52 protein-coding genes are annotated in these 57,671 nt (G+C 69.1%); 25 read left to right on the top strand and 27 right to left on the bottom strand.

The annotated features are described in order from the left end of the window. Nucleotides 1-106 precede the first annotated feature (106 nt). From BGP03_RS24190 to BGP03_RS24230, 9 genes are all read left to right on the top strand, one after another. Nucleotides 107-769, top strand: a complete 663-nt coding sequence (locus BGP03_RS24190; RefSeq protein ID WP_298800776.1) for a group II intron maturase-specific domain-containing protein — start codon at nucleotides 107-109, stop codon at nucleotides 767-769. Nucleotides 770-1,092: 323 nt separating this feature from the next. Further along, nucleotides 1,093-2,352 (top strand): IS701 family transposase, encoded by a 1,260-nt coding sequence (locus BGP03_RS24195; RefSeq protein WP_298800797.1) that lies wholly within the window; start codon nucleotides 1,093-1,095, stop codon nucleotides 2,350-2,352. Nucleotides 2,353-3,242: 890 nt separating this feature from the next. Then, a complete protein-coding gene (locus BGP03_RS24200) occupies nucleotides 3,243-3,596 on the top strand; it encodes a hypothetical protein (protein ID WP_298800777.1) in 354 nt (117 codons plus the stop codon). Nucleotides 3,597-3,617: 21 nt separating this feature from the next. Further along, the gene (locus tag BGP03_RS24205; RefSeq protein WP_298800778.1) at nucleotides 3,618-4,013 is read left to right on the top strand and encodes a hypothetical protein; all 396 of its coding nucleotides are present in this window, start codon (nucleotides 3,618-3,620) and stop codon (nucleotides 4,011-4,013) included. Beyond that, nucleotides 4,010-4,543: a hypothetical protein gene (locus BGP03_RS24210; protein WP_298800779.1), complete on the top strand. Its 534-nt coding sequence runs from the start codon at nucleotides 4,010-4,012 to the stop codon at nucleotides 4,541-4,543. The genes BGP03_RS24205 and BGP03_RS24210 overlap by 4 nt, the downstream gene beginning before the upstream one ends. Continuing rightward, nucleotides 4,498-6,165, top strand: coding sequence for a hypothetical protein (locus BGP03_RS24215; RefSeq protein ID WP_298800780.1), 1,668 nt, complete (start codon nucleotides 4,498-4,500; stop codon nucleotides 6,163-6,165). Before BGP03_RS24210 ends, BGP03_RS24215 begins: the two co-directional genes overlap by 46 nt. Before the next feature lie 37 nt (nucleotides 6,166-6,202). Beyond that, nucleotides 6,203-6,919 carry a sigma-70 family RNA polymerase sigma factor gene (locus BGP03_RS36065; protein WP_363094387.1) on the top strand — a complete coding sequence of 239 codons (717 nt, stop codon included), beginning with the start codon at nucleotides 6,203-6,205 and terminating at the stop codon, nucleotides 6,917-6,919. Nucleotides 6,920-7,017: 98 nt separating this feature from the next. Continuing rightward, a complete protein-coding gene (locus tag BGP03_RS24225) occupies nucleotides 7,018-7,767 on the top strand; it encodes a helix-turn-helix transcriptional regulator (protein WP_298800782.1) in 750 nt (249 codons plus the stop codon). A 113-nt stretch (nucleotides 7,768-7,880) separates the two neighbouring features. After that, a complete protein-coding gene (locus tag BGP03_RS24230) occupies nucleotides 7,881-8,810 on the top strand; it encodes a hypothetical protein (RefSeq protein ID WP_299737600.1) in 930 nt (309 codons plus the stop codon). A 127-nt stretch (nucleotides 8,811-8,937) separates the two neighbouring features. On the opposite strand, the gene BGP03_RS24235 is transcribed toward BGP03_RS24230, so the two are convergent. Next, a complete protein-coding gene (locus tag BGP03_RS24235) occupies nucleotides 8,938-9,333 on the bottom strand; it encodes a hypothetical protein (RefSeq protein ID WP_298800784.1) in 396 nt (131 codons plus the stop codon). A gap of 654 nt (nucleotides 9,334-9,987) precedes the next feature. On the opposite strand from BGP03_RS24235, the gene BGP03_RS24240 reads away from it, so the two are divergent. Further along, nucleotides 9,988-10,308: a hypothetical protein gene (locus tag BGP03_RS24240; protein ID WP_298800785.1), complete on the top strand. Its 321-nt coding sequence runs from the start codon at nucleotides 9,988-9,990 to the stop codon at nucleotides 10,306-10,308. A gap of 1,242 nt (nucleotides 10,309-11,550) precedes the next feature. Here the strand turns inward: BGP03_RS24240 and BGP03_RS24245 are convergent. The 3 genes from BGP03_RS24245 to BGP03_RS24255 are packed head-to-tail and all read right to left on the bottom strand — an operon-like array spanning nucleotide 11,551 to nucleotide 14,464. After that, on the bottom strand, nucleotides 11,551-12,219 hold the full coding sequence (locus BGP03_RS24245; protein WP_298800786.1) for a response regulator: 669 nt from the start codon (nucleotides 12,217-12,219) through the stop codon (nucleotides 11,551-11,553). Further along, a complete protein-coding gene (locus BGP03_RS24250; protein WP_298800787.1) occupies nucleotides 12,192-13,298 on the bottom strand; it encodes a hypothetical protein in 1,107 nt (368 codons plus the stop codon). Before BGP03_RS24250 ends, BGP03_RS24245 begins: the two co-directional genes overlap by 28 nt. Continuing rightward, nucleotides 13,286-14,464 carry an ATP-binding protein gene (locus BGP03_RS24255; protein WP_298800788.1) on the bottom strand — a complete coding sequence of 393 codons (1,179 nt, stop codon included), beginning with the start codon at nucleotides 14,462-14,464 and terminating at the stop codon, nucleotides 13,286-13,288. The genes BGP03_RS24250 and BGP03_RS24255 overlap by 13 nt, the downstream gene beginning before the upstream one ends. 260 nt (nucleotides 14,465-14,724) lie before the next feature. On the opposite strand from BGP03_RS24255, the gene BGP03_RS24260 reads away from it, so the two are divergent. Then, nucleotides 14,725-15,630 (top strand): phospholipase A2, encoded by a 906-nt coding sequence (locus BGP03_RS24260; RefSeq protein WP_298800789.1) that lies wholly within the window; start codon nucleotides 14,725-14,727, stop codon nucleotides 15,628-15,630. 390 nt (nucleotides 15,631-16,020) lie between these two features. Here BGP03_RS24260 and BGP03_RS24265 read toward each other — a convergent pair whose 3' ends face one another. Beyond that, complete coding sequence (locus BGP03_RS24265) at nucleotides 16,021-16,818, bottom strand: hypothetical protein (RefSeq protein WP_298800790.1); 798 nt, start codon at nucleotides 16,816-16,818, stop codon at nucleotides 16,021-16,023. Between the two features lie 407 nt (nucleotides 16,819-17,225). Further along, a complete protein-coding gene (locus tag BGP03_RS24270; protein ID WP_298800791.1) occupies nucleotides 17,226-18,176 on the bottom strand; it encodes an IS481 family transposase in 951 nt (316 codons plus the stop codon). Between the two features lie 392 nt (nucleotides 18,177-18,568). Here BGP03_RS24270 and BGP03_RS24275 point away from each other — a divergent pair, with 392 nt between their 5' ends. The 3 genes from BGP03_RS24275 (at nucleotide 18,569) to BGP03_RS24285 (ending at nucleotide 21,173) form a co-directional block, all read left to right on the top strand. After that, nucleotides 18,569-19,366 carry an NgoMIV family type II restriction endonuclease gene (locus tag BGP03_RS24275; RefSeq protein ID WP_298800792.1) on the top strand — a complete coding sequence of 266 codons (798 nt, stop codon included), beginning with the start codon at nucleotides 18,569-18,571 and terminating at the stop codon, nucleotides 19,364-19,366. A 141-nt stretch (nucleotides 19,367-19,507) separates the two neighbouring features. Then, on the top strand, nucleotides 19,508-19,927 hold the full coding sequence (locus BGP03_RS24280) for a very short patch repair endonuclease (protein ID WP_298800793.1): 420 nt from the start codon (nucleotides 19,508-19,510) through the stop codon (nucleotides 19,925-19,927). Between the two features lie 67 nt (nucleotides 19,928-19,994). After that, complete coding sequence (locus tag BGP03_RS24285) at nucleotides 19,995-21,173, top strand: DNA cytosine methyltransferase (RefSeq protein ID WP_298800794.1); 1,179 nt, start codon at nucleotides 19,995-19,997, stop codon at nucleotides 21,171-21,173. 43 nt (nucleotides 21,174-21,216) lie between these two features. Here the strand turns inward: BGP03_RS24285 and BGP03_RS24290 are convergent, their stop codons facing one another. Beyond that, complete coding sequence (locus tag BGP03_RS24290) at nucleotides 21,217-22,272, bottom strand: NaeI family type II restriction endonuclease (RefSeq protein ID WP_298800795.1); 1,056 nt, start codon at nucleotides 22,270-22,272, stop codon at nucleotides 21,217-21,219. 402 nt (nucleotides 22,273-22,674) lie between these two features. On the opposite strand from BGP03_RS24290, the gene BGP03_RS24295 reads away from it, so the two are divergent. From BGP03_RS24295 to istB, 3 genes are read left to right on the top strand one after another with little or no spacing between them, the layout of a single operon-like run. Beyond that, a complete protein-coding gene (locus tag BGP03_RS24295) occupies nucleotides 22,675-23,064 on the top strand; it encodes a DEAD/DEAH box helicase family protein (protein ID WP_298800796.1) in 390 nt (129 codons plus the stop codon). 23 nt (nucleotides 23,065-23,087) lie between these two features. Beyond that, entirely contained in the window at nucleotides 23,088-24,389 is a 1,302-nt protein-coding gene (gene istA, locus BGP03_RS24300) for an IS21 family transposase (protein ID WP_299737611.1), read from the top strand. After that, nucleotides 24,390-25,196, top strand: a complete 807-nt coding sequence (gene istB, locus BGP03_RS24305) for an IS21-like element helper ATPase IstB (RefSeq protein WP_299737614.1) — start codon at nucleotides 24,390-24,392, stop codon at nucleotides 25,194-25,196. It begins immediately after the preceding gene. Between the two features lie 1,302 nt (nucleotides 25,197-26,498). On the opposite strand, the gene BGP03_RS24310 is transcribed toward istB, so the two are convergent. The 3 genes from BGP03_RS24310 to BGP03_RS24320 form a co-directional block, all read right to left on the bottom strand. Continuing rightward, on the bottom strand, nucleotides 26,499-28,712 hold the full coding sequence (locus tag BGP03_RS24310) for a hypothetical protein (protein WP_298799432.1): 2,214 nt from the start codon (nucleotides 28,710-28,712) through the stop codon (nucleotides 26,499-26,501). Between the two features lie 656 nt (nucleotides 28,713-29,368). Continuing rightward, nucleotides 29,369-30,511, bottom strand: coding sequence for a site-specific integrase (locus BGP03_RS24315; RefSeq protein ID WP_296366585.1), 1,143 nt, complete (start codon nucleotides 30,509-30,511; stop codon nucleotides 29,369-29,371). After that, nucleotides 30,508-30,882, bottom strand: a complete 375-nt coding sequence (locus tag BGP03_RS24320) for a helix-turn-helix domain-containing protein (RefSeq protein ID WP_296366587.1) — start codon at nucleotides 30,880-30,882, stop codon at nucleotides 30,508-30,510. The genes BGP03_RS24315 and BGP03_RS24320 overlap by 4 nt, the downstream gene beginning before the upstream one ends. Before the next feature lie 493 nt (nucleotides 30,883-31,375). On the opposite strand from BGP03_RS24320, the gene BGP03_RS24325 reads away from it, so the two are divergent. Continuing rightward, a complete protein-coding gene (locus BGP03_RS24325) occupies nucleotides 31,376-34,372 on the top strand; it encodes a DEAD/DEAH box helicase family protein (protein ID WP_296366588.1) in 2,997 nt (998 codons plus the stop codon). Between the two features lie 324 nt (nucleotides 34,373-34,696). Here BGP03_RS24325 and BGP03_RS24330 read toward each other — a convergent pair whose 3' ends face one another. Next, nucleotides 34,697-36,169, bottom strand: a complete 1,473-nt coding sequence (locus BGP03_RS24330; RefSeq protein WP_298799433.1) for an IS1380 family transposase — start codon at nucleotides 36,167-36,169, stop codon at nucleotides 34,697-34,699. A gap of 600 nt (nucleotides 36,170-36,769) precedes the next feature. Beyond that, nucleotides 36,770-38,146, bottom strand: coding sequence for an ATP-binding protein (locus BGP03_RS24335; protein ID WP_296377676.1), 1,377 nt, complete (start codon nucleotides 38,144-38,146; stop codon nucleotides 36,770-36,772). Nucleotides 38,147-38,513: 367 nt separating this feature from the next. On the opposite strand from BGP03_RS24335, the gene BGP03_RS24340 reads away from it, so the two are divergent. The 4 genes from BGP03_RS24340 to BGP03_RS24355 are packed head-to-tail and all read left to right on the top strand — an operon-like array spanning nucleotide 38,514 to nucleotide 41,663. After that, nucleotides 38,514-38,807, top strand: coding sequence for a hypothetical protein (locus tag BGP03_RS24340; protein WP_296377677.1), 294 nt, complete (start codon nucleotides 38,514-38,516; stop codon nucleotides 38,805-38,807). After that, nucleotides 38,807-40,180 (top strand): relaxase/mobilization nuclease domain-containing protein, encoded by a 1,374-nt coding sequence (locus BGP03_RS24345; RefSeq protein WP_296377678.1) that lies wholly within the window; start codon nucleotides 38,807-38,809, stop codon nucleotides 40,178-40,180. Before BGP03_RS24340 ends, BGP03_RS24345 begins: the two co-directional genes overlap by 1 nt. Nucleotides 40,181-40,237: 57 nt before the next feature. Beyond that, nucleotides 40,238-40,882 carry a hypothetical protein gene (locus tag BGP03_RS24350; protein ID WP_296377679.1) on the top strand — a complete coding sequence of 215 codons (645 nt, stop codon included), beginning with the start codon at nucleotides 40,238-40,240 and terminating at the stop codon, nucleotides 40,880-40,882. A gap of 4 nt (nucleotides 40,883-40,886) precedes the next feature. Further along, nucleotides 40,887-41,663, top strand: a complete 777-nt coding sequence (locus BGP03_RS24355) for a hypothetical protein (protein WP_296377680.1) — start codon at nucleotides 40,887-40,889, stop codon at nucleotides 41,661-41,663. Here BGP03_RS24355 and BGP03_RS24360 read toward each other — a convergent pair. From BGP03_RS24360 to BGP03_RS24415, 12 genes are all read right to left on the bottom strand, one after another. Continuing rightward, complete coding sequence (locus BGP03_RS24360; protein WP_296377681.1) at nucleotides 41,612-42,238, bottom strand: prepilin peptidase; 627 nt, start codon at nucleotides 42,236-42,238, stop codon at nucleotides 41,612-41,614. The two genes, BGP03_RS24355 and BGP03_RS24360, sit on opposite strands and share 52 nt — an antisense overlap. Beyond that, nucleotides 42,235-45,255, bottom strand: coding sequence for a LysM peptidoglycan-binding domain-containing protein (locus BGP03_RS24365; RefSeq protein ID WP_298799434.1), 3,021 nt, complete (start codon nucleotides 45,253-45,255; stop codon nucleotides 42,235-42,237). The genes BGP03_RS24360 and BGP03_RS24365 overlap by 4 nt, the downstream gene beginning before the upstream one ends. Beyond that, nucleotides 45,252-45,674 carry a hypothetical protein gene (locus BGP03_RS24370; protein ID WP_296377683.1) on the bottom strand — a complete coding sequence of 141 codons (423 nt, stop codon included), beginning with the start codon at nucleotides 45,672-45,674 and terminating at the stop codon, nucleotides 45,252-45,254. The genes BGP03_RS24365 and BGP03_RS24370 overlap by 4 nt, the downstream gene beginning before the upstream one ends. Next, entirely contained in the window at nucleotides 45,671-46,117 is a 447-nt protein-coding gene (locus BGP03_RS24375) for a TadE/TadG family type IV pilus assembly protein (RefSeq protein ID WP_296377684.1), read from the bottom strand. The genes BGP03_RS24370 and BGP03_RS24375 overlap by 4 nt, the downstream gene beginning before the upstream one ends. Then, nucleotides 46,114-46,506 carry a TadE family protein gene (locus BGP03_RS24380; protein WP_296377685.1) on the bottom strand — a complete coding sequence of 131 codons (393 nt, stop codon included), beginning with the start codon at nucleotides 46,504-46,506 and terminating at the stop codon, nucleotides 46,114-46,116. The genes BGP03_RS24375 and BGP03_RS24380 overlap by 4 nt, the downstream gene beginning before the upstream one ends. Before the next feature lie 12 nt (nucleotides 46,507-46,518). Beyond that, nucleotides 46,519-46,722 carry a hypothetical protein gene (locus BGP03_RS24385; protein ID WP_296377686.1) on the bottom strand — a complete coding sequence of 68 codons (204 nt, stop codon included), beginning with the start codon at nucleotides 46,720-46,722 and terminating at the stop codon, nucleotides 46,519-46,521. 25 nt (nucleotides 46,723-46,747) lie between these two features. Then, a complete protein-coding gene (locus BGP03_RS24390; protein ID WP_296377687.1) occupies nucleotides 46,748-47,635 on the bottom strand; it encodes a type II secretion system F family protein in 888 nt (295 codons plus the stop codon). After that, nucleotides 47,632-48,327, bottom strand: a complete 696-nt coding sequence (locus BGP03_RS24395; RefSeq protein ID WP_296377688.1) for a type II secretion system F family protein — start codon at nucleotides 48,325-48,327, stop codon at nucleotides 47,632-47,634. The genes BGP03_RS24390 and BGP03_RS24395 overlap by 4 nt, the downstream gene beginning before the upstream one ends. Nucleotides 48,328-48,533: 206 nt before the next feature. Next, complete coding sequence (locus BGP03_RS24400) at nucleotides 48,534-49,904, bottom strand: CpaF/VirB11 family protein (protein ID WP_296377689.1); 1,371 nt, start codon at nucleotides 49,902-49,904, stop codon at nucleotides 48,534-48,536. After that, complete coding sequence (locus BGP03_RS24405; RefSeq protein WP_296377690.1) at nucleotides 49,901-50,632, bottom strand: hypothetical protein; 732 nt, start codon at nucleotides 50,630-50,632, stop codon at nucleotides 49,901-49,903. Before BGP03_RS24405 ends, BGP03_RS24400 begins: the two co-directional genes overlap by 4 nt. A gap of 3 nt (nucleotides 50,633-50,635) precedes the next feature. Beyond that, nucleotides 50,636-51,265 (bottom strand): SAF domain-containing protein, encoded by a 630-nt coding sequence (locus BGP03_RS24410; RefSeq protein ID WP_296377691.1) that lies wholly within the window; start codon nucleotides 51,263-51,265, stop codon nucleotides 50,636-50,638. Nucleotides 51,266-52,073: 808 nt separating this feature from the next. Beyond that, nucleotides 52,074-52,607, bottom strand: a complete 534-nt coding sequence (locus tag BGP03_RS24415; RefSeq protein ID WP_296377692.1) for a hypothetical protein — start codon at nucleotides 52,605-52,607, stop codon at nucleotides 52,074-52,076. 332 nt (nucleotides 52,608-52,939) lie between these two features. Here BGP03_RS24415 and BGP03_RS24420 point away from each other — a divergent pair, with 332 nt between their 5' ends. From BGP03_RS24420 to BGP03_RS24430, 3 genes are all read left to right on the top strand, one after another. After that, on the top strand, nucleotides 52,940-53,791 hold the full coding sequence (locus tag BGP03_RS24420) for a bifunctional DNA primase/polymerase (RefSeq protein WP_296377693.1): 852 nt from the start codon (nucleotides 52,940-52,942) through the stop codon (nucleotides 53,789-53,791). A 25-nt stretch (nucleotides 53,792-53,816) separates the two neighbouring features. Next, nucleotides 53,817-54,224: a hypothetical protein gene (locus BGP03_RS24425; protein ID WP_296377694.1), complete on the top strand. Its 408-nt coding sequence runs from the start codon at nucleotides 53,817-53,819 to the stop codon at nucleotides 54,222-54,224. 64 nt (nucleotides 54,225-54,288) lie between these two features. Next, entirely contained in the window at nucleotides 54,289-54,864 is a 576-nt protein-coding gene (locus BGP03_RS24430) for a hypothetical protein (RefSeq protein ID WP_296377695.1), read from the top strand. 46 nt (nucleotides 54,865-54,910) lie between these two features. On the opposite strand, the gene BGP03_RS24435 is transcribed toward BGP03_RS24430, so the two are convergent. From BGP03_RS24435 to BGP03_RS24445, 3 genes are all read right to left on the bottom strand, one after another. Next, nucleotides 54,911-55,234 carry a hypothetical protein gene (locus BGP03_RS24435; protein ID WP_299737632.1) on the bottom strand — a complete coding sequence of 108 codons (324 nt, stop codon included), beginning with the start codon at nucleotides 55,232-55,234 and terminating at the stop codon, nucleotides 54,911-54,913. 192 nt (nucleotides 55,235-55,426) lie between these two features. After that, nucleotides 55,427-56,419, bottom strand: coding sequence for a hypothetical protein (locus BGP03_RS24440; protein WP_296377697.1), 993 nt, complete (start codon nucleotides 56,417-56,419; stop codon nucleotides 55,427-55,429). An 820-nt stretch (nucleotides 56,420-57,239) separates the two neighbouring features. After that, a complete protein-coding gene (locus BGP03_RS24445; RefSeq protein WP_296377717.1) occupies nucleotides 57,240-57,626 on the bottom strand; it encodes a MerR family transcriptional regulator in 387 nt (128 codons plus the stop codon). Nucleotides 57,627-57,671: the final 45 nt, after the last annotated feature.

The raw sequence follows: 57,671 nt of genomic DNA on the forward strand, positions 1-57,671 counted from the left end.
CCCGCCTCAGCGCAGCGACACGACCCCGCTCCCGCGGTCGATCACGCCCTCAGCCGCACTCCATTTCCGGAAGAGCCGCATAACCCAGCACTGCTCATAGGGCGGCGTGGTTTCGCCGTTGCTGGCCAACGTCTATCTGCACCAGGTCGATCGTGCCTGGCAGGAGGACGAGCATGGGGTGCTGGTGCGCTATGCCGACGACGTCGTGGTGATGTGCCGTTCACGGGAGCAGGCCGAGGCCGCGCTGGCGCGGTTGACTGTCCTGTTGGGCGAGCTCGGGCTGGAACCCAAGCTCGCGAAGACCCGCATCGTGCACCTGGTCGAAGGGGGCGAGGGGCTGGACTTCCTCGGCTTCCACAACCGGCTGGTGCGCGGGCGGACTCCCCGCTCAGCACATCTGACTTTCCTCGCCCGTTGGCCCGCACGCAAGGCGTTGCGCCATGCCCGAGACCGGATCCGTTCGATTACGGCCCGGTCGAGGTTGCTGGTGCCGGTCGAGCAGATCGTGGATGAACTGAACCTGTTCCTCCGCGGTTGGGCCGGGTATTTCCGATACGGGAACTCGGCTCTGCTGCTCGGTCAGATCAGGAACTATGCCCTTCGCAGGCTCGCGTTATGGTTGTCGAAACGTGGCAACCGACGCCGAGCATGGGGATGGGGCATGGCCCAAGTGATGCGGTCCCCGAACCACTTGGGTTTGATCAGCCTCGATGGGATCGTCGTCCCGCCCAGGCCAATGCGTGCCTGGAAAGCCGAACGCCGCCGGTGAAGAACGTCGGTAAGCCGTGTGCGGGAGAACCGCATGCACGGTTTGACGGGCGGGGGCTGGAAACGGAGTGTCGACCATGGTCGAAGCGAAAGCTGCCGCGGGGAAACTCTCGGTGGAAGCGCCAAGACCTACCGTCGATAAACGCCACCGCGCCAGTCCCCGACCCTACCACTTCGTGATCGTCGGCGTGGCGGCGTGACGCGGAGCGGCCACCACGTGATCATGCCGGGCTTGTGTGGAGCCAGAATGATCAAGGGGTGGCCGCGGGCCACAGCGTAGAGGGTGTCGATCCGCAGCGGTGGGAGAAGACCGTCGATCGGGTGATGGCCAGGGTCGCCGACGCGTTCACCCGGGCCGAGCCCAGACGCACCGCCCGCGACTACGTGGCGGGGTTGCTGTCGGCCACGGAACGGAAGAACTGCTGGTGGCTGGCCGAACACGCCGGTCACGCCGGCCCGGATGCGATGCAGCGACTGCTGCGCACCGCGAGGTGGGATGCCGCGGAGGTGCGCGACGAAGTGCGTGCGGTGGTTGTGGAGCGCCTGGCCCACCCGGACGGGGTGCTGATCTGCGACGAGACCGGGTTCCTCAAGAAGGGTGTGCACTCCGCCGGGGTCCAGCGCCAGTACACCGGCACCGCCGGGCGGGTGGAGAACGCCCAGGTCGGGGTGTTCCTGTCCTACGCCTCCCGGCACGGGCGGGCGTTGATCGATCGCCGGCTCTACCTGCCGGCCAAGACGTGGTGCGCCGACCGTGACCGCTGCACCGCGGCCGGGATCCCCGAGGACACCGCGTTCGCGACCAAGCCCGCGCTGGCCGCGCAGATGGTCTACGCCGCGCTCGACGCGCAGGTACCGGCGACGTGGGTGACCGCCGATGAGGTCTACGGCGTCAACACCGCCTTCCGCGCCGGGCTGCGAGCCCGCGCTATGGGCTACGTGCTGGCGGTGGCGTGCGACCAGCACGTGAGCACCGGCGCCGGCCGCGTGCGGGTCGACGTCCTGGCCGCCGCGCTGCCCCGACAGGCCTGGCAGCGCCACTCGGCCGGGGACGGCTCGAAGGGCCCCCGCGACTACGACTGCGCCTGGGTCGGGATCAACCCCGACCAGCCCTGGCCTGCCGATGACCGGTGGCTGCTGATCCGTCGCCACCGCCGCACCGGCGAGCTGGCCTTCTACCTGTGCCGGGCGCCCACCCTGGTCGGGCTGGGGCGCCTGGTCCGCGTCGCCGGCACCCGCTGGGCGGTGGAGGAGAGCTTTCAGGCTGGGAAAAGCCAGGTCGGGCTGGACCACTACCAGGTCCGCAGCTGGACCGGCTGGCACCGCCACACCGTGCTGGCCATGCTCGCCCTGGCCGTGCTCACCGTCCTGGTCGCCGACGCCCGCGACGCGACGCCATCACCGCGCGACCGCGAGGGTCGTGAGCTCCTCGAGCTGACCACCAACGAGATCCGCCACCTGCTCAACGTGCTGATCACCAGACCCGCACGACGCCTGATCGACTATCTGAGCTGGTCAACCTGGCGACGAGCCCACCAAGCCCGAGCCCGCCGACTCCACTACCGCCGGCGTTGCGCCGGGTAGATCACGATGTGCGGCTGTCGTACTAACAACCTGCGAGGGAACGACCGTTACGAACGCGTCGGCGAGGGTGACATCTTGTCTGGGGGTCAAGGGGTCGCAGGTTCAAATCCTGTCGTCCCGACGGCCGGAACGGGCGGTTCCCTTCGACGGGGGAGCCGCCCGTTCTGCGTTCTGACCTGCGGTTACTTGCTGGTGCTTGATCACTGAAGTTGATCTATAGTGGATCTTGTCTGATCAGCGATGTGCACGGTTCTGGAGCAAATCTGGAGCACGGCGTCCGCGACGGCGAAATGTGGTCACGGTTTGCTCCAGACTTGTGAGCAGGTTCACATCGGTTCAGCGCAGTTGGGTGTAGATCGCTGTAGCTCGCCTCGTGCGTCGATTCTGCTGGCGAGGTGTTGTCCGGGCCCGGTCAGGGGGTCCGCCGTGGGCTGGTCGTCGTTCTGCGGGCCGCTCAGGGCCTCGGGTTGCGTCCTGCGGCGGTTCTTGGCCGGTGGCGGCGGCCGGTGAGCATGGCCGTGAGTCCTGCCAGGTCGGGCCGCCGCCCGGGCAGGATTCGAACGTGTGCCCCCGGGGCGTCACGCACAGCATCCACAACAACGCCGTCAACGCGATGACCGTCTGATATCTGGTGTGGCCGCGGTCGTTCGGTGGCATCGGAAGGCGAAAACCACGTGATGGGCGCGGGTTGGTGGTGGGTAGCTGGGTAATAGTCGCGGTCCCCGCAACATCGGGGACGGCTCCCAGGCAGTTATGCGCATCGGCCTCTTGCCTCCGCAGCTCCTGTTAGTCCGATTGGGTGACCTTGGGCCTGGAGCTCTTTCACGCGGCGCCGCTGGCTCTCTTACCCAGTGGGTGTGAACCGCATCCAGCACCATGAGGAGGACAGCATGAACGAGCCCATCGGTCCCGGCGTCACGGACCGCGCGACGAGTCCGGTTGGTCCCGCGGCCGGTCACCACGGTGGCGGGCGCGACGCCACGTTCACCGTCACGATCCGCACGCTGGCTGGGCACAGCACCCACGAGCGCGTCCACGCGGCCGACACCGTCGCGGCGCTGACGACGCGGGCGGTCAGCTACTTCGTGGCCCGCCACGAGCTGACCGTCGGTGACTACGCTCTGACGGTGGCGAGGCTGGGCACTACGGCCAACCTCGACCCGACCGGCACGCTGGCCGAGGTCGGCGTCCGCGCGGGCGACGTCCTGGTTCTGATCAACCGTGCTCCGCAGGTCGACGGCTGAGCGATGCTGCATCCTGATGTCTTGGCTGACCTGCTCGATAGCGAGGTCGCGCTCGCACGGAATGCACTCGGTGAGGGCCGGACGGCGGACCTGCAGCGTGACGGTTGCAGCCTGGTCATGACACTGGTTCGCCCGGACGGCAGCTGGCGGCTGCGCCTCGACGGCACCCGCTACGACGCCGAGCCCTTCGACATTGCGTTCGTCGACGACGCAGGCGAGATTCTCCCACTGGAGTCATGGCCGCCTAACTACGCCCACGGTGTCCACCCGGTCCTCGGCAGGCCCTGGGTGTGCGTGTCCGGCACTCGTGGTTTCTACCTGTATGAGGGCCACCACACTGAGCGATGGGACGCGGTGCGTTACACCGCCCGTGCGGACACCCTGCTCGACCGGCTGCTCACCAAGGCGGGAATGTGATCGCCCGCACGCGGCCGGACGCGTCGGTGAGCGCGGCGTCGTCGGCATACTCGGCGCCGCTCGTGCTCAGCGCCGTCGTCCTGGAGCAGGCACGCGCATTTTTCGAGTGCCGTGGCGCCGAGGGCTGCGAAGGCACCGCGATGATCGCCGCCGGGCCGAACGGGGTCCGGCTGGTCGTGCCTGATCAGCGGCCGTCGCGGTCACCGATGGGCGTGTCGGTGCACGTCACGGCGCAGGGGCAGCTCGAGCTGGCTGCCGCCCTGGGTGTCGACGAGCTGTTCGTGTCCAGGATCCACTCCCATCCGGGCGAGGCGTTTCATTCGCCGATCGACGACCGCAACCCCGTGCTGACCTATCGGGGCGCGCTCTCGGTGGTCGTGCCGTACTTCGGCCTAGGGTTGCGGCGTGGTCTGCTGGCCTGCGCCGTCCTGCGCCACGACGGGCAGCGGTGGTGTGACCTGCCGCCGGGCCCCGGACGCGACCTGTGGGTCATCGCCGAGGACACCAACTCCGGAGAAAGAACGCCATGACCACACCGTCCGCGTTCGAGTATGCTCCGGCCGGTCGGGATCCGCGGCTGCGACTGATCGGCCCCGAGATCCCCCCGGATTACGCCGTCGCTGTCCTACACGCCCTCGACGACGTGCGGATCCTGTTCCGGTTCGGGGAGGACTGCCGGGGCGGAGCGGCGGTCGCGGCTGCTGCGGCGGCCGCGCTGTCGACCCGCCTGTTCGGGGACGTGCGTACCGATCGGGATCTGGAACTGCCGCCGAACTGGTGGTTGGTCCGCAGCATCGCCGAGCTGCTCGACCGGACCCGCGCGCTGCGCCCGCCGCCCCTGACCCCGCCCGGGAACACCATCGCGGTCACGATCGGGGCGGCCGGGATCTCGGCTGGCGATTACGGGATCGGTGGTGACGACTGGACCGCCCGGATCGACATCGCTCCGGTCTCGGTGGCTGTCGACAGCCACGGACTCGGCGTACACGCCGCGGCCTGCCTGATGACCGGGCAGCTGCTGCACCGGGTGCTCGGCCCGTTCGGATACCCCGGGGTGGCCTTGCGGGGCCTGTACGCCCTGGACCTGATCACCCACCAGCCGACCGGTTCGCCGGGGTCCGTATCCGAGGCTCGGCCCGTGTGCATGGCTGGCGTCGGCATCACTGAAGTGGGCATTGCCGGGGTGGGTTCGGTCGGCACGAGCACGGCGGCACTGCTCGCGACCGCTCTGGCGCCCGGGTACACAACTGCGCTACCGGCGGCGGTCGCGCGCCCGCGCATCGTCTTGATCGACGCTGACGACTTCGACCCGCAGCGCAACCCGTTCCGGTACCCGGCCTTGATGGGAGGTGAGACCGGCTCCAAGGCAGTCACGATGGCCGAGCGGCTCTGCGGGGCCGGGCTCGTCGCGCTTGCGGCACCACTCCGGGTCGGGCCGTGGGTGGCCGGGCGGGAGCGCCCGGGCTTCGACGGGCTGCTGGTCTCGTCGGTGGACACCCTGTCGGGGCGTCTCGAGGTCGCCGATGTGCTGGCTCGCGACACGCTCTCGATCGGGGTGGCCGGGCTAAGCCTGCATGCCCAACGCGAACCCGTCGCCGCCGTGGACAGGGCATGCCCCTACTGCGACTTCGTCGACGCCGCGCCACCTTCCACACAGGCGGAGGTGCACGCAGCCGGCACCGGCCTGTCGGTGGCGCGGATCCTCGAGTTGCTCGGCCGCGATGACGCGCGACTGACCGCCGCCGATCTCGACCTCGCGGTCGCCGCCGGCCGGGTCCCGGAGGTCCGCCGCCGGCAGCTCGTCGGTGCCCCACTGGCCGACCTCGTCCGGCAGGCCTACGCCGAGGCTGCGCTCGCGGTCCGCACCGGCGCAGGGGCACCGCCGCCCGGAGGGGGCTCGGCCCAGGAGGTGGTCGCGGTTGCCGCACCCCACGTCTCGTGGTTCGCCGGGACGATCGCCGCGGCGGAGACCATCAAGCAGCTGCTGGAGCTGCCGCTGCTCGACGGGCGAGTCGATGTCGACCTCGCCGGCCTGCCGCCCGGCCTCCTGCGCAGGATGCCGCCCGATCCGACCGGAACCTGTCTGTGCCGCTCCGCGGTACGCCGCCGTTGGGCGCAGCGTCTCTACACCGGACCGCTCAGCGCGGCGTGATCCACGTCGGAGCGTCCGGGACGGATCGCATACTGGGATGGTGACTAGCGAGGACCGCGCAGCCCGGGCAGTGCCCGGACGGACGGCCTCACCGACCTCGCCGGCGACGCTCGGGTTCGACGAGAATCCGCCACCGGCACCGGCTGCGCTGTATCGCGATCACGGACTCCACCTGCGTCGGGTCGCTGCCCATGTCCTCGGGGACGCCGCCACTCGAGATGGTGTCGATGAGGTTCTGCAGGGCGTCTTCGGTGAGCTCGTTCGACTCCTCGGTGAGGAGCGGCTTGATGGCGTGCAGAACTGGCGGGCCTACCTGACGACGATGATCCGCAACGCAGCGATCACCCACGGCAGGGTCCTCGCCGAGGAGCGCACCCGGATCCAGCCGCTGGCATCCGACGACAGCCTCAGCGGCGACACCGGCGATCGCGACGACACCGGTGAGCACGGCGACGACGCCCAACCCGGCGCTATTGATACTTTCGGCGCCCGACACGCGACGGGGCCCGACCCGACCGGAGAGGCTGTCCTCGCGAGACTTGTGACCGATCCGGCTCGCCGCGAGGCTGAGCACCGGCTCGATGGTGCGCTCGCGGCGCTCGACGGGCGGGCACGACGGATCATCGAAGGACGCTATCGCGACCGAATGACCAATCAGGCTCTCGGCGACGAACTCGGCATCACCGGCCAGCGCGTCTCCCAGATCCACGACCAGACCCTGCGCCATCTCCGGGAGGTGAGCACCCGACGATGACCCGACTACCGATATCACCGCCAACTCCCCCCACACCGCCTACGGACGGGCGTCTGCAGTCGGGCGCTCCGGACCCGGACGACGGCGCGCTCGGACGGGTGATCCACGCCGTGCTCCACGACGACAGCGACCCATCCGACGCCGGCACCCATGAAGCTGTCCGTGCGCTGCTCAGCGCCGAGGACCAAGCCGTCGTCGACGAGCTCGTCCCGTGGCTGCGCGGCTTGGCCAACCGACCAGGCCCCGCCTCGACCGTCGGCATATCGGCCGCTGAAATCGGGACTGCGCCGGATCCGTCCGAACGTCCGGGGCCGAGGTACGCGCCGGACGACATGCCCGACCCGGCCGCCATGCCGACTCCGAACGAGGATCCGCTCGCGCTCGCGCTCGGTCTTGTGGCCGACCCGGCCCGTCGGATCTCCGCGAGCCGGCTGCGCCGCGCCCGTCAAGCCGTTGGATTGAAGCCGAGCCAGATCGCGAGATACCTCACCGCCCGTGGCTGGTCCGTGTCCACCAACGATGCGCTCGGCTGGGAGACCCGCGACACCGCGTTGACACCCGCCGTTGCCGCCGACCTCGCGCACCTGCTCAGGACAACCCCTGCCGAGCTGATCGAGGTCATTCAGCACGCCGAGCCGGACTGGTACGGCCTGCTCGACGACCCGGAGATCTACGCCGCGCTCAACGACCTCGCAACCGCCCTACAGGCCACCGTGCCGGAGGCGACCGCGCGGCTGAACCGGAGACTGGTAAGCGCGGATCACCGCAACCGGTCGACGATGACCCGACGCGCCCTGCTCGGCGTCATCACCGCGCTGAGCCGCCACCCCACCCTGCTGCCGCCATGACCATGCCGACGATCCGCGGTCACGCCGACCGCATCGTGTCCGCACTCGACCCGGATGTGGCGGATGCACTGCGCCGCCACCCCCACGCCGCGCTGCGGGCCCTCGGAATCACCGTGATCGCCGTCGATGATCTTGGCGGTGATCGACAAGCAGAACTAGGCAATCGAGGTCTGCGAGGCCATGGAGGGTGGTGCGACGGGATGTCGTGGGCAGGCGCCGACGGCATCCTCTACGCGCCCACCCCGGACTCGCGGCGAGAGAACTTCACCGTGCTGCACGAGTACGCCCACCGCCTCGTCCGCCACGACGACGAGGCCCTCGACTGGCTGGCCGACCGCGCCGACCCGGGTGCTGACACCGAACGACTCTGCGACGAGATCGCCTCGATACTCCTGGTCCCCGATGCCGTCATCCACGCCGCGCTCGCCGGTGAACCCCCGACCGGACGCGCCCTGTTTGAGCTGTTCACCAACAACCAGGCCAGCCAGGTCGCCTGCGCGATCGCGCTGTCGCGTCACCTGCCGTGCGCCGGAGCCGTGCTGCTCACCGATCGCGACACCCACACGGTCGCCTTCGCCGCCGTCCGCGGCGACATCGACCCGAGCCCGCGTAACGGCGAACCACTGCACGAGTCGCACCCGCTGCGCCGCATCGCCCCGCGCAGCCAGCTACGCCGGGCCAGCTTCTGGAGCAGACCGTGGGGCGGCGCACGCCACGAGCTATACCTCGACGCCTATGCCACCGAGAAACGCACCTACGCCATCCTCGCGGTCACCGATCTGTGGGAGATCGACGCGCTGCACAGCTCGACACCCCCCGAACCGGACCCAAGCCCACCGCGCCAGCACCGCCGATGCGGCAGCTGCGGTTATACAGGGCCCATGACCGGCTGGCCCTGCCCCCACTGCAACGTGCCGTTCTGCCGGTGCGGAGCTTGCAACTGCGCAAGACGCCACGCCCGGGAACAGAGGTGCACAGGCTGCTTTCTCAACATCCCGGAGAACGATCTGCTCGGTGGCCGCTGCAGCGACTGTCGCAGTTGATCTCCTCCTGCAGGTCCCGTCAGCTCCGCGACATCCCGACCATCCGCCCGACGGCGACCGAACTACCGCAAGCGTCGCCGCGGATGCGGGTCAACGACGACCGCCCTCGACAGCTGCCGATCGGTCATCAGGGCCCACCGGCAGCGATGACAAGGTTGTCCCCGCTGTCGTGGGCGTTCTTGAACGCGATCTCGGAGCAGAACAGGTAGCGCCAGGTGTCGAAGGTGTTCTCGTCGTTGACGAACCGTGCCCATTCCTCGGCGGCGGCGCGTTTGGCCTGGACTTCTGTGCGGGCGACGTTGTTGTCGGACTTGCGTTCGATGAGCCAGTGCGTGCCGTCGGTGTCGATGGCGATGAAGTCGGGGTTGTACTTGCCGCCGGTGTCGAGCTCGATATAGGCAGGGTCGTCGCGTTGCAACCACCAGCTGATCTTGGTGCAACTGTCGAGGATGTTGGCGAGGGTGTACCCGGTGGTCTTCGCGTCGAACGCGACGATGGGCCGGTATTGTGGCGCCGATCTCACGAAATCACCCGGTGGCTGCCCTGCACGCTCATGTCACGCCCGTCACCGGGCCCGCCGCACACCGCCCTGGTGGACACCCCCCCGGGGTCGGGTACGGGTTGCTGGCGCTCGACAGCTGGTGGGCCCGTGGATCGGATGCGGTCCGGGGGACCGGAGGTGTCCGATCCGGAGCTGGTCACGCGGGCAGGTAAAGACGGCGTATTCGCGCTGCAAGCGGTCTGTTTTCCATGGTTAGGTGGTTGCCGCGAGCTCGGCGTCCTTGGTGACTCCGCTGACGGGTGGCCGCGGGAAATCGGGGTTCGGGACATAGATAGCCGCCGAATCGAGGCCCTTGGAGCGGCGGATGGTGCCGATCTTGATGCTAGGGCCGGGTCCTGATCGATTTTGCCTTGGTGGGGGGAGCGGCCGGAATCTTCGCGCCAGCGTGCGGCGCAGCTACGAGTAGAACGACGTTCTTCCGCTGTTCAGTCGTTGAGACGCCTTCTTCGCAAGAGCAACTCCTCAGCCTCGATGTGGAAATGTAGGTCGTTCGCCCGACGCGGCTCGGTCAGACTTCGTCGAAACTACGAGATCTCACCTCGTCACCGTTCTGGAAGGCAATCAATGAACACACCTCTCCCAGTTGCAGCGCTTGTCCGCAGGTGCGTCGGCCTCATGCTGGCGGTGGGCGCGGCGATCGCCGTTGCTGTTGCCGTCGCCGGAACCGCATCTGCTGGAACGAGCGTAACCCACAACAACTACTACAGCTACGCCGGCCTGTACGCCGGTAACCAGGGAACGGGCGGCGTCATCTGGAACGAGTACAACGACCAATCGGTCACGATGCTGTGCTACAGCGATGGCGCGAACGTCACCGACCGCAACTACAGCAATTACAACAGCCCCCGCTGGTTCCGGATCCGCGACGCGGGTGGGCGAGTCGGATACATCCATTCCTCGTACGTCTACTACCAGACCGGCGTTGGACAATGCTGAACCTGTCCCATGTCGGAGGGGGGAAGATGTGAATTCCTTCAACGCCGGTTATCGTCGGGCTCGGTTGGCGTGGAGAGTGCTCTGCGTGCTCCTTGCGACTGCGGCGCTGCCACTCATCGGAACTGGAGTAGCCAATGCTGAAGCGTTCCACACCTCCACGATGAACAAGTCGTGGACGCCGTGGACGACGCCCCACTCACAGGGTGCGCAGTATTGGACGGTCGGCTCCGGCACAACCGTTTCGATGCGGTGCTGGAACACGGGAGTGGAGCGGGACGGCACCAGCAAGTGGTTCTACATCAGGTCGGAGGCCTACCCCTTCACTGAGGGCTACGTTCCGGCCAATTCCGTCAGTAGGCAGTGGCTGAGCAGCCCGCACTGCTGAGCCTCGCGCACCTCTCGGTGGACCGATTGCGCCGCGGCCAACGCGTCGCGATCGGTCCACGCGCAATTCGGTGCGCGCAGGTCTTCGAGTGTCACGAGCGTGGCCGCAAGCCCGGAATCTTCATGAGAGGTCCGGCGTGTCTTGGCCAGATAGACGAAAGTGCCCCGTGATCAGGGAAATTGTGATTGCTAAAGTCGCAGGTTCGTCAAGCGAAGGGGGACTTTCCAGGGTGAGGCTAGAACGACCCGCTCGAAATCACCACAACCGCCGACGGTGAAGGGGGCGGCCTCGCCTACAGGGTCGCGGCTGCTGGCCGACGTCGCCGAACGCACCAGCTTGACCGGGCAGCTGAGCAAGGTACTGGAGGAGGTCCACAAGCCCCCGTTACTCGGAGCAGACCTCAGACAGCGAGACGTAGTTGACCGTCCCCGCCAGGGTGCTGGTCACCGTCTCTCGATCGCTGGTAACGGGGGCAGACTCTGCGCGCCATCGGATGCGCCCTCGTTGGTGGAGTCGGTGATCTGGAGTTCGATCGCTCGATCGGCGCGGGCAGGATCGACGGCTACTCTCACCAGGACGAGCCCTTTCGTCGCCGAGCGCCTACGACAAATTCCGTTAGGCCCTCCGAGCCTGGGCGATCGCAGCGCCGATGTCGCGGTCCGTCTTATCGGAATCGGGCGGCTTCATGCCGACGAGCCGACCGGCGGAACCGTCGACGGCGTGGAGCAGGACGTCACCGGTATCAGAAGCAATGGTTCAGCCCAACCTGACTCCGGCTCCCGACCTGCTACGACGAACGTCCTGACGCTACTGAGCTCTCCCAGGTTTGTGTTCGAGGATCATGGTTTCTTGCGCGTTCAGGGCCGGTCGGCATCTCCCAGCTCGGACAAATCGATCAGTCCGTCCTCGAGCGCGCGTCTCACCATGTCGCTCTTGGAGGGCGCCGGGCGGCCGTGCGCTGCGTACTTTGCCCGTGCGCGGTCGATGTAAGTGTGAATGGTGGCCGGCGCAACGCCCATCGACTTCGCCGCCATCGACTTCGATCGCGACGCGAACCACGCCTTCAGCGCGGTCACCTCCTGGATCGAGAGCGATGGGCCCTGTGGGTCGGAGTTGCCGGCCATGGCCCCGCCCAGGGTGGGCGGCGTGTAGCCCCGGCCGTCGGCGGCGGCGTGGATGGCCGCGATGAGATGCTCGCCGGCTTCGGCCTTGGTGACATAGGCCATCGCGCCATTGTCGAGGCATCGTACGGCCATCGCGTCGTCGGCGATCTGGGTGTAGACGACGACCCGGCGTCCGGCTGCGACTAGCCGCTGCAGGCCATCGAGGGTCGGCAGCCCGGGGGTGAGCTGAAGGTCGAGCACGACGACGTCCGCAGTCCGCGCAAGCCCATGAAAAGCTATGTCGACGGAGGCTCCGTCGACCACGACGTGAATGGGCGGATCGCTCTCGGCGCACCATGCCGCCAGGCCCTTGCGGGCGACTTCGTGATCGTCGATCACGACGAGCGAGATGCGGCGGTCCACCGTGCCTCGATCCAGGTCGTGTCGTCCTCGGAGACGACGAGGTACTCGACGTCAGTGCGTGGAGACGGAGCCACTGGTCCAGTGCCGTCGGCGACGACGTTCACCGATAACGCTTCACCGGTGCCGATGACCGACACCCGAGCCCAGGACCGTGCGCCTGATAGTGCCGCGAGCGGCCCGTCGAGCAGCGCCCGTCGAACCTCAACACTGGGTGCTGACCAGATCCCGACGGTCTCGAACTCGATAAGGAGGCCCTGCCGTTCCGCGACGTCGGCCCCGTGCCGGAGTTCATGGAGAAGTGGATCGTCGCTGAGGTCGGTCTCGGCGAGCATCCGACGCAGGCGCGCCGCCTCGACCGCGCAGTCCCGTTGCACGGCGGGGTCGGTCGGTATTCGGCCGCCGTCGGCCAACCCCTGAAGAAGCGGTTCCACTGCAGCGTCGAGCAGGGCGAGACGGTGCTGACGCGCCGCGTGGCGCGCGGTAGCCACCGCATCCGCAGTCCGGATGGCCGCAGTCTCGGCCTGCGCCCTTTCAGCAAGGGCTGCGATACTACGCAAAGCCACCGAAGCAAGCCCGCACGCCAAGGGAAACCCCACCGTCCCCACGGACCCGGCCACGAGATTAAGAACGAAATCGCGATCAACCGGCAAGGTCAAGACACGAGCCACGGTGACCGCCTCGTGGGCTACGAGGAAGGCGGCCAGCAGCGATATTGGACGGTTGTACAGAAGGATCACACCGATCCACCCGGTCGTGCCGAACGACCAATCGGTCGAGGTGGTCAGGTACTCAGGCCGCAACGTCCACGTCGACAGGATGGACGCTGCGAGCGTGAGCCCCAACGCTGGCCCTCGCAGCCGGCCCCAGTCACGGCGCCGAACCAACAGGACAATTTCGACCGCTAAGAGTCCTAACAGTGTCGCGTACGCTCCGAGCTGAGGCGTCAAGTGATCGTGCGCGGCGAGCTTGCGGGGCAGGCTCGCAGTCAGCAGCACGGTTCCGGCGATCGTCGTGATCGCCAGGCGGAGCCCGTGCAGTAGTTCCTGCGCGGTGATCCCGCGGTGGGTCATCGAGGCCACGTCAACCGGATCCTCGTCCCGCTGCCAGGGGCGGACACGATCTCCGCCGTCCCACCGACCGTTTCGACCCGGGCGATGATCGAGGTTCGGAGGCCTCTGCGCGTCGCTGCGACGTCGGTGGGGTCGAATCCGCATCCGGCGTCGATCACCTCGACGAACACCACCCGGTCCGCGTCTCCGAAGCGCAACTGTGCGCGGGCTGTCGCGGCGTGTCGGGCGACGTTGGTCAGGGCCTCCGCCGCGGCATCGGCGAGCGCACGGGCGACCGTGGACGCGATGTCGAGCGCCTCGGGCCCGGTGACATCGACGGCCAGTGTGCACCTCGCTGCCGCGGCACGCAGTTCCGCACAGAGGTCGACCGGCTCAGGCGGCGCCGCCGTCCGCATCGAATGCAGGACGGCGAGATCGTGACGGGCCCGCTCCCGGATGGCCTCGTCGAGTCCTGCGCCTGGCCGCATTGCGACCATGAGCAGGGTCGTTGCCGCGGTGTCATGCAAGGAATCGGCGGTCAGCCGCTCGTCAGCGCGGACGGAATCGGCAACCTCGAGCTTGAGGCGGGCCGCGTCGGCCTCTGCGCGCATCCCGTCGGCACGGGACGCGGCCCGGGTGATCAAAGAGAACAGCAGCCGTCCGAGCATCGGAATGGCGTTCGACCACACGGCGGTGACGACAGTGTCGACACCCAGAGGGCCGGGCTGGGCCAGGCTGCTACTCACCGCGACGACGGTGCATGCTGCGACACCGGCAGGCACCCCGATCCGCCAACTGGTCGAGTATTGATAGCCCACCGACGCGAAGGTCGTGAAAGGCCTGACCCACGACTTGCCGGAGGCCAACCACGTGGCGGGCGTCAGGTCCGCTGCGACAACCCCGATACAACACACCACCAGCGCATCGACAAACGTCACCCCCCGGACACGACCGCGGATCAAAACGACAAGGTAGATCGCACTCCAGCAGGCCAATCCGGTCATGACTACCAGGGCAGTACCGATCTTCGATGGATCCGCGAGTACCGCGACAACAGCAATCGGGATGATCGTGACGACTCGGATGCCGACCGCGTAGCGCCGGCCGAGCTGTAGAACTCGCTCCACCGCATCCAGGTGCGATCCCACGCCTCGGCCCTCCCGCCTGCCAGCAGAACCATAGCCGCCGACGTCCATCTCGTTACAGTACGAACACGGCCGAACACGGAAATGTGGGTCGTTCGCATGACGCCGACATGAATCGTCACTCTCAATACTGCGGCTGCGGCCGATCGCCCGCCTCCAGGGACCGATGGGTGTCCCGAGCCCGGGTGACAGCCGCAAACACTCCCCGGACCTGAACGGATACGCCCCCGATGCGAGCACACCTCGGCGCCCCTACACGGCGCCCCACACGAACAGCCCGGTTGGTCGCGCGAGCCGCGACGATCACCGCGTTGGCGATCGCGGTCGTCGCGAGCGCGGGCACTCCCGCCCTGGCTTACACTCAGATCGACCGAAACGAGCAGACCCGATACGCCGTCGAAACGATGAACCTCACCTACTCGGGGTTCCTCGCCCGCAAGGACGACTTCACCCGGGCTGGCTGCCGCAAGGACGGTTACGAGAACAACGGATTCCCCTACCCGGGGTGCCGCAAGCCGTCGCCGTACAACGCCTTCAACTGGTCCGACGACGGCTGCAGCGGTAGAGAGCAGATCGGGTTCGTCTCGAACGTCTACCGCAACCTGTTCAACAAGCCCTGCCAGCTCCATGACTTCGGCTACCGCAACTTCGGCAAGGGCCTGACCCTCAGCCGGACTGAGGAGACACGCGCGTGGATCGACAGTCGCTTCCGTACGGAGATGTATCGACTCTGCGAGACGAACTACGCTGGCAATCGCCTGCAGCGCGGCGCCTGCAAGACCAACGCCGACATCGTCTGGGCCACTGTCCGGAACACGGGCGGCAACTGGGACACACCGCCCGAGACGCCACCTGCCCCTCTGGATCCCACCCCGGCTCCCCAGCCGGTACCAGCACCGTCACCCACACATCCGACCTTCACCGTGATGAACACCAGCGAAGCCCCGCCCGACGGCGTGTGGTTCCGGAGGAGCCCCCACACTGCCGACACCGACCGCGTCACCGGACACGGTGTCTACCGCGGCGAGCGCGTACAGCTGACCTGCTACGCCTGGGGAGACGCGGTCGGCGCCTACGGCAATCGCCTCTGGTACGCCGTCACGAACGTCACCCGACCGACGGTCGCCAGCGCTCCGAATAGCGGCTACCTCAGCGCCCACTACGTCGACGACGGCGCAGCGGCCAACCAGACTGTCACCGGCGTCCCAGCCTGCTAACGGTTACCGTACGGGCCTGTGTCATTGGCTCCGGCATTGAAGCGCCTCGACTGAGCACGGCATGGCTCCTCCAGCGTCGCAGCGACGTCGACATCACATGGTGGAACGGTCCACTCACCCCGGTGGGCGGACCGTTCCATCATGAACAGCGAACATTGCCATCGGATTTTCCTCGACGACTACCCCTCATTGTTGGAGGTCCTCCAGCAGATCCCCACGCCGGAAGGACAGACGTTGCATAGCCGAATGCGGACAGTGATCCGGTACTGCCAAATGGTTCTGTCGGTCAGTCCCGACCGCAGGTGTTCGTCAGCGTCGGCCGCATCCCGGATCTGACACGGGACCAGGTCCGCGAGTTCCGACTGCACCCCGCCCTCCCTCCGCCACCGATCATGGGCCGCTCGGCCGGGTCGGCGGGACCGCCGTGGCCGCTTGAGACGCGGCCGCCTGAGATGCGATCGCCTCGAAGTGGTTACGCAGCTCGGTCATCTTCGCGAGGTACCCGCCCGCGACCGCGAGGTGCGTGCGGGCCGTGTCCTCGTCGATCTGCACGCCGCTCGGGTGGCCGGCGTCGTTGCGGGTGACGCGCAGCAGGTCGGTTACCGCGTCGAGTGTCAGTGGGTCGGCGAGCCCCTGCGGCAGGGTCGCGCGGTCGGATTCGAGCACCTTGCGCAGCTCGTCGAAGCGCGTGTTCTGCGAGCTGCGCGGGTTATCGAGCGCGGTGCCCAGCTTCATCGCACGGGCTCCGACTGCGGCGACGACCGCGCGGGCGAGGCCGATGAACACCTGCTCGGCCGCGACGCCGAGCATCACCGACGACGAGAGGTAGCACCGGGCGTTGAACGCGCGCAGCGCCTCGTCGAGGTAGACGAGCGCTGCGGGGTCGACATCGGGCGCCCGCGTGCGCAGGCGGCGCAGGAACCCGTCGGGGTCGCGCGGTTCCCACGTGCCGCCCGATGCGGCGAGCAAGCCGACCTCGGTCAGCCGCCAGTGCCAGTTGTCGGGGCCCTGCTGTCCAGGGTCGAGGTACGCGATGCCCTCGGCGAGCAGGCCCCACAGCGCGGCGTGAGCCTCGTGCAGGCGGCACCCACTGCGGGCGACGATGTCCGCAGGCAAGTAGGACGACCCGAATCGGGTGTCCCCGCGCGGGGTCGCGAGCAGCTCGATCGTGTGTCGCCGGACGTCCATCGCTGGGACGGTATGCCCCACGGCGACAGGGATGCCGATCGCCTACGCAGTTTCGAGGTTCGACAGCTCGACCCCCGCGTCGAGGGTAGGCGAGCGCGATCGCGGCGTGCTCGGGGAGGTGCCGGGCAGTGCGGCGCCCGAGGTGCAGCGGGACCGTCCCGCTGTCGCTGTCGAGCTCGGCCGAGGTGGCGACGTCGAGGTGCATGCGGCTGCCCTGCGCGCAGGTGCTCGAGGTAGAAGCCCTGCGGCTTCCCGGCCGTTCGCAGCCCGCTCAGGCGCCGGTGGTCGCGCAGACGCTTGCGCAGGCCGCCGCTCAGCTCGACGACACCGATCCCAGCTCGGTACCGACACACCAGACATCGTGCACGCGTTGCTCTAGGTGTACTGACCCGGGACGTTGTTGACGGTCATGCGGCGAGTCGGGTGATCGGGGGACGGCCGCCAAGGGCGGAGTGGGCGCGTCGAGTGTTGTAGTCGTGGACCCAGCTGTCCAGCGCGGCGAGCCGGTCAGTGTTGGACAGCCAGGGCTGGGCGTAGGCGAACTCGGTGAGCAGGGTCCGGTTGAGCCGCTCGGCCTTGCCGTTGGTCCAGGGGCAGCCGGGTTTGGTGAACCGGCGCCGCAGCCCGAGCGCGACGCACACCGCCCGCCAGTTGCCACCGATCCGGTAGACCTTGGCGTTGTCGGTGAGGATCCGCAGCACCCGCACCCCCTGGTCGCGGAACCAGGTGATGGCGCGGTGCAGGAACCCGGCGCACGTCAGGTCGCGTTCGTCGGGAAGCGCTTCGATGTAGGCGACCCGGGAGCGGTCATCGACCGCGACGTGGAGGTAGTCGTAGCCGATCCCGCGCCCGCGAACTTCCTCGCAGCGGCCGTGCAGCCGCCACCCGCCGCCATCAGGGACCCGACCCAGCTTCTTGACGTCGATGTGGAGCAGATCCCCAGGGTGGGGGCGTTCGTAGCGGATCCCGGAGTGCCGGCGCCGCACCTCGGCCCCGGTGATCGGGTCGATCGAGGCCAGGTGTGGCACGTGGTGGCGGGCCAGGACCCGCCCGACGGTGGAGGCGGCCAGGCCGAGCTCGCCGGCCAGGTAGACCGCGCCGCGGCGAATGTCCGCGCGCAGCGTCAGGATCTGCGCTTCCACCGCAGGAGCGGTGCGGTTGGCGATGGTGTGCGGGCGCGAGGAACGGTCCTCCAGCCCGGCCCAGCCCTCGGCCCGGTAGCGGCCGATCCACTTGGCCACCGTGGGGCGCGACACCCCGAGTTGTTCGGCGATGCGGGCCTGGGGCCAGCCAGCCAGATGACGTTCCACCATCAGCCTGCGGGCGAACACGGTGGTGCGGGCGTTACGGTGCGACACGGAGGGCCTCCTGTGGCCGAGATTGGTGCGTCAGACACACCCACCTCGCCCGGAGGCCCTCCCTCGTTCAAGCCGACACGCCGTCAACAACCTCCTGGGTTACTACATCTAGGCGATGACGGTGAAGATCGATGTAGAGAGCAGGGACAGCATCACCCCGACGTTCCGCGTGCCGACCGAGTCTCCGCCCGCCACCGGCGGTGGTGAAACCGGACGGCCAAGTTCTTACATCGCTTGGATCGGTGCTTGCGTGTCTTCGCGGGTACTGACATGGCCTTGGACGCTTGAACCGAGTCGCCGCGTGGCAGGGTGATGTTGTGCCCGCCGTGTTTGCGTCCACTCTCTGTGGCTATCGAGTCACCGACGAGGGGTTTCTGACAGACAGACCGAACATGTCGGACGCGAGCGACACGCTGTCGGTCCGTTTGGGTACCGCGTTGCTGGATGCGCTCGGTGTCGCCAGGACCTGTCCCGCCCCGACCGATCCGGGTGCTGGTCTGGAGCGGGGGATCAAGGCCGCTCTTGAGGCGGTTCGCCCTGATCTTGAGGTCGTCAGAGGTGCCACGGTCACGGGGTACGCGCAGTACTCCCATCTCGACGTCCTGCCCCGCTTCGTCCGCAACTATGTCGGATCGCAGGCGCTCGCGCGCAGGATCGCCGACCGGGTCGCGCGCCTGCCGGTGGGATCGGACCGGTCCGAGCTCGCCACGTTGCTCGCTGGCCTGGAAGGGGCGCTCGGTGCTGAGGCCGCGGTGGTCGAGCAGCTGCGTCGCGATCTGCCTGGGGAGTCGATCCTTAAGCTCGACGTGGCCGCCGCCCGGCCCGGTATGGGCGGTGCCTTGTCCGAGCTGGTGGTCGGGGTGTCGGCGAAATGGTCGTTGCGAACCGACCGAGCCCAGGATTGCGTGTCCCAGGGTGGCCGCCTGGTGGGTCTGCGACGAGGACGGATGCCCCACTACGCCGTCGTGACCATCGAGCCTCGCCCGGCCATGCTCAAGATCATTGCGGATGGATCCGGATCCGTCGACTGCGTCTACCACCTGAACCTCGCGGCCCTTGATGTCGCCATCGCCGACGTCGCGTCCACCACCCCACGAGCTCGATCATGGGTCGACACCTACCACCGGCTGGTGGACCAGCGCAGACTGTTGGACTTCGACGATCTTCTGGCCGAGGTAGCCGCCCACTGACACTCAACGCCCAGCTGTCGTCGACGAACTCGACCGCGCGCTGACGTCTATCCGGGGAAGGCGAAAGCCTCCGGTCGGAGCTCGCGCTATCCACGGTCTCGGGGCCCGGCTCGTGCGGGCCCACTCGGGCACCATGTCGGTGTGCCTTCGCTTCCCTCGACCCCGACGACCCGTGCCCGGATGTCGCGCCAGCGGGCCCGGGACACCGGTGCGGAGTTGTCGTTGCGACGGGAGCTGCATCGGCTCGGGCTGCGCTACCGGGTGCATCGTCGGCCAGTGCCCGGGGTCCGGCGGGAGGCGGATGTGGTGTTCGGGCCGTCGCGGGTGGCGGTGTTCGTGGACGGCTGCTTCTGGCACGGCTGTCCGGAGCACGCGACGTGGCCGCGGTCGAATGCTGAGTTCTGGCGCGCCAAGATCGAGGGCAACCGACGGCGGGACACCGATACCGATCGTCGCTTGGCCGAGGTGGATTGGGCGGTGCTGCGCATCTGGGAGCACGAGGATCCCGCGACGGCGGCACGCCGTGTGCAGGATCTGGTCGCGACACGCCGACCGCGATGATGGCCCTCGTGCTGCGGTCGGCTAACGTGCTGGCGTGGTGGCTACCAGGGGTCCCAAACCGCTGTCCATGATCGATCTGTTCGCGGGCTGCGGCGGTATGACCTCGGGTTTCCTGTCCACGGGGGCGTACCGCTCGGAGATGGCGGTGGAGTGGGAGCTGCCGGCGGCGGCAACCTATGCGGCGAACTTCGGGGAGTCGCACATGCGGTGGGACGACATCGCCGAGATCCCCGACGAAGACATCCCGCCGGTGGATCTGGTGATCGGTGGGCCGCCGTGCCAGGGGTTCTCGAACCTGGGTGCGCGGGATGTGAACGATCCCCGCAATAAGCTGTGGAAGCAGTACATCCGGTTCGTTCAGCACGCTCGCCCGAAGGTCTTCGTGATCGAGAACGTGGACCGGTTCCTGTCCTCGGCGGAGTTCGCGCTGTTGCAGAACGAGGTCGCCGAGGGCGGGCTTCTCGAGGGCTACGAGCTCACCGCCGGGCATCTGTTGGCGGCCGACTTCGGGGTGCCGCAGCGGCGTAAACGCACGATCGCGATCGGGTCCCGGATCGGACCGATCCCGCTACCGACAGCCACTCATAGCCGCCGCGACTCGCTGTTCAGCCAACTGCACTGGCACACCACCCACGACGTGTTGGCCGGGCTGCCGGAGCGACCGGTGACCACCGTGCTGCCCGCGTCGACGATCGAGGTGTTCGACCGGGTAGTGCCGGGCCGGTTCAAGAGTTCGGATCTGCATCTTGGCCGAAACCCGACCCCGTTGTCGTTGCAGCGTTACCAGACCATCCCTCCCGGCGGCGGGCGATTCGATCTGCCGGATGAGTTGACGCCGAGGTGCTGGCGGGAGAAGAAGTCCGGCACCACCGACGTCATGGGCCGTATGCGCTGGGACCAGCCTTCGTTGACCATCCGGACCGAGTTCTACAAGCCGGAGAAGGGTCAGTATCTGCACCCGCAGTGGGAGCCTGGGCCGCGTGGACATCGGGTGGACCGGCCGATCACGCACCTGGAAGCGGCGCGGTTGCAGTCGTTCCCGGACACCTTCGAGTGGTGCGGCACGAAGATTCAGATTGCGAAACAGATCGGGAACGCGGTTCCTCCGATGCTGGCCGAAGCGATCGCCCGGCACCTGGAGCCCTACCTGCGCGGAGCGGTCGGCCCCGCCGGGCATGAGCTTGGACACGAGGAGCCGGTGATCTGCCGCCTGTGCGACCAGGCCACAGTCTCCGAAGCGTCCTGACTCTGAGCAGTAGCTACCTCGCTGGCTCGGCCCGGGTCTGGCGCTACTCGGGTTCGCGGCCCTGCGCCGGTAAGACAGGTGCTTCGACGGGTTCGTCGGCGGCGGTGGCGAGGCGCCAGTGGCTGCCCTGGAGTTTGATCGTCCTCGTCCGATCCTCCGTCGCCGTAGCGGTGTCGTTGCTGGATGCGTCCCCGGCGGTGGAGCCGGCGGGTGCAAGTCGGACGCTGACAAAGCGACCCTTCGTGGGCCGGGGCAGCCCCAGCCCTGCGGCGAGTTCCGGGTGCGGCGCGTAGTGGCCGAAGATCACAATCCCTTCCGACCGTAGGTGCTTGCGAGCGTCACGGACCCGTTTGAGGCAGTCGTCCTGCTGGGCGGCCGTAAGCACGGTGGCCCGGTTGACCAGCACTCTGGGCAGCTCGCGGAACAGACTATTGACCGATTGCTGCCCGGATCGCTGGCCGAGGATGCGGCGCTGTTGATCGGCGGGTAGCCCGAGCAGGGTGTTCGCAACGAGGTCTCCCTCGCCCAGCCACAAAATGCTACGACAACCCAGATCGTTGAGTCTGCGCTTCCCGTCGCGCTGCTTGCCGGGGGGTTTGAGGACGTGCTGGTCGATGCGGATCAGTCCGGCAGCCCACCGGGAGGTGTAGTCGCTACCCCACACCGTCAGCGCGAGCTGGGGGTGTTTCGCGTACATCTCGCCGGGGATCTCCCAGCCGTACACGAGCCGCGACCATTTGCAATCGACTTCGATACCAGCGATCTTGTAGTCGAGGTCGTCGCCGTCGGCGAGGTCGAGTTCCTTCTGCAGGTTGATCTGGATCAGCGTGCCGACATGGGTCTTCTCGGTCTTGTTGAGCTGGTCGCCGTCCCAGCGGCCGGTGCGTTGGCCGTCGTAGATCTGGTCGAAGGTCTCCCGGATCACCTCCGGCAGCCGCGCGCACACCTCGAGCCCGTCCAGAGCGTCGCGGACTTCCCACAGCTCGGGGTCCTCTTCCCGCGTCGGAGGGACGTCCTCGAGGGTGAGGTCCGGCCCGAACTGCGGTCGCGGCCAGTTCTCCGGTCGAGGTGCGCGAGGCTTGCGACGACGCAGGGCCAAGGAATGCTCCGATCGCAAAATCCACTACGGGATCGCCCACGCAGGCGAGGTGACTCTTCGACGAGGCTATCGGAGACCCACACGTTGAGAGGCGCCCCATCTCGTCCTCGAGATGACGCGGATCCTCAGCACGGACAGCGGCGCGGCTCAGGTGCTCACCAACCCGGCGGCGCAGGATGACGGGTGGGTCGTCGTCGATGCCGGGCCCGGTTCTCCACCCGGAACGAGACCTTCCGTGTCCAACAACGCCCTGAGTGACTACATCTAGCGCCTGTCCGCCTCGCGCTCCAGGTTCGGCCAAAAGATGCGTGCCGTGACGAAATGTCCGGTTCTTCCCTACTCGCTGTCAGTCGGTCGATACCCGAGACCACCGCCACCCGTCGTCACGGCAGGATGACGACCATGGCGGTGTTCAAGACCAGGTCCGGTTCCAGCGGGGTACCTGCTGACCCTGAGCAGTTATATCGATTGCTGGCTGCAACCAACACCGGCCCGGCGGCGTTGTGGGCTCACCAGGCGGATGTGCTGCGGGCCTGGCACGACGACAAGCTGATCCACGAAGCGGACATCGCCATCGAGCTGCCGACCGGCTCCGGCAAGACACTGGTGGGTGCCTTGGTTGCAGAGTTTCTCCGGCGCAGGGACAACAAGCCCGTTGCCTACGTGTGCCCGAACAACCTGCTTGCGCGCCAGACCGCCACCAAGCTCTCGGACTACGGCATTCCGAACGTGCTCCTGATCGACTGTCGACGACGCGCTGAGACTGACCCTCTAGCGACGGGTTGGGACTGACCCCCTCCGTTGAAGCTGGAGGGGTGATCAAGCTGGAAGAGTGGGCTGAGGTTCGGCGGCTGCACCGCGCCGAGGGTGTGTCGATCAAGGAGATCGCCCGCCGGTTGGGGTTGGCTCGCAACACGGTGCGGGCGGCGTTGCGGGCGGATGTGCCGCCCTCGCGTGAGCGGGGGCCGCGCGGGTCGCTTGTGGACAAGGTGGAGCCGCAGGTCCGGGTGTTGCTGGCCGAGCATCCGAGGATGCCGGCGACGGTGATCGCGGAGCGGATCGGTTGGACGCACTCGTTGACCATCCTCAAGGACCGGGTGCGGGAGTTGCGGCCGTTGTTCCTCCCGCCCGATCCCGCTGACCGTCTGGAATACCGACCGGGCGAGCTCGCGCAGTGCGATCTGTGGTTCCCGCCGGTCCCGATCCCGGTCGGGGCCAGCGGCCGGCCGGACGGGCAACTGGTGTTGCCGGTGCTGGCGATGACGTGCGGATACTCCCGGGTGACCGACGCGGTGATGATCCCCTCGCGCAAGGCCGGGGACATCCTGGCCGGGATGTGGGAGATCATCGGCGGGTGGGGCCGCTGCCCCCGCACGCTGGTCTGGGACCGCGAGGCCGCGATCGGCGGCACCGGCAGACCCAGTGCGGAGGCCGCCGCGTTCGCCGGGACCCTCGGGGTGCGGATCAAGCTGACCCCGCCGCGGGACCCGGAGTCCAAGGGGCTCGTCGAGCGGCGCAACGGCTACTTCGAGACCTCGTTCCTGCCCGGGCGCAGCTTCGTCTCCCCGTTCGACTTCAACACCCAGATCCAGGACTGGCTGACCGACACCGCCAACGCTCGGCACCTGCGCTCGATCGGAACCAGCCCCACGCAGCGCTGGGCGAGCGATCGGGCCGGGATGGTCGAGCTGCCGCCGGTGGCGCCGATGGTGGGGCTGACCGGCCGGATCCGGCTGGGCCGCGACTACTACGTGCGCATCGACGGCAACGACTACTCGGTCGACCCGCGCGCGATCGGCCGGTTCGTCACCTGGATCGCCACTCCCGCCCTGGTCGCGGTCACCTGTGACGGGCAGATCGTGGCCACCCACGAGCGGGTCTGGGGCAGCGGCGCCACCCTCACCGACCCCGAGCACCGGGTGACCGCCCGCGCGATGCGCACCGAGTTCGCCACCGCTCGTGACCGCGCCCGAGCCGCGACCCGCTCGCACACCGACGGGCACGTCGTGGCCCTACGCGCCCTGCCCGACTATGACGCCCTGTTCGGCGTGGTCTTCGACCCCGCACCCGCCGACCCGACCGCCACCGACCCCACCTCCACCGCTGAAGGGCAGTAGATGACCACCGCGAAGACGACCACCACGAACACGACCGGCGCGAGCACCGAGCTCGGCTCGAAGCTGGCCTACCTGACCCGGGTGTTGAAGACGCCCACGATCGCCCGTGTCTGGGACGATCTCGCCGCCCAGGCCCGGGACCTGAACTGGTCGCACGAGGAGTACCTGACCGCGGTCCTGGAACGCCAGGTCGCCGACCGCGAGTCCGCCGGCACCACCATGCGCATCCGCACCGCCCACTTCCCGGCGGTCAAGACGTTGGAGGAGTTCAACCTCGACCACCTGCCCTCGCTGCGCCGCGATCTGCTCGCGCACCTGGCGACCGGCACGTTCGTGGCCAAGGCGGAGAACGTGATCCTGCTCGGACCACCCGGGATCGGGAAGTCCCACCTCGCGATCGGGCTCGGGGTCAAAGCCACCCAGGCCGGCCACTCGGTGCTGTTCGACACCGCCAGCAACTGGATCACCCGCCTCGCGGGCGCGCACCAGGCCGGGCACCTCGAGACCGAGTTGCGCAAGATCCGCCGCTACAAGCTGATCATCATCGACGAGGTCGGCTACATCCCGTTCGACCACGACGCGGCGAACCTGTTCTTCCAGCTCATCGCGTCGCGCTACGAACAGGGCTCGGTCATGGTCACCTCCAACCTGCCCTTCGGCCGCTGGGGCGAAGTCTTCGGCGACGAGATCGTCGCTGCCGCGATGATCGACAGACTTGTCCACCACGCCGAGGTCCTCACCCTCTCCGGCGACTCCTACCGCACCCGCGCCCGCCGCGAACTCCTCGCCAAGGACCGCGATAAATAGCACGAAACCGACCACGAGGGGGTCAGTTCCAATCCGTCGCCAAGGGGTCAGTTCTAACGCGTCGTTGACACCCCAGCACGTCCCGAGCTGGACCGGCTGAGTGCGAGTGGATGCCGCATGCCGCGGCAGGGATACTGCAGTGCATGCCTACAGGGTCACCCTCTTGGGAGTCATCGGCAGCGCGTCGCACCGCATCGCTGTCTAGGCGGCTCGTCGTGGGTCGGTCGGTGCTGGTGGACCGCGCGGTGATGACTCGAGCCGCATTGAGTGGGGTAGGTGAGGCAGGGCGCGCGGCCGCGTCCGCGCCGGGCCGTGATACTCACCTCCGGTTGGGTCAAGCGCGGATCACAGCGCAACTACAGCTCGGCGCATTCGCCGCGGCGTTGGAGGAGCTGCCTCGCCGCGACCGGCTCGCTCGAGTGGTGGCCCGTGGGTGGTTGGCGGCCGCGAGGAGCTACTTGTGGTTCGACAGCCCAGAGTTCGAGGACGCCGAGCGGATGGCCTACGGATTCATGAGTGGGTTGGCCAACGGATCTTGCCCACGCAATGGGGCCTGGCGGATCCGTCGCGCGCACGCAGCGGCCGAGGCTCGTTGGCACGCCGAAAACGGTCCGCAGATCTCCAGAGGGGTGGTTGAGGCAAGGAGAGCGGCTCGGCGACAGGGGTGGCTGCCCCTGGCACCTCGAGCGCGTCTTCCCCGTCTGCGCAGTTAATGTCGGGAGTCGTCCTGCCCGATGTGGGCAGGTCGATGCCGCCCCTGCGTACGGTTCGTGAGTCAGGCCGCTTGACACGAACGGTTCTCGCCGCGCTACGCTCGGGGTTGATGCCAGAGCGGGCGTGAGGCGATGCCTGTCCTTCCCGGGCGAAGGACGGCTTGTTCTGCTGCTGGATAGGGGTATCCACCGCTCACTTATCCCTTGACTGGGTGTCGTTAAGATGTTTGGGCCCCGGTTGTCGTCACGGAGTTTGGCCCCGGCGGGTCCGGCGCTGTTCGGGTTTGATCAGCTGGTGCGGTTGCATGGCATGGGTGGCCGGAGGAGGCTGCCATGATCCTCGACAGTCGGGCAGGTGCCCGGAAAGCATGGACGAAAAGTGTGGTGTGACACCAGATAGGTGGTCTCGCGAAGCTTCGAGTGAACGCGCGAAGGCCAGGGCGCGGGAGCTTCCCATCGTCGTAGGCGGGCAGGCTGGAACTCGGCCCGCCGGCTGACTGCTTGTCGCGTCGTCACTGATGAGCAGAGGCCATTCGCGTCCTGCCACAACGTGGGCGGCCGGGCGACACCGGTGACCGACAACCGGTCGTCATCCCTCTCCGGAGCGGTTCGTTGGCAGGCTCGTGGGGCCGTCTCGGTCCCAGAGCAGCCGACTCTGAGCGAGTTCCTCCTCGTCGAGGTCGGGGTCGCCTCGTATGGCCAACAGTGTTGTTTCCCATTCGCGGAGACCGTCGCTGCAGGGAGTGAGGAGGACGCCTACGGTGAGGGCGTTCTCGAGCTCTGCCGTCGTACCTCGCTCGTGGTGCCGAAGCATCACCCAAGAACGGAACGCCGCCGGTGTCGTGTCGTTCAGGGCGGAGCAGACTCCGAATCCGAGTTGTGGGACGTCGAGACCGCGCCGGTAGCTGCGGAATCGCCATCGGGTTTCCTCGCTGGGCTGGTCTCGTGTCGTGAGCAGCTCGCTGAGGAGGAGCCCGCCGAGTTCTGTCCGATGTGCGACAGGGAGACGGTCGATAGCCGCGAGTACCTCGATCCGCTCGTGCTCTTCGCCCTCGAAGGTCGAGTTGGCGATGTCCTCCAACATGATGCGGATGATGCCGTGGGCCTGGTCGTTGTTGTCGTGACCTGCTGGTGCCATCGGTAGGAGAGGCGCCGAGCGGTGTTCGCCGTCCAGCCTCGGATCGGGCGGGTCGGGCTCGGCCTCGAGGTCGGCGCGTGCCAGCTCGAAGTAGCGTTCCGGCTCGCCTCCGAGCTTGGGGCATGGCCCTCCGACCCGGTGCAGGTAGTCGATCACTTGACGTGTCGAACGCAGCTGGTCGAAGAGGAACTCCCAGTCGCGACGTAGCAGCGTCACGACGCGGGTCGTTCCCCTGCGATGGTCCTGCGAAGCGAGTCCGGATGGGGGGTCGGGATGATCGACGATCACTGCTCCGACCCAGTCGATGGTGCTGCCATGGACTTGCACCAGGCGGTCGCGCCCGTTGGTCATCTCCACCCTGCTGGCACAGAGCCGGCGAACGGTTCCGTGAATTTGTCGCGCGGCTTGGGCGACCTTCTTGTCGATCCAGGAAGTCTCCTTGTCGACGTCGCCGGTGGCTGCTGCCCGGTTCTTCACCTGGAGGACGATTCCGCGGTCACCCGCTAGGACCAGCCCGTCGCTGATCTCCCGGTTGCGAGAGCCCGCGTGGTCGGCTTTCGGGAGCAGGACGAAGTCCGGAAGGCCCCATGTTGCGGCGGCGTTGTGGGTGGCCATCTCCGCCGCGGTGCCCGAGATGACGTTCGGGTTGAGGGGCGTTGCTGGTGGAATCCTGCGCTCGAAGATCCCGTCCGGCGTCGTGAGCAGGAAGATCAGCTCCTGAGTGCCGTGTACGAGGCCAACGCCCAGTTCGGATCTCGCGAGCGCGTCGAGTTCTTCCCGTGACCAGCGTTGCGGAGTTTGTTCAGCTGCAATCCAGGTGTCGGGGTGCTTTGCATCCGAGACACGGCGGATCGGGCCGACCTGCGACATGAGGTTAGCGAAGCATTGCGCGAACAGGGTGACTGCAGCAATGGTGGCCTTCATCCGTCGGTCGAATGTGTCGTCGCCGTCCGTCGGTTGGAAGCCATGCGGGAGTGCCAGGTCGACGTAGCTGCCCGTACGTGCTGCGACGTGTTTGCCTCTCGCAACTCGATAGGTGGCGACGGCCATCTCTTCGTCGAGCGGGCCGGGTGGCGCGATCTCAAACGCGAGAAGCTGCTCCGGATCGCTCACCTCGATCTCGGGTTCGACTGGCGTGACCCAGGCGCCTACGAGTGCATCGTCGTCCAGGAGCGTTGTCCAGTCGAGGAGCTGCGCGATTCCGGTGCGGACGCGCTGGGCTGTGGGGGCTGGCGGGGGCTCGCGGAACGGTTGGCAGTCGGTGATCAACCGCTGCTGAGACCTGAGGATGCCGTCGAGGCAGGACTCTTCGAGGAGTGCCGCGTACCCGTCCGCAGAGTCGGCGAAGGGAAAGAACCGCGGGCGGTCTGGCTCGGTGGACCTCCGCCGAATGCTGAGACCGGCGACCGTCTCCTGAACAAGCGAGTCGAGAGTGGCCCACAGCTCGTTCAGGCACTCGCGGAACGCTTCGGTTAGCTCCGCGCGGGCTCCCTCCGGCCATCGCGCGGAGACGATGATCCGGCCAGAACCGTCGGGGTCGGTGGCGGCGTGCTCCTCAACCAGCCCGGAGCCCAGGTGCTCCTCCCATAGCTTCGCGACGCGGTGGTGGGCGGAGATCGCCGCTGTCAGGTGCTCTGCGGCCTCCGGGTAGTGCTCCCCGAGCATCGGGCAAGCCTAGAGGTCGTTCGGATCGATCATCCGGGTGATCGTCGGCGGCGTGGTTTGGGTGGGGCGCCGGGTCGCAACCGTGGCGGCTTCGGCTGCGCAGCTGGACGCGCTGACATTCATCACATGGCGCTCGTTGTACGAGGACGGCGGGCGGCATCTACCCCAGCCTCGGCTCACCGGAACGGCGATCCTTATCCGCCGCGCCGCATACGAGCACCTGGAACGGTGGGCGCGGAGTCGACTCATTCGAGACCGACCACGTTGTCGGAGGGCCGACAGACTGATCGCGGACGGACAGTCGGTCGCGCGTTCGACATTGACTGAACGAGGTGGAGCAGATCTGGAGCACGGACCTGGCGTGAACCGGCGAGAACTGCGTTCAACGGCGTCGAACTGCACCAAGATGACGTGCGCAGAGTCTGTTTCCGCAGGTCACGGCACTTGTCGGGCCAGGCTGGGGGTCAAGGGGTCGCAGGTTCAAATCCTGTCGTCCCGACGGCCGGAACGGGCGGTTCCCTTCGACGGGGGAGCCGCCCGTTCTGCTTTCTACCTGCGAGAACGTGGCCTGGATCTTCTTGCCGCCGCGCTCGTGACGCCGGTCTCATGATCGTCGCCGACGTGTCCGTGGGCCCGCTGAGTGACTATCTGAGTGTCTATCCCGCGTCGTCGCTCGGGAACAGGCTGTCCATGGTCGCGGCGCCCTCTTCGAGGACGGGCCGGAGTTGGTGTCGGTAGACGCGTTCGGTGACGGCAGTGCCGCTGTGGCCCAGTAGCCGGGCGATCTGCTCGATGGGCACACCGGAGTCGGAGAGGATCGACACGAAGCTGTGGCGCAGCTCGCGAGGCGTCCAGGCGGTGGCGTCGAGGCCGGCGTCGCGGACGATGGCGCGGAAGGCGCGTCGGACGTTGTGGGGGTCGAGTTCGGTGCCGTTGGCGGTGGCGAACACGAGCGCGGTCGGGTCGGGTGTACGTCCGAGCCGGGCCCGGTGCGCGTTGAGAGCGTCGACGCAGCGTCGGGGCAGGGCGAACCGGCGGCGCGACTTGCGAGTCTTGGTGTCGCCGCCGGCACGCACCGAGCGCAGGACCGAGATGGCAGGCGGTACGGGTGGTGTCGCGTCGGGTTGTCCGGTGAGGTCGACGTCGGCCCAGCGCAGGGCCCGCACCTCCTCGGTCCTGGCGCCGGTGAGCAGTGACAGCACGACGTAGGCGTGCAGCGACGAGCCGTGTGCGGCGGCTACGAGTCGTTCGGCTTGCTCCCATGTCAGGGACTTGGACGGGCGACCGGCTTGCCCGGTGGGAACGGCGCACAGGGCGACGACGTTGCGTTTGACCTTTTCGCGGGCCATCGCCCGAATGACCGCTCGGCTGAGGATCGAGTGCATCAGGCGCAGGGTGCGGGTGCTGACCTCCTGGGCCTGCGCGCGCAGCCAGCGGTCGACGTCATCGGCGGAGAGGTCGCGGAGCCGGCAGCGGCCCAGCGGGGCGACGATGCGGGATTCGGCGATCGTCGTGTAGTTGTCCACCGTTGCACGGGACCGGTTGGGCAGCCCGTAGGTGAGCCAGTCGCGGACGGCTTCGGCGACGGTGTAGTTCGACGGAGCGACGGCGACGCCGTCGTCGTGGTCGCGCAGCAATTCCTTGAGCTTGTTCTTGGCCTCGGTCTTGGTGATGCCGCTGGCCTTGCGAGTGATGCGCTTGCCGCGGGCGTCGAAGCCGGTGGTGATGGTGGCGATCCAGCGTTCGCGTGTCTCGTCCCAGTGCAGGCCGCCCTCGCCGCGGCTGCGGCGGGCGGTCACGACGCGGCCCCGAAGGGCGCGTCGGCAACTGCCTCCGTTTCGAGGAGTGCGACGTAGTCGTTGATGGCCGCGGCGGTGATGAGCCGGGTTCTTCCGACGTGGACGGAGCGCAGCCGGCCGCTGCGGAGCTGCTCGTAGATCACGCTGCGCTTGAGCGAGAGGATCTCCATGGCCTCCGTGACGCGGTACAGTTCCTTGTCGATCATGGCTGTGGCGGGGTTGGTGTGCTGGACATGTCCGCCTCCCGTGTCTGCAGGCGGTCCGCTGTTGTCCGCCGAGGTACGAGGAAGGCTGCGAAATGCGATGACTGCCTGCGTGGTCAGGACATGTACCGCAGGCTGGTTCTTGCTGCGATCGAGGAGCCGGAGCATGGCTCTGATCTTCGTGGCGCTTGCCGCCGGTTCCGATGGTGACATCGTCAATGTGGACAACTTGACGGCGTCATGGTCGTGTCGTGGCAGACCCGTGGTCCTTAGCGTGGATTCCTGCATGTGATCTGGCCTTGGTGCGGACTACCGCTTCGGGCACCACCGGCGCCTCGGTGGTTCTGCTCGCGGCTGTTCCCCTGTGAGCTTCGACTGCCGCCCCAGCGGAGCGGCGGTCAGCCGATGTTGACGCCTGCAGCGGTGGCCAGCATCGCCTGGTACTCATTGCCAGCCGCGTTGGTCGCGATGTCGGCGTCGACGAACTCGGTCCGGGCGACCGCGATAGGGTCGCTTCGGTTGTTGCGGATCTCGGTCCTCGTATGACACGGCGTTGTAGGACGGCGCCGTCAGATCTCGGGATGCGTCAAGGGACGCCACCCTTTCGTCCAGCCCACCCGGTCCTGCTCGAGTGGACCGCCGCGAAGGAGGCCCTATCCCGTTGACGGAAATCGAATGCCGCACGGTCAGCGGTGGGGAGTTGTGGTGGCTTCGCGAAGGCCCAGGGGCGCACGGTCAGGAGCCAAAGGACATCCACGTGGTCGCGGATGCGCTGGAGGGATCCTTCAGATTCGTGGAGGAGTCGAACACAGCGGCCGGCCTGCGCGCGCCGCAGCTCGGTGCGTTGCACGCGGTTCTCGCCCACCGGTCCACTGAGGAGCACGAACCGATCACCATCGTGATGCCGACCGGCACAGGCAAGACGGAGACGATGCTCGCGGCGTATTGCTATGAGCCGTCGCGGACGATGGTCATCGTCCCGTCGGATGCCCTGCGAACCCAGATCGCCACGAAGTTCGTAAGCCTCGGGGTGCTCCCCGAGGTCGGTGCCGTTGCAGGCGACTTCCTGTGCCCGGTCGTCCTAGTGCTCCGCAGCGGCCTGACGACAGAGGAAGAAGTCGACGAGCTACTCGACAGCACCAACCTCATCGTGGCGACGGCTCAGGCACTCGACCGATGTTCCAAGCTGGCCCTTACCCGTCTGGCAGCGGGTTGCGAGCGCCTTTTTGTGGACGAGGCACACCACCTCGGGGCGCGAACCTGGCGGGAGATCGTCGACCTGTTCGCCGATCGTGAGGTGGTCCAGTTCACCGCCACGCCCTATCGAGAGGATGGAAGGCATCTGGGCGGTCGAGTCGCCTATACCTATCCGTTGCGGCTTGCCCAGAAGAACGGGTACTTCGCGCGGATCAACTATCGGTCTGTCATCGATCTTGCCGACCCCGACCGGGCGGTCGCGACTGCGGCCGTCGCCCAGCTGAGGGCGGATCTGGATGCCGGCTACGACCACCTGCTAATGGCGCGCGTGAGCTCGGTGGACCGCGCCAAGCAGGTCGTCGCGCTGTACGAGGAGATTGCCCCGGACCTGCACCCGTTGCGCATCGACACAGGACTCGCCGCCCCGACCCGCCGCAAGCGTCGGGACAGGCTCGGGCGGGACTGTCGCGTCGTGGTGTGTGTCAACATGCTCGGCGAGGGGTTCGACATGCCGAGTCTCAAGATCGCGGCCATCCACGATCCGCAGAAGAGCCTCGGCGTCACGCTTCAGTTCATCGGGCGCTTCACCCGCACTGGTGGGGCGGCCCTGGGTGAAGCCTCCGCTTTCGTGCCACTCCAGGTGACCGGCATCGACGAGCGGCTCCGGAAGCTCTACGGCGAGGACGCGGACTGGAACGAGGTCATCCAAGATCTGACCGAGCGCGGAGTCGGGCGGGAGCGGGACCGATCCGACTTCGAGCGCGGGTTCGGTTCCCTGCCCCGTGAGGTGGCAATGCGGAGCATCCATCCGAAGATGAGCACGGTCGTCTACCGAACGCCAACCACCCCGCCGTGGCGCCCGGAGGGTGTCTACGACCTGTTCGAGGACCGGCTCCTGACTACGCAGCTGGGGATCAACAACAACAGCAAGGTCGTATGGTGGGTGTCGAGGCAGGCCATGCCGGTGCGGTGGGGGGACTTCGCGAGCTTCAACGAACTCGTTCACCACCTGTATGTGGCCCATCTCGACGAGTCGGCCGAGTTCCTTTACATCAACAGCACCGACAACAGCTCGCTCCACGAGGATATCGCGAGGACCGTCTGCGGCGACGGCGTCAGCCTGGTGAAGGGAGAGGCGGTTTACCGGGTCCTTGCGCAAGTGCAGCGTCGCATCCCCACCAACGTTGGGCTCCTTGACTCCGTCAGCCGAAATCGGCGCTTCTCGATGTATGTCGGGCAGGACGTCCTACACGCATGGCGCGGCGAGGGCGGAACGAAGATGAAGACCAACATCTTCGCGCACGGTTTCACCGATGGACGCGCCGTGAGTTTTGGGGCATCGCGGAAGGGGCGGGTATGGAGTCACGAGCAGGCACGAGACATCCACGACTGGGTTCGGTGGGCGCGTCTCGTGGGTCCGGTGATCACCGATACGTCGATCTCGTTGGACACCGTGATGTCGGGCTTCCTACTACCGCAGCCGGCCACCGAGCGCCCGCCGCTTGTGCCGCTGTCGATCGAGTGGCCGCACCATCTCGTCGCCACGATGAGCGAGAACCGCAAGGTCTCACACGGTGGTGTGGAGTTCTCGCTCCTCGACACTGAGCTCGCACTGACCGGCCACACCGCTGACGGCCCGTTGCAATTCGAGTTGCGAACCCCGGAGTGGTCGCTCGAGTTTGCGTTCGAGTTCGACGAGAACGAACCGCCGACGATCCATCCGGTCGGTGACGACGGAGTGGTCACGACACCGTCGGGGCGGGGCAGCCTCGCTGCGTTCCTCACCGCCCACGGGCTGCTCGTCACGTTCGAGAACGAGCTCGTCCTGGTCGAGCAGGGCTATCTCCTGCAGCCCGACCGCGAGCGTCGACTGTTCCCCTCCGAATCGATCGAGGTGTTCGACTGGTCCGGGATCGATATAACAAGCGAGTCGCAGGGCCCGGAGCGTGACCCGGCCACCGTTCAGCACCGCGCCATTCAGGTCATGTCCGCCGAGTCCGAATGGGAAATCGTCATCGATGACGACGGCACGGGCGAGTTGGCTGACGTCGTGTTCCTGCGCCGGATGGACGACGAATTGGAGGTGCTGCTCGCACACTGCAAGTACTCTTCCAAGGAGAAGGCGGGAGCCCGCATCGGCGATCTCTACGACGTCTGCGGACAGGCCATGAAGATGAACCGAGCGAAGTCTATGCCCGAACTGCTCACCAAGCGGCTGTTCCGTAGGGAGAACGATCGGATCGCGGCCGGGAGGAGCGGGCTCGTCGTAGGCGACATCGAGACCCTCGCCGCGGTGGTCCGCGAGTCTCGTTTCCGCCGACTCCGCGTGACCGTTGCAATCATCCAGCCCGGCATGTCCAGGGCGAAGGCAAGCGAAGACATGCGAGCGCTGCTGGGAGCATCGGACCGCTTCCTGTCTGAGACATACGGCATGTCCTTGCGAGTCATCGCCAGTCCCTGATGCTCTGTCGATCTGTCTGGGTGGACGCACAGCTACGTGAACCGCTGCCGCTTGGCCGACTGAGGCCGCCGGCTCGGGCCCTTCTTCACGCGACGCGACGATGGCAACACGACTCCTAACGATCAAGGACGTGCTGCGACGGTGGCTAGAACCACGCCGTCGACATCTTCTCAGACCCGAATCCGCGAGTAGTCGCTGAGCTGGTCATGCCGCCGAGAAGTTGATGTTGTTCGGGTCGCGGATCGGGTGACGGGTAGTGCGGCGGCCCGAGTGTCGCCTCGGGTGTGCGGGTTCCGGTGCTGGTCGGGGCCGGGATCGGCCTGGTCAGGATGGGTTCGGGAGAGCTCGCAGGCGGGCGAGGACCTCGGCGAGCAGGTGCTCCCCGGGCGGGAGGCGGAGGGTGAGACCGCGGGCGTGGCGGACCAGGCGGGCGGGGACGGCGATCAGCCGCCGCCGCAGGGTTGCGATCATGGCTTGGCCGCCGCGGACACCGTGCCCGACCAGCCGCCCGCCGCGGTGGGTGGCGGTGAGGTGGTGCAGCCAGCCGCAGCTGGTGGCGGCGAGCAGCGCGCCCCACATCCAGGCCCGGTTCACCGCGTGGCGCCCGGAGGGCAGGTGGCGCAGCGCGGCGCCGTGCTTGGTGTCGCGGAACACGTTCTCCACGCTCGTGCGGTGGCGGTACCAGTGCTCGACCTGCGCAGCCTTCTCGCCGGTGGACACGTCGAGGTTGGTCACGATGAACGAGTAGGCGAACACGCCGTCGATCTCAGCCACCCCGGCGAGTTCGTCGAGCGGGAGCGCGCGCTGGTCGGGGTGCAGGGTGCGCCGGCGCCGCGCGCGCGGGTCGCCCGAGACCTGGCCGCGGTCCAGATCGAGCCGGACCCGGCGGATCAGCAGGCAGGTGGTGGCGGGCCACCAGTTCGGGCAGTAGTCGGCGACGGCGACCTGGGCTGCGGTCATGTCGATCGCGTCGGTCCACGCGCCGGCCGGGACGCTGTCGAGGATGCGCCACAGCGGCGCGGTCCGCCGCGCGCCGATGGCGAACTCCACCTCGGTGAACAGGCAGGCGCGGGCGAGTTGACCGGCGAAGTAGCCCGCGTCGGCGCGCACCCGGACCCGGCCCGCCCGCGCCGGCGCGGGAAGCGCGGCCAGGGCCCGGCCCAGCAGCTCGGCGCTGGTGGCGCGCGGGTCGTCGCGGCCGTCACCGAGATCCGCGGCCAGCACCACCGACGCGTCCGCCCACGTGGCGACGTGCGGGCGGCCGACCCGCTGACCCTGGTGGTTGAACGCCACCCCCTGCTTGGCCCGGCCGTAGACCTCGACATCGGTGGTGTCCAGGTCGATCGTCACCTCCGCGGCCAGCGCGTGCGCGCGACCCGGGTCGATCCGACCGAGCAGATCGAGCGCGCCTGCGTGCACATCACCGAGCCCGGTCTCCACCGCCGCCCACTGGGCCTGCGACAGCCGCCGGGCCAGGCCCGCGGCGGTCGTCGAGGCCAGCCCTGGGACCGGGGTCAGCGCCTGCCCGGCGGTATCGGCGCGGTGGCGGTCCAGCCCGACCAGGAAGTCCTCCCCGCACAACTGCACCGCGCCCATGCCGACCAGCACCTGCCCCGCGGTGAACCCGCGGTCCCGGGACTTAATCGGTCCGACCGCGGCGTCAAGCCGGTCGATCAGCCCGAGCCGCTCGCACAGCTCGGTCACCGCGGCCAGCCCGGAGAACCTGGTCAGCGACTCCTCCGGCGCGCCGACCTGCACCCGCGCCCGGCGCGCGCGGCGCTTGCGTACTCTTCGCACCTGATAGGTGTCCTCTCAACCCGCTGTGCCGTGTCGTCGCAAACACGATCATCGCAGGTCAGCGGGCACCTATCGCCATCTCCCCGTCGGGCGATCCGCCGCTACTCGCGGATTCGGGTCAGACTTAGGCGCTCGTCGACACTTGGCGAAGTGGGTTCGATAGTCGTCGAAGATCTGGATCGGGCAGTCGGCCTCGCAGGTCAATCGGATAATGGGGCCTAATGACGTCCGGCGCCAGCCGCTGGGGCCGGAGTGAGCGGGCAGGTCTCCCGGATTGCCGGATTTCGGGTCGAACTAGCGTGGCCCATCAGAAGCTGCCCGAGCGGTTCGATTCGGAGTGGCCAGCGCGTGGCCGCGGAGCAGCAAGATATGTAAGAAGGCATGCTTCGGGTAGTTACCGGGAACGGGGGCGTTCCCGAGTTGCTGTTGCACTGACTGATGGGCGGTCGTTCCGGCGCGGCAGCACAGCTGTTGGACGAGATCGCGCCGCAGCCCACGAACAGCCGGGCCGGGCCGCACGTACAGCTCGCTGCAAGCGCCAATCTTCACAGGGACAGCCGTGGGGAATCGATGGATCTTCGTGGTCGCAACTCGAAGGGGTCAGTCGGGGACTGCGGTCGATCCGACCATGATGCCGTGCACCTCGGCCCAACTTCGAAGCTGCTGGAAGTGCGCGTCGTGGCTCCAGTACTGAGGTTGGACGCGGCCATCGCGGGTGAGCTGCGAGAGCTCGGTGACGCCGAACGCCTGCCCGATCTCGTGACTGAGGATCGCGGCCGCCGAGACGAGCGCGGGCCCCGCGTCGGCGAGGTCGTCGAGGGCGACGCTGAGTCGCGCCGGTCGGATCGGCAGGTTCACGGCCCGGCTGTTAGGGAGTGCGTCGGTGAAGCCGTGGTTGCGGTAACTGCCTATCTTGACCGGTCCCCCGGTTGTGCCGGCCACGAGTTGTGCCTTCAGGAGTGCGGTACCTCCGGTCGCGGCACGATCTCGGGCGTTGGTGCCGAGCCGGTGTAGCCCGCTGAGTACGGCCAGGGCCAGCCATTCGTCGGAGATCAGATGAGCGGCGGGCGCCTCGTCCTCCGCACCGAACGATGCGCTGGGATGCCTGGTGATGTCGTGGAGGCCCAGGGCGTAGATGCCCGAGCCGTCGGCGTGGAGCGCGAGTAGCGCGGAGTGAGCCTGCGGTGAGTAGGTCGAGGTGTTGTCGGCGAGGAAGCAACGTTGCCCGACGGAGACTCGGAAGAAATGCATCCCGATGTCCACCACAGCCACAGGCTGCTCGAGTACGGATGTACGGAACGCGGCAAGGTTCGGTGCGGAGACAACGATCTCGCCCGGAAGGTCGGGCACGAGCGAGATCAGCACCCACGGGTGCCTGCCAAGGTCCAGGAGCGCGATGGCGTCGCGCTCGATCTCGACGAGGCGATCGTCCTGCAGGCCTGCGCCCAGCTGGCGTTCCCGGTAGGCGGTGGCGACCTCGGGTTCGGAAAGGTACCGGGTCACGGTGCCGTTGCGCTTCGGGTAGCGCAGATCGGGGTTCTTCGTCACGGCATGTGGTGCGGTGGGGCTGCGCGGTACCGCGATCAGCAGGTACCCGAGTCCCTCGGCCAGGTTCTCGTCGTCGACGGAGATGATGTCGAAGACCGGCATCGGCACGACTCCCGCGGCGATGATCTGTTGGAGGCGGGTCTTCTCCCGGTCGGAGATGGTGGTGCCGGGGGTGGCTGAGGCGCGGCCTTGGTCGTCCTCGTCGACGCCGATGATGATGACGCCGCCGGCGGTGTTCGCGAGCGCGGCGACATCTTTGGCCAGTTCCCTCTTGTCCTGGTCGCTGCCGCCGTAGGTTTCCTTCTTCAAGTCCAGGTCGAAGGCTTCGGTGACGCCGTTGGACACCATCGCCTTGATGTGCAGGGCGGTGAGCTCATCGAGTGGGGCGCCGAGGACCGTCTCCAGCCGCCTGGAGCGCAGGTTTACCACTCGACGCACCACGCGGCCGGGTGAACTGGGTGGTGCGCATGCCTGTCATTGAGCGTCACGCCACCTCCTCGTGAGTCGAGCTAGGCCTGTTACACACCCCACCAGAGCGTGGACCGGACGAGCTACGGAGCTCAACGGTGAGCGGCAGTTGCACCTGCTGGCCCGGCCGCGGCCCTCCCGTCCACAGCCCGGATGGCACGGCGCCGGGCAATGTGGCGAGGACGGCGCTGGTTGCGATGGGCGACGACGCTTCGGCCACCTGTCGCGGTACGCGTACCGCGAGCGTGGCGGCGTGGATCTTCGACCTACAGCGATGCGAGTACGACGTCGTACGCATGGCACGACCGCTCGTCGCCGGCAGGTGGTTGTGCGGTTCGCCGACGTTGAGCTCGATGTAGTCCGGTCGAGCGCCGCGCGAGCCGGTCTTGCCGTCGGTGCGTGGCTGGGTGAGCTTGCGGTCCGGACCGCTGGATCGTCCGAGTGGCAGCTGGCCGTGTCCCGGCAGGACGTGGCGCGGCAGCTCGTGCGGCTTCGGCTTGACCTTGATCTGATCTCTAGAGCGGTCGCCGAGTCCGGTGACTCGGCCGCCGCCGGTATCGCCGCTACTGCTGTGGAACGCATGGACGCCCTACTCGACGGTATCGTGGCCGAGAGCGGCTGATGATCACGAGGGTGGTGCACGGGTGGCGGCCGGGTGGGTTGATCGCCTACCTGATGGGGCCCGGGCGGGCGGAGGAGCATCGTCGGCCGCGGGTGATCGCGAGCTGGGACGGGCTGGACGGGCGGTGGCAGCCGGCGAAGTCAGGGCCGGGGGAGTTCGACTTCGAGCTCGGTCCGCTGATCCGGGCGCTGCGGGCGCCTGCCGTGGCGGCGGGCCTTCCCGAGCAGGCAGATGCTGAGGGCAAGCGCGGCTACGTGTGGCACTGCTCGGCCCGGGTGGCCGACGCTGATCGGGTACTGAGCGACGCCGAGTGGGCGGGCGTCGCTCGGGAGTTGTTGCACGGTGCGGGGATCGCCGAGCGGGATGATCCGGGTGGGCCGCGGTGGTTCGCGGTGCGTCACGCGGACGACCACATCCACATCGCCGCGGTGCTCGTCCGGCAGGACACCGGTCGGCGCTTCTGGCCGCATCACGACTACCCGCGGCTGCGGCAGGCGGCCCGGGAGGTGGAGACCCGCCTGGGCCTGACGGTGACGGCCGCCGCGGACGGGACGGCCGCACCGGCGCCTGGGCGGGGTGAGCTGGAGAAGGCGCGCCGTCAGGGTCGGTCACCTGCGCGGGTGGAGCTGGCTGGTGCGGTGCGGCGTGCTGCTGTCGAGGGGCACGATGTGGAGTCGTTCGTGGCGGCGTTGCGCCGCAACGGGTATCGGGTCGAGCTGCGGCGGGCGCCATCCGGTGACGTGCTCGGCTACAAGGTCGCCCGGTCCGGGGACGTGACGGCCGCCGGGGAGCCGGTCTACTACAGCGGGAGCAAGCTCGCGCCGGACCTCTCCATGCCGCAGCTACTCAGACGCTGGCAAGGGCCGGTCGAGGGTCCCGTCTCGTTGAGCGAGGCCACCCGGACCGTTCGCCGGGCCCGCCGGACGGTCCGGGAGGCCCGGCCCGACAGTGCCGAGGTGGTCCACGCGGCGTCCGATGTCCTGACCAGCCTGTCGGGCTGGGACCGCTCGCCGTTGTCGGCGGACGCGGCGACGATGTACGACCGCGCGGCCCGGACACCGGGCTACCGCAACCCCGACGGCGACGGTGCCCGGGATCTGCGGCGGGTCGCGCGGGGCCTGGTGCGCTACCAGCGCCGTGTTCGCGGTGACGACCTGTCGGCTGTGGTGGCGCTCGCGGTGGCTGTGGCCGCGCTGGTGCAGGAGGTCAGCCGTTGGCATCGCCGCGCCGACCGGTCCCATCAGGCTGCCGCGGCCGACGTCGCGGCCGAGGTGGTCGGCCGATGGTCTGTTGCGTTGTCGCCCGCGGCGCGGTCCTCACCAACGCCGGGGAGCGTGACGCTCCGCCCGGGAGCCGAGAGGCTCGATCGATAGGGCGTGGTCGCAGCGCTGACCACGTGGACGTCCATGGCTGCGGTGATCGTCGTGCGAGTGACGGCCGTCGAGCGTGGAGGTGCGGGGATGTGGCAGGAGCGCCCGCAGCAGTCGATCGGCGTCGTCGTCACGTTGGTCGGGAGCCAGGACGTCTCGGCAGGCGTACACCTGCCGCTGACCGATGACGCGGCCGTGTCGGTACGCATCGGGAGCACCTTGATCTACATGCACGATCCGGCGACGGTCGCGAAGTTCCTCAACGCGTGCTTCGACCTGGCTCCGGAGGCCCGCCGGCTGCCCCGAGAGGTTGCTCCGGACATCGTCGCGCCGGTTCGGGGAATGCACGAGCCGGGTGTGGTGGTCAACGCCTTCGGTTCGCCACCTGCCAGCGGCGTCCTGGTCCGTGTCCCGGGCCAGCTCAGTTACCTGCGGCTGCAGGTCGGGCGTGTCGTTCTCCAGATGCGCGATCTGGGTGCGTACGGCTCGGTCGCCACGGTGTTCCGGGAGGCAGCGTCGCTCGCCCCGACGGCGTTCGCCTCCGCGGAGATGTCGTTCCGGCGACAGGCAGCTCTGGAGCAGGCGGCGGCGGTATTCCCTGCCGCGCGGTCGCGGCGCCGGGTAGCGCGATCGCCGAAGTCGACGGCCTCCTCCACGCCTGCTCTTCCCGTGCGGTCGGCACGACCCACACGAGCGGCGGAGTGAATACATGACGATTCCTGACTACCCCCTCATGGCGATCCCGAGCTACGAGATGTACCAGCTCGCGCACATCGCGACGTTCATCGCCGACGGTCTGGCCCGCCGCCGCGCGGCCTGGCAGCGTGGTGATCGCCGAGGCAGCGCTGACGCGTCGCGTGATGTCGCCGGAGGGAATGCGGCATTGCGTGCCGCGATGGGCACCCATGGTGAGCCCGGGCCTTTGCCGCGACCGCTCGACGCCGCAACCTTCGACAAGGTCTCTGACCTGCTGAAGACCGGTGAGCGACGGGCCGACGTGGTCTCGCTCGCCTCGCTCGGCCGCTCGACCTGGGCCGTGATCGGGCACGTGCCGGGTATAGGAGCGGTCGGGGCGGAGGTGACGGGTCATCACCTCGCCGACGCTGTCCGACAACACATACTGACCCAGCCGGTCGGTGAGCTCGCCGCGTGGGCGATCGCGCAGAAGCCACACCCGACCGGGATCAAGGACCGGGTGGATCTCGCCGCGTTCGTCGAGGGCCTCGACCCGGGCCGGCTTCGTGACCAGGCGGTCGCTCGCCATCTGCGGGGCACCGACCGGCGGACGGATGCGGCGATCCACGGCCGGTTCGCCGGTGTCGATCTGGACGCTCCGCTGGTCGACCGGCCCCCGACGCCTGCGCCACCGACGGGTGCCGCACATGATCGGCCGTCCCCGCCGCAGCAGGGACGATTCCTCTGCGGGGTCGGGCGTCAGACCACCGCGAGACCGGCGACGGCACCGGCCAGGAGCGCCGGACCGTAGGGGACGTGGGTACGGCGGGTCCGCTCGACTGCTGCGACACCGACCGCCGTCATCCCGACCAGGAGGACGGCGACGATGGCTCCGACCAGGAGACCCTCCGGACGCCAGGCCGCGACGATTGCGGCCAGGGTAGGGGCGAACTTGACGTCGCCCCAGCCGATCGCGTCGTCGGCGGCGATCTTCAGCACCAGACACCCGGCCAGCAGTGCGCCGGCCGCCACGGACGCGCGGAGCACAGGGCCGATGTCGCCCACCACCGCAGAGTGCCCCAGCACCGCGAGCGTGGCCCCGACGGCGAGCCCGGCGGTCAGATCGTCGGGCAGCCGCCCCTCCAGCGTGTCGACGGTCGCCGCCGCCAGCGCGATCGCGAGAACGGAGGCCAGGGCCGCGGCTTCGGCCGCGCTGCGCCCCGCGGCCGCGGTGGTGATCAGGAAGCCCACCAGTGACGCGGCCGCGGCCGTCTCGCCGAGTCCCGGGCGGCGTCGCCGGTGCGTGGTGCGCTCGGCGAGCAGCAGCACCACCGGCGTCATGCCCAACGAGCAGGCCACAGCCAGGAACGCCGGATCCGCTGTCATGACGATCGGCGCCGGGGCCCGGCCGGGAGGAGCTCGTTGACGACCGCGAAGGTGTCGGGCGGGAGTTCCTCGGGGACGTCGAACTCGCGGGCGTCGAGCAGGATCGTGGCGTACTGCTCCATCTCGGCCGGGTTGCCCTCGGCATGAGCCACCCGCATGAGATCGACCAGCGGTTGGTCGAACCCAGCGTCGATGTCGACCGCGCGGGCCGCTTCGGCGGCGCGCCGGGCCAGGGCGGTGTCACCGGCGGCCAGGGCGATGTCTACGAGTTCGTGGGCGGTGTCGACGACGAAACCGGGGATCTGCAGGTCGTGCCGCTGGTCATGGTTGTTGAGCCAGGCATAGCCGTCGGGCCGCAGTTGGCTCAGTACCGGTCCGCGCAGCAGTTCGAGCGCGGTCTCGTAGTCCTGCACGGCTCCGGGATGTCCGGCGGCGTGGCGGGCCTGGGCACGTTTCCGGAGGCGGCGGAACAGGTCCCAGTCCAGCAGGTGCCCGTGGAGGCGGTAGCGATCGTCGGTCTGCATGTCGCTGACGAAGGGTGCGGCCGGGTCACCGTGCAGGCCGCGGCCGGCCCAGCGCCGCGCACCGTAGAACGCGTGGCGGACGGTGGCGGCGCTGGGGGAACGGCCGTCGGGCCACAGGTCCGCGGTGGCCTTCGGGATGGTGATGCCTCCGGCATGTAGGGCGAGGTAGATCAGGACCTCGGTGAACCAGCTCGGGCGGGCGGAGGGTAGCTGCCCCGGTGTGCGGACGGTCGGTTCGCCGAGGATTCCGATCATCGGCACGACCGGGTCAGAGTCCGATCTCCACAGGTTGAGGTCGCCGTCGAGGTCGGGATCCTGGTGGTTGACGATCTCCAGTCGCCGCAGCGCATCCGGATCGGTGACGACCGGTGGCGGTTCCTCCGCTACGCGCGGGAGGGGCACCACAGGCGGTGCCGACGGGAGGAGCGATCCGTCCTCGGCCATGTCGGGGGCCCACGGCGCATCCTCGGCCGCGGCCCGTGCGGGGATGTCGGGTGCGTCGGTGGAACCGAGGATCTCCGCGATGCCGGCGCCCGTGTCGGCGGTCATCTGCTCGGCCTTCCACGGGCCGTCGTCCAGGTGCTGGGTGGTGAGCCGCCCGAGGTCGTCGATGTGTATCCACGGGTCTCCGGCGTCGACGTCGGTACCGGTAACCACGACGGCCGCCGCGACGCGCGGTGCGTGAGCCAGCTGCTCCCGTACCTGGCGGAGTTGCTCCTGCTCGTTGTCGCTGAACGGGCCGGCGGCCAGAAGGAGCACGGGTAGCCAGGCGTCGGCGGCCACATCGCGGAGACGCCCGTCGAGCACGCCGTCCACGGGTAGCCGATCGACGTTGGCGGTGGCCCCGGCCACCGCCGCTCGCAGGGTGTCGAGGGCCGAGCCGAGGTCCTTCGCCTGCCGAAGCCGCTCGGGATTGAGCGGGACGAGCTCGGAGCCGAAACCTGCCATCACGACCTCGACGTCCTGGGCCCCGCGACTGTTGGCCAGCTCGGCGGCCATGTGCCGGAGCAGCTCTGTCGTTCGGACCGCCGGTCCGAGCACGACGGTGGAGCCCCACTGCTCCAGGTCGATCAGCAGCACCCGGTCGTCGTCGCGAGCGACCGACACCAGGGTCGGGTAGGGCGCGCAATGTCCGCCGGCCTCGTCGCGACCCAGCGGGAGATCGGCACTCGCCTCGAGCTGCCACACGTGACCGTCGTCGACCTCGGTGAACGGGGGTGGCATCGGCGCCCGGTCGGCCAGCGTGAGCACAGCCCGCCCTGGGTCCAGGCGAACGGTGGTGAGGTCCGGAGGAGCGACGCCGGACCAGTCGGTGAGGACGAGTCCGCGCAGGGCTGCGTCGAGGAGCGCGCTGTCCACTGCAGCCGGTGCGGAGGTGGCGAGCCATTCCAGCCGCCCTGCCTCGTCCGGCGGGACTGCGATGCGGTGGTGGGGCCGACGGCGGCGACGTTGCAGTCGACGGCGTACTCCGAGGGCGCCCACGATCCCGGCGACGACGAGGGGCGAGAACCACAACGCCGTCGGGAGGGCAGACGAGGGCTCGTCGACGGACGTGCCGGGTTCCGGGGCGGCGTCGGTGCGCGGTGCCACTGGCGATGCCGAGGAAGTGGGTGCTGGACTCGTCGGTTCCTGGGGCGGACGTGGTGGCGGTGCGGGGGCCGCCGATGGCACGGGAAGGTCCAGGCGCCAACCGGGTTGCAGGAGGTCGGGATCGGTCAACCGGCCGCCGTCGGCCTGCACGCGGCCGCGGTTCTCGTTGAAGATCTCCGTGGCCCGGGCCGGATCGCCGAGCCGGTCGGCGGCGATCCGGGTGAGGGACTCGCCCTGGCCGACGGTGACGACATCGGCGGTCGACCGGGTCGGGAGCTGGAGACGCCAACCCGTGCGGAGCATCGATGCCTCGGTCAGCCGGGCGCCGTCGGCCTGAGGGCGTCCGGCGTTGAGCTCGTAGATCTCGCGCCATCGCAGCGGATCGCCGAGCTCATGCTCGGCGATCCGCCACAGCGTGTCCCGCGGTTTCACGGTGTAGGTGTCGGCCGCGGGTTGAACCTCAGCGTGGCGCGCGGACGCGTCGGGCAGCGCGACCGGCTCCGTCCGGACGATGGCGACTGCGGCCAGCGGCGCGGCGATCGCCGGGCTCGCTCCAGCGCCGATGGTCGTCGCGATGAGCGCCGCCGCGACCGACCGGCCCCACCCGAACCCGGGTAGGCCGATCCTCGGTGCCGGCCGCCGCAGCGCGACGGCTGCCAGCTCGATGAGGATGGAGCCGGCGAGGATCAGCCACGCCCCGACCCCGACGACGACGAGCAGCCCGAGGAGCACCCGGCCGTCGTCCGGACGCAGCAGCGCGCCGAACAGATCCGCACCGGTCGGGAGCCGATCCGGCAGGAATGCCGGCCCGACCAGCCACAGCGCCACAGGAGGCCCGGTGACGACAGCAGCGAGGACGAGACCGGCGAGCAGCCGGCGGACGAGGTATCGCAGGGCTCTCATCCGGCGCCTCCCGCGGGATCTGTCGGGACGAGCCGGGCCTCCGCCGACCCGTGGCTCACGAGCTCGTCCCGTCCGACGATGCCCAGCAGGATGGTCGGGCGGCGTAACGTCACCTCGACGCGCACGACGTCGCCGGCCGGGAACGACACGGTTCCCTCGGCGCCGGCGTCGGTCAGGTACTGCCGTGCTGCGGCTCCGGCGGGCGCCGGATCCACGGCGGCGACGCCGCGGGACAGCTCCCCGGCCTCGAGTGCCTGGCCCGCGGCCCGCGCCGCCTCCTCGGCGACCGCATCCGCGCGAGCCACACCCTGCGCCGCGCGCACGCCGTCGACCGTGAGGCCGAGCACCGCGATGAGTGCCAGGACCGCGATCGCCATCGGCACGCTGACCGCTCCGCCGCCGCGTTCATCGATGATCACTGCCGCTCCCTCAACTGGTCGATCGGGCTGACGAAGGCGGCGTCGACATCGCGCGTGCCGGGGGCACCGGGCAGCCCCAGATCGGACCACCGCACCGCACATCGGACCTCCGCCCGCACCGACGCGGGCGCACCGAGCGGGCGGGCGAACTGGCTGACGTCGACATCGACGTCGAGCACGTCGCAGCGCAGCGCCCTCTCGTCCAGAACCGCCCGGGCGATCTCGCGCGCTCGGGCCTCGGCGGCGGTGGCGGACCGCTCGATCGACGCGGCCCGGGCCGCTGCGCGGGCGGCGTGATCGGTCGCGGACTCGGCCGCGACCATGCGACCTCCCGCCACACCGAGAACGAGGAGCATCCCGATCACCACGGCAAGCAGCGCGGCCTCCACCGACGGCGAACCGCCCCGCTCGTCGACGACCGCAGGCGACCGCCACGGGCTCATGGCCGGACCTGCTCGATGGCACCCGCTGCCGACCGGGAGATGCGGATCGGGACCCCGGGCACGAGCGAGAGGGCCTCGCCCGCGACGGTGACGCGCATCGTCGTACCGCCGTCCAGGATCTCGGCCTCCACCGACCGGGCCGAGAACGTGGAGCCGGCGGCACGGCGGAGGAACGACTCGGCGCCGTTCTGCGCCGCCACCGTCGAGGACACCGGGTAGGTGCGGCCCGTCCGGAGGCCGTCCTCGGCGGCCGTCAGTGCCAGCTGCCCGCCGTAGAAGGCGAGCGAGACCTGCACGACCGCGAGGATGAGCGTCAGCATGCCCAACCAGAGCAGGGCCATCTCGACGCTCGTGGCGCCCCCGCGTTCGTCCGTCGAGATCGGGTGCATGACCGCTCCGGATCAGTCGAGGGCGCCGAGCTTCTTGGCGACGAAGGCCCCGACGCCGGCGACGATCGCGCCCGCAACCACCGCACCGCCCGAGATGTGGAAGCCCTCGTCGGTGTTGCGTCCGCCGCCCCGTTCGTCGACCGGTTCCAACCGGCCGGTCAGCCAGGCGATCGCCGAGACCGTCCAGGTCGTGATGGTGGTGCTGAACCTGTGCATGTCTTTCCCCTTCGTGGTGGGTCGATCAGGTGGTCAGGAGGGCGACGCCGGCCGGGAAGAGCACCCACGCGGCGATCAGGAAGACCTGCAACGCCCCGGGTGTGCTCATCTGGCCGCTCGCCCGGTTCGCGTCGGCGTGCTCGTCGGCCAGGAGTTGGTCGCGCAGGCTCTCCGCTCGCGCCAGCAGGGTGTCGACGACCGCTCCGCCATCCTGCCCGGCCGTCGCCGCGATGGAGGAAAGGTCGGTGAGCTCATCGAGCTGGATACGCTCGCCGAACCGCCGCAGTCCCTCCCATGGCATCTGCCCGGAACGCTCCGCCATCTCCAGCTCGTCGCGGATCCGGCGCATGGCCCAGCTGTCGTCGAGCAGCTTGGCCGGCAGCACCAACGCGGTGGCGACGCCGGCGCCGCCACGTCGCAACAGACTGACCTGCTGGAGGTAGGAAACGACGGCGAAGCGCATCTCGACCCGCGCGGCGTCGGCGCGCGCGGTGGTTCGCCTGGTGTGGCTCGTCCATCCGGCTACCGCGCCGACGACAGTGAACGCTCCGGGGACCACGACACCGAGTCCTGCGTCGAGCACGGCGAGGGTGGCGGCCAGAACCGGTCCGCCCGCGGCATACGTCAGGCAGGCGGCGGCTCTGGCGAGGAGGAAACGGTCGCGGCTGATCCCGAGCACGTCGAGATCGGCATCGGGCACGGTCCCGGGTAGACGTCGCAGGACGTCGAGCGCCAACCGCTGCCGCCACGGCCCATCCTGCTGCGCGGCGACCAGCGTCGGGGTGCGCTCGTCGAGTGCGGCGAGCGCGTCGCGGAGCGACGGATGGCCACGGCTGCTGCCCGCGAGCATCAGTGCGAGCCCCGCTCCGGCGGTTCCCCCGGCCAGCAGCATCAGCACCAGCGCCGGATTCATGTCGGCTCCGGCTTGGCGACGAGGAACCGTGGGGAGCGGCGGCCCAGGGCCAACCGGCGCATCCAGACCATCAGCGCGATCGTCCCGGAGAGCAGAACCGCCATGACGATCTGGCCCACTGGCGTCCCGTACGGTGCCGCGAACCCGGGTACGAGGGCGAGGAGCACCAGCACCCCAGCTTGGATGATCAGGAGCATCCGGATGGACTGCCGCGACTCCGCGCGCTCCGCTTCGATGTCGCGCCGGGCACGGACGTCACGGGCGACGCCCTCGGCCAGCTGTCGCAGCACCCGGGCGATGCCGTTGCTCTGCTGGTGCAGGGCGAGCAGCAGCGCCGCGGCCACCGTGTCGCCGACGCGGTCGTCGATCGCATCGGCGAACGACCTGACCGCGGACGCCGGATCCGTCCCGGTCCGGAGCCGGCGGGCCAGCGCGGCCACCGGCGCGGCGACGAGGTCGTCGGCCGTCTCGACGGTCGCGTTCACCGCCTGGGTGAGGCCGATCGCGCCACCGCCGGCCAGCGTGTCGGCCATCCGCCGGCACCAGGACTCCAGCGACTCGAGCCGGTCGATCTGCTGTTGGGCGACGCGTGCCGAGCCGAGCAGCCAGGGCATCCACACCCCGACCACGGACACCGCGATGCCGGCGGCCGGCCAACCGGTGACGATCCATAAGGCGAGGCCGGCCGACATCCATGCGGCGGTCCGTCTGCGGTGGCCCGACCGGCCGGCACCATCGACACGGGCCGACCGCTGCAGCGCCGCCAAGCGGCGTCGCCACGTCACCGGTGGTCGAACCACGGCGGGGGCGTCCGAGGCCCGGCGCAGCCCCGCCACGATGAGCAGGGGACCGAGAGCGAAAGCGCCGCCGGCAACAGCGGCCAACCAGGCCGGCCACGTCACCTCGACCACCCCGTTCGTGCGGGCGGTGTCAGGAAGCCGAGATCGACCCCCGCCTCGTCGAACGGCCACCGGACCTGGGGCGCCATCTGGAAGACCCCGCGGGGGTCACCCGTTCCGTCGGCCGGAGCGAAGATCCGGTTCATCGCGACCGCACCCACCTCGTTCACGTCGGTGACCTCGGCGATCTCGGACACGAAGCGCAGGCGGCCGCCGATGGCCGGGTTGGTCAAGTGCCGCAGGTGCACGACGTAGTCGATGCCCTGAGCGGCGAGACGGGTGACGAAGGAGTCCGACCAGCCCCGCCCGGCGGCCTTGAGCGCCGCGGTGATCAACCGCTCGAACGCGTCGGCGGCGGATCCGGCGTGCAGCGTGCACATCGATCCCGGCATGCCGGCGTTCATCGCCTCCAGCATCGGGAGAGCCTCGTCCCCGCGGACCTCGCCGACGATCACCCGGGTCACAGACATCCGCAGCGTCTGGTGGAGCAGATCAGCGAGCGACACCTCCCCGGCGTGGCGTCCGGTGGCCGGATCGACCTCGGTGGATCCCGGCCGGCACTCCAGTGCCAGCAGCATCGGTGACGCCGACGGCAGGCGGTGCAGGCCGAGCTCGAACTCGGTCTCCAGCGTGGCGACCCGTTCGTCGCGGGGTATCTCCCGGGCCAGCGCCCGCAGCACCGTCGTCTTACCGGCCGCCGGCATACCCGTCACGAGGACGTTCCGGCGACCCTTCACCAGCCCGCGCAGGAAGGTCGCCATCTGCTCCGACACTGTCCCGAGCCGGACGAGCCCGGCGAGATCGATGTCGACGAGACCGTGCCGCCGGATGGTGACGGTCGGTCGTGCGACCACGTCGCGCATCGCGGCGAGCCGGGAACCGTCCGGCAACTGCATGTTCAGGCACGGCTGCGCCGGGGAGAACGCCCGCTCTGTCGCGCCGTGATGAGCGGCGATGTACTGGATCTGCTGCACGAGCTCGTCGTCCGAGTCGACGACGGCGTTCTGGGCCGTCCGGATCGACCCGTCGCTGAGCCGCAGCAGCGGGCGGTCGCACCCCACAATGTGGATGTCCTCGACGTCGGGCAGGTCGAGTAGAGCCTGGAGGTGGCCCAGTCCCCACATCGCCCGGTCGATGGACTGCACGATGTGGGTCTCGGTGCTCCGGTCCAGCTGGGACTGCCCTGCACTCACTCGCCGCCGTGCTTCCTGCGCGAGTTCGTCCTCGATCCAGGAACGGATCAATTGACGTTGATCGCCGGTGCTCAGCCGGTCGCGGCCGGGATGCTCCTGCAGGCGCTGCAGGACGGAATGCCTGATGCGCTGGGTGATCTCCGAAACGGACCGGCTGTCCGGGACGGTGGCGGTCATGACGCGGCACCCCGGGCGGCAGGGGGTCCCGAGATCAGCACGTGGGCGAGGGCCGCCGCGGTGCGCTGCAGTGCGGACCGGACGAACCAGCGCCCGGCCGCGTGACCGTCGCTCCAGACCCCGGCTGCCCGAGCGTCATCGGGCAGGGTGCCGAGCAGCGGAGCGCCGCAGCTCTCCGCGATCTCGACGGCGTCATAGGGGCGATCCGGCCGGACCACCACGAGCCCGCGATGGCCGCCGCGGTCATCCAGGAGCGGCACCAGCCGGGCGGTGGCTCGCACGGACCGCAACGACGACCCGCTGACCACCACCACCCCGTCGCTGCTGGCCACCAGGGCGGCGGTGCCGTCGGAGGGGGAGAAGCGCCCGCAGTCGACGAGGACGTCGGCGTCGGTGATGCGTCGGAACTCGTTGCCGAGCCGCTCCCACGGCACCACAGCGGCCTGCTGAGGTGCACCGAGTCCGGCCAGGGCGAGCGGACAGTGGGGCGCTAGTCGGACGGCGCGCCGGCGGAGGGCGTCGTCGGCGCCGCAGGCGCGGGTGTCGACCACGAGGTCGGTCAGACCGGCGCCGGCCGGCCAGGCACCTCGACCGAGTCCCGCTGCGACGTCACCGCCGGCAGGATCGGCCTCGACCACGACGGCCGTGCGCGGCCACACCGACGCCAGCGCCAGCACCGAGGTCGTGACGCCGGGGCTCCCTTTGGCGGAGACGAAGCTGATCAGCATGCGTCACCTCCGGGCCACGAGGACGAGGACGGCGTCGCCACTGGCCGCCGAACGCGCGACCTGGGCCGCGACGCCCTCGGACACGAGCAGGTCCACGGTGCGGTGGCCCGACACGTCGGTCGCACCGGCGCCGAGGACGACGGCCCGTACCGAGGGAGCCACGGGGTCCTTCCCATCGATGACGAGCACCTCGTCCCGAACGTCGAGCGGCATGACCGGCAGCTGCCCGGCCTCCACCGACATCCCGACCACGGCCTCCCCAGCCCCGGGAACGGGTTGGGCTCCGACGGCGTCGCGGGTGAGCGTCTGACCTGGACGGAGATCGGTCGAAGCGACCTGCCCCAGAACGGTCCGGACATCGGTCCACGCGACGGTGGCCAGCCCGGAGTCGGCCGGCAACCGGACCTCCCGAAGATCCGCTTCCACGACTCTCTGCCCGTACGGCACCGCACGCATCACGCCGACCACCGCCGTCCGGTCGTCGGCTGAGAGGTAGACGTAGACCCCCGCCAGCCCACCGGCCACGGCGAGGACGACACCGAGCAGGAACAGCCTCGACGGTTGGCGTCGTCGCAGGACCGGCGGAGGCTGCACCCCGTTGGTCGTCGGGGGTGGCACGGTCGTGAGGGCCATCAGCTACCTCCGCCAACGAGAACCTGGACCTCGCCGACGGCGAGGGTGGCTGTCGACGACAGCCTCAACGTCTCCTGCCCGGCGACCGGGCCACCGTCGGTGACACCGTTCCACCCGACCTGCCAGACGCTGGTCGCTGTGATCGTCCATCGGGCCGTTCCACCGGTGCGTTCCGGAAGTGATCGTTCCCGGTAGACGTACCCGCAGTCGGGGGAGGCGCCGGACTGGCCGCGCCACGGCGTCCCCGGCCCTGAACACGTCACCCGGGCGCCGGGAGGACCCAGTTCCCACTCGACGGCGAGGAGCCGACCGGTCGCCTGCACCCGTGCGTTCCCTGCGGTCGCGACGGCGCTCGTCGGTCCGCTCGTCTGCGCGCCGCGATCGATCCACAACCAGAGCGGGACCCCGACGAACGCTCCCCGTCCGGCGGACAGCTCGATGGACGGCGGCCGCAGGGTGAGCTGGGAGACCGCGCGCTGGGCGAGGACCGCTGCAGGGACGGGGGCCGCCGCGGCCGGAGGATTCGCGGGTGCGGGAACCCGTCCGGCTGCTCCGCCCGCGAGAGCACCGGCGAGGAGCGGAGTGGCGACGGGATCCAGGGTCGGGCGTGGTGGGGTTGCGCGGGCGGGGGAGGGCGGCCGACGTGATCGGATGGCGGGATCCTTCGGGCCTCCTGGCCGCCCGGGGTCGGCCGCGGCGATGAGGCACCGGCCGGTGCCATCCACCACCGCGCATCTGCCGTGCGGGTTCGACGGCACAGCGAGGAGCGGCATCATCGCGACGATGCCGGTCGCGAACCCCATCCGCGTCAGCACGGTTCGTCCAGTGCAGGGGTGGTTCGCTCGACGATCCACCCACCGGCGTTCGTCCGGACGACGTCCGCCCTGTAGCGGTAGCGGACTGTGCGGTTGGCCAGGTCGTCGAGCGGTTGGCCCGTGCTGTCGGACACCAGCCGGGAGTCGCCCAGATCCACACAGTCGAGGATCACGATGCGTGCCGCCCCGATCTCATCGATGCGGGGGTCGCGGCGGACCGTTCCGACTGTGTGGGCGGGCAACGACGCGTAGTTCGCGACATCGCCGAGCACCGTCGCGAGCGCGGGCCCGGTGGCGACCCTGTTGAGTTCGGGTGCCCAGTTCCGTGACGTGGGTGCGGCGAGCGCCTCGCTCGTCACCCGCCAGAACTCGGCGTAGGCGGTGAGTGCGGCCGTGTCGGCGGCGGGTGCCGGTGCGGGTGTCGGGCCGGCCGGATCCGGGGATCGGCCGGCCGTGCACGCGACGGCGAGCGTCGTGACGGCAACCGCGGCCACGGCAAGGGCCAGGTGACGGTGGGACATCGTCATCGGTCACTCCTCCTTCTGCGGCGTCGTCCAGATCATGTCCGCGCGCGTGGTCGTTCCGTTGTCGATCCGTGGCCTGCCGCTGTGACCAGCCTGTTCGTTGGTCCATGAGCGGTTCGCCGATCACCGCGGTGACCGCCATCCCCTGCGATGACGACCAATGGCCTACCAGCTCGGGTGATCCGCCATGGGCGTTTCGACAGAAGTCATCCGGTTGGACCACATATCGACCACGATGCCGACCAGGGCCGTTCCGAGGCTCGTCGAGGGCTGCACCCGCAGCGCCGGCGGTGATCGGAGGCGCGGTGGACGGACACCTGAGATCGAGGACCCTGATGACTGCCGCGCTCGCAATGGCCGAGCGTGGCGCCTACGTCTTCCCGCTCCGAGTGGGGTCCAAGGTGCCGGCCGTACGCGGCTGGGAGAACCTCGCCACCCGGCATACGGGCTGGATCACGGACTGGTGGACGAGGGCGCCGTACAACGTCGGGGTGGCGACCGGGCCGTCCGGACTCGTCGTGATCGACCTCGACGCCGCCTCGTCGGACGAGCCTCACGGGCGTCAGACGCTCGGCAGACTGGCGCGTGAGGCGGGGGAGTCGATTCCCCGGTCGACGTTCACGGTTGTTACGCCCGGAGGCGGTCAGCACCTGTACTTCAGAGCTCCAGCGGATGCAGCGTTCTCCAACACCGCGGGCCGGCTCGGGCCGCACGTCGACACCCGGGCACGGGGCGGATACGTGGTGGGCGCCGGCTCCATCGTTCCGGCCGGTCGCTACCGCCTGGTCGAGGCTGCGACCTCCCTCCCGCTGCCGAGCTGGCTCGGCGAGGCGCTGAAGCGACCAGCCCATCCGGTCGTCCCGACCGCGTTCGAGTCCCGCCCGCACACCGCCTACGTGGCGGCGGCCGTGCAGTCGGAGCAGCGACGGGTCGCCGCCGCTGCCGTCGGACGCCGCAACAGCACGCTGTTCACCGCTGCTGCTCGACTCGGCCGGTTCGTGGGTACGGGCCTCCTCGGTGAGGGCGAGATCGTCGATGCCCTCACCGCGGCCTGCCGATCGCATCTCGCTGGCGAGTCGTTCGACCTGACCGAGGTGGGGCGAACGATCGCCTCGGGTCTCCGAACCGGCGGTCGAGCGTGCGCAGTACCCGAACCTTGCCCAGGCGCGGCGTCCGTCGTCCGCTGATCCCGAGCTCACGAGGAGAACCACCATGTTCCGAGCCCTCATCACCGCAGCGGCGGCGCCGTTGCTGGCCGTGCTCGTCGTCGCCGCACCGCCGGCGGGCGTCGCCGCGGCCTCGGAGCCGTCGGCGGTCCCCGTCCCGATCGGTCCGGCCGTCTATCCCGGCACACCGATGTCCGGCTGGATCATCGAGAGGAACGCCGTTGTTCGCTCCTCCTCGTGGCCGCAGGGAACCGTCGTGGCTCGCGCGCAGCCGTGGCACGTCCTCGACGTCCACTGCCGGAGAACGACCCTGGAGCCGACGGCCCGGGTAGCGCGGACCTGGTTCCTCGTCACGCTGCACCATCGCGAGGCACGGCATGACTACCAGGGATGGGTCGCCGCGGCGGCCGTCTTCACGGGGCCCTTCGTTCCGCGATGCGGCCCTGGTCTGTGACGGGCAGCGGCGATCATCGCCGATCTGACCTGCAGCGCAGGACGTCTCCTTCAAAGTTGTCCACATGGACGAATCAGCGGGTCGGGATCATGTCCGCTGCCGCCATCATCGGCGGATGAGAGCCATTGTGCGGGCCGGCATCGCGTTCATGCTTCTCGGCGGCGTCGTGCTGATCATCACGCCGCAAAGGGGCGATGACCTCCGGGACGCCGTGACCGCAGTGGGGTGTCACGGCGTCCTGGTCACCCTGCCGACCGCGTCGACAGGAGCCCTGGACGTCAGCGCGAGCGACTGCGCCGACGTACCGGCCGACTCAGGGCGTGTTCTCCTGGATGAGGACCTCGTGGCGATGAGCAAGGCGGTGTGGGCCGGCCGCACGACATTCAGCACGCTGAACCTCACGATCTACCGTGTACCGGACGAGGATCGGCCACCCCGTTCCGTCGTGCTGTCGGCGACGCAGCTCGAGAGCTGGTTCGGCCCGCGGACCGCCGATATCGACCCGGTGGGCGATCGGACGGGCGAGGTGGCCGAGGGGTTGCTCTGGGTACTCGTGCCGGTGGCGGGGCTGGCGGCGTGCGTCCTGCTGGCAGGCGCTGTCCGCTCCGGTCGGATGGTCGTGATGTGGATCGTGCGGTGATCGCAGAGCTGCCGTTGCCCGGGAACTGGACCGCCGGTTGTGCCGATCAGGTGCGAGCTGCGCCTGTCGGCCAGACGACGGTGACCGGCAAGCCGCGCTCGCGGGCCGCGGCCACGACGTCTCCGGTGCCACCGTGTCCGTCGGAAGGTTGACCGTCCCAGACCGCGACCATGCGATCGACGGTGCCGAGCACCGCCTCGGACGCGGCCATGTACGCATCGCGGTCGGAATGCTCGAACGGCAGCGTCCGCACCGTGCTCGCTCGTCCGATCAGCTCCTCGAACGCGACGGCGTTGTCGGGCTTGACCTTCCGCACCCGGTAGTCAGCGGCCGGCAGAACGACCTCCACCTGCCCGCCGAGATCAAGCACCACACGTGCGAACACCTGGTCGGCCCCGCGGGCGAGGCAGCTGACCCCGACCAGGGGTGAGGGCGTGTCGGCGAGGACCTCGGTGAGCGCTTGGACGACGGCGGGCTCGGCCGACGGGGCGAGGTTCGAGTGTCCGGTGATGCCGATCCGCACGGCGGTTTCCCCGTTCGTTGAGGTGGTCGAGTGGACAGGCTAGGCGGAGACGAGGTCGCGCAGGCGCGTTCGCGTCTCACGGACGGCGGGCACGTCGGCGTAGCGGACGGCTTCGCGGTCGAAATCGCCGAGCTTGCGGGCCAGACGGCCGGGATGACGAGGATCGAGCAGGGGCAGCGCGTCGGCCACGAGCTCACATGCACGGTCCGGTTCGCCGATGAGCAGGTGGACGCGGGCGAGGCCGATGAGGTCCATCGCGCGATTCCGTGGCCGGTCCGGGCTGCGGTGGTCGAGCGCACGGCCGATGTAGCCCAACGCGTGCACTGCTTGCCCCGGCTCGTGGCGCGACAGGTCACGGAAGCGGGCGCCGATGGTTCCGGCCAGCTCCGCTTCGTCGAGGCCGCGTAGCCACCGTGGCTCGTCGGAAGCCCTCTGTTCGGCGAAGGCGTCCTCCGCGGCGTCGACAGCGCGGTGAAACGCGTAGACATGGCCCTGTTGGGCGTAGCCCCAGGCCTGACGGGTGGCGAGCATGGCGCGCAGGCCGGGTGTTCCGGTTCGGCGGGTTCCGAGTTGGGCGAGCTCGACGAGTTCGAGTCCGTCGGCCGATTCGCCGGCGTCGTAGCTCTGCCGCGCCAACGCGGCGATCGCCACGGCGGCGAACGAGTCGGCGCGTGCGGCCTTGGCAAGCTGCACCGCGTGGAGGTAGTGCTCCTGCGCGAGCCGATGCGATCCGGCGTCGAACGCCATGGAGCCGGCGATCTTCGCGAGCTCGGCTGCCGCCAGGTACACCCGCTGGGTCAGTTCCCCGTCGGGCGTGCATCGGAGTCGGTCGGTGACGTCGGCGAGCTGCCCGACGACGGCGGTGCGACCGAGGCCGGAGCCTGCTGACCGCCAGCCGCAGAACACGACGACGACCTGCTCGATCGCCTCGACCTCGGCGACGGACAACACGGTGCCCGCGCGTGCCGTCCACCCGTCCATGGGTTCAAGCCAGCCGCGCAGTGGGCCGAGGAGGCCGATCCCGGCGGCCACTGCGCCGGAGCGCAGGGCGTCGCGTCGGTTGAGCACCTCGCTCCTCGCGGTCTCCTCGACGGCGGTCAGGACGCCGTCCGCACTCCACGGACAGTCTGACCTACCGGTGGCCGGAGGGGAGGGGGCCCGTCGAGGGGACGCGATGAATCCGAGCTCCGCGTCGGATGCCACACCGAGGACGGCCCGTAAGGCCGCGCGATACGGGCTGATCGGGAATCGGACGACACCGCGCTCGTACTTGGCGATGTGGTGGCCGTCGAGGTCGTAGCGTCGGTGGGTGGACTCCCACAGCCACGCGTTCACGGCCTCGGCCAGCTCGCTGCGGGACATGCCCTGGCCGGGTGTGACTGGTGACGGACAGCGTTCCCGCGCAGCGCGCAGGAAGCGGTTCGGCTCCGGCATCAGCCGATCACCTCCAGGTTTCTCGAGCGGAGTGTAGGTCTGAGCACATCCTCGCAGAGACGGTTGCCCCAACCTGCCCTGTAGTGCCCCGTCTGAGGACCTCCGCGGCCGCCCGGCCGGCCGCGATCGTCGAGCGTATGGACCTGGCCATTGCTGCCTGCACCGTTGTCCTTGTCGTATGCGTAGTGGTTGGCTCTCGTCGGGGCCACGGCCGGCATCGTCATGAACGCGGTGTCCACCGAGGTATCGATCTCCGCCCCCGTCGCTCCGTGTCCACCCGGTCTGCGTGCCGTGAACCACGCCGCCACCGACGCCACGGTGGAGGGGCACCAGGGCGGCAGGTGGGGCAAACGCCATCTCCTCCACATGTCGGAACCTGGCTCCTCGCATCGCTGCACGTCGTGGTGTCGGTGCCCGCTCAGCTAGGGGTGTCCGCAGCGCGGACGAGGTAGCCGCGAAAGTTCGGGCAGATGGCGATGTCGCCATGACGGCAGCTGAGCGCGGTCTCGATGAGTTCCACGGCAGCCTGAGCCCGACCAATTCGTTCGAGCAGCTCGTCACGTCGTTGGCTGAGGACGGCGCTGCGCGACGATGCGTCCCCGGCGGAGAGCAGCGCGCGGATGTCGTCGAGGCTCAGACCGGCCTGCTTGGCTCGGATGATCGCGGCGACCCGATATCGGTCGGCGATCTGGAAGCGGCGGTGTCCTGCGCTGTCGCGCTGTGGCGCGATGAGGCCTTCGGCTTCCCAGTGCCGCAGCACGTGAGTCTGCAGGTCGTAGAGCCGGGCGATCTCACCGATCGTCATCTCCACGAGTGGCTCGCTTGACTTCATGTCGGCCTTAACCCCCAC

It is taken from the genome of Pseudonocardia sp. 73-21, from assembly GCF_001899645.1.
Lineage (GTDB): Bacteria > Actinomycetota > Actinomycetes > Mycobacteriales > Pseudonocardiaceae > Pseudonocardia.

Bases quoted from the DNA above. Each gene is read 5' to 3' on its own strand.
- BGP03_RS24430 (WP_296377695.1), top strand. From the start codon at position 54,289: ATGGACGAATCAGCGGGTCGGGATCATGTCCGCTGCCGCCATCATCGG.
- BGP03_RS36065 (WP_363094387.1), top strand. From the start codon at position 6,203: ATGGTGACTAGCGAGGACCGCGCAGCCCGGGCAGTGCCCGGACGGACG.
- BGP03_RS24310 (WP_298799432.1), bottom strand. From the start codon at position 28,712: ATGCTCGGGGAGCACTACCCGGAGGCCGCAGAGCACCTGACAGCGGCG.
- BGP03_RS24425 (WP_296377694.1), top strand. From the start codon at position 53,817: ATGTTCCGAGCCCTCATCACCGCAGCGGCGGCGCCGTTGCTGGCCGTG.
- BGP03_RS24365 (WP_298799434.1), bottom strand. From the start codon at position 45,255: ATGAGAGCCCTGCGATACCTCGTCCGCCGGCTGCTCGCCGGTCTCGTC.
- BGP03_RS24445 (WP_296377717.1), bottom strand. From the start codon at position 57,626: ATGACGATCGGTGAGATCGCCCGGCTCTACGACCTGCAGACTCACGTG.
- BGP03_RS24285 (WP_298800794.1), top strand. From the start codon at position 19,995: ATGATCGATCTGTTCGCGGGCTGCGGCGGTATGACCTCGGGTTTCCTG.
- BGP03_RS24420 (WP_296377693.1), top strand. From the start codon at position 52,940: ATGACTGCCGCGCTCGCAATGGCCGAGCGTGGCGCCTACGTCTTCCCG.
- BGP03_RS24265 (WP_298800790.1), bottom strand. From the start codon at position 16,818: ATGGACGTCCGGCGACACACGATCGAGCTGCTCGCGACCCCGCGCGGG.
- BGP03_RS24295 (WP_298800796.1), top strand. From the start codon at position 22,675: ATGGCGGTGTTCAAGACCAGGTCCGGTTCCAGCGGGGTACCTGCTGAC.
- BGP03_RS24415 (WP_296377692.1), bottom strand. From the start codon at position 52,607: ATGACGATGTCCCACCGTCACCTGGCCCTTGCCGTGGCCGCGGTTGCC.
- BGP03_RS24405 (WP_296377690.1), bottom strand. From the start codon at position 50,632: ATGCTGATCAGCTTCGTCTCCGCCAAAGGGAGCCCCGGCGTCACGACC.
- BGP03_RS24375 (WP_296377684.1), bottom strand. From the start codon at position 46,117: ATGAGCCCGTGGCGGTCGCCTGCGGTCGTCGACGAGCGGGGCGGTTCG.
- BGP03_RS24345 (WP_296377678.1), top strand. From the start codon at position 38,807: ATGATCACGAGGGTGGTGCACGGGTGGCGGCCGGGTGGGTTGATCGCC.
- istB (WP_299737614.1), top strand. From the start codon at position 24,390: ATGACCACCGCGAAGACGACCACCACGAACACGACCGGCGCGAGCACC.
- BGP03_RS24390 (WP_296377687.1), bottom strand. From the start codon at position 47,635: ATGAATCCGGCGCTGGTGCTGATGCTGCTGGCCGGGGGAACCGCCGGA.
- BGP03_RS24395 (WP_296377688.1), bottom strand. From the start codon at position 48,327: ATGTCGGCCGGCCTCGCCTTATGGATCGTCACCGGTTGGCCGGCCGCC.
- BGP03_RS24320 (WP_296366587.1), bottom strand. From the start codon at position 30,882: ATGCTCCGGCTCCTCGATCGCAGCAAGAACCAGCCTGCGGTACATGTC.
- BGP03_RS24275 (WP_298800792.1), top strand. From the start codon at position 18,569: ATGTCGGACGCGAGCGACACGCTGTCGGTCCGTTTGGGTACCGCGTTG.
- BGP03_RS24195 (WP_298800797.1), top strand. From the start codon at position 1,093: ATGGCCAGGGTCGCCGACGCGTTCACCCGGGCCGAGCCCAGACGCACC.
- BGP03_RS24400 (WP_296377689.1), bottom strand. From the start codon at position 49,904: ATGACCGCCACCGTCCCGGACAGCCGGTCCGTTTCGGAGATCACCCAG.
- BGP03_RS24240 (WP_298800785.1), top strand. From the start codon at position 9,988: ATGCTGGCGGTGGGCGCGGCGATCGCCGTTGCTGTTGCCGTCGCCGGA.
- BGP03_RS24410 (WP_296377691.1), bottom strand. From the start codon at position 51,265: ATGGCCCTCACGACCGTGCCACCCCCGACGACCAACGGGGTGCAGCCT.
- BGP03_RS24355 (WP_296377680.1), top strand. From the start codon at position 40,887: ATGACGATTCCTGACTACCCCCTCATGGCGATCCCGAGCTACGAGATG.
- BGP03_RS24380 (WP_296377685.1), bottom strand. From the start codon at position 46,506: ATGCACCCGATCTCGACGGACGAACGCGGGGGCGCCACGAGCGTCGAG.
- BGP03_RS24360 (WP_296377681.1), bottom strand. From the start codon at position 42,238: ATGACAGCGGATCCGGCGTTCCTGGCTGTGGCCTGCTCGTTGGGCATG.
- BGP03_RS24385 (WP_296377686.1), bottom strand. From the start codon at position 46,722: ATGCACAGGTTCAGCACCACCATCACGACCTGGACGGTCTCGGCGATC.
- BGP03_RS24255 (WP_298800788.1), bottom strand. From the start codon at position 14,464: ATGGACGTCGGCGGCTATGGTTCTGCTGGCAGGCGGGAGGGCCGAGGC.
- BGP03_RS24200 (WP_298800777.1), top strand. From the start codon at position 3,243: ATGAACGAGCCCATCGGTCCCGGCGTCACGGACCGCGCGACGAGTCCG.